This window comes from Arthrobacter sp. GW460-12-1-14-TSB2 (assembly GCF_059423525.1).
The window spans coordinates 1-57,671 of record NZ_JBWKYC010000017.1 but is presented as its reverse complement, the minus strand read 5'-3'; the positions used below and the strand labels follow the sequence as shown (position 1 = coordinate 57,671).

The 57,671-nt window shown below is 65.8% G+C and carries 52 protein-coding genes, 1 tRNA gene, 1 pseudogene and 2 riboswitches (1 of these 56 running past the window's edge); of the genes and pseudogenes, 35 read left to right on the top strand and 19 right to left on the bottom strand.

Annotation, left to right across the window (positions count from 1 at the left end; all coding sequences use genetic code 11):
* The 3 genes in view from AC07YR_RS18070 to AC07YR_RS18060 are tightly spaced (at most 40 nt apart) and all read right to left on the bottom strand, a layout consistent with a single transcriptional unit that may run on beyond the window.
* Positions 1-1,365: the 5' portion of a DNA repair helicase XPB gene (locus AC07YR_RS18070; protein WP_494734739.1), read on the bottom strand. 291 nt of this gene lie to the left of the window's left edge; only the first 1,365 of its 1,656 coding nucleotides appear in the window; the start codon lies at positions 1,363-1,365; its stop codon lies beyond the left edge, outside the window.
* 40 nt (positions 1,366-1,405) lie between these two features.
* Positions 1,406-3,910, bottom strand: coding sequence for a helicase-associated domain-containing protein (locus AC07YR_RS18065; protein WP_494734738.1), 2,505 nt, complete (start codon positions 3,908-3,910; stop codon positions 1,406-1,408).
* 10 nt (positions 3,911-3,920) lie between these two features.
* Positions 3,921-4,154 (bottom strand): hypothetical protein, encoded by a 234-nt coding sequence (locus AC07YR_RS18060; protein WP_055797600.1) that lies wholly within the window; start codon positions 4,152-4,154, stop codon positions 3,921-3,923.
* Positions 4,155-4,338: 184 nt separating this feature from the next.
* On the opposite strand from AC07YR_RS18060, the gene AC07YR_RS18055 reads away from it, so the two are divergent.
* Positions 4,339-4,722 (top strand): cold-shock protein, encoded by a 384-nt coding sequence (locus tag AC07YR_RS18055; protein WP_055797603.1) that lies wholly within the window; start codon positions 4,339-4,341, stop codon positions 4,720-4,722.
* 8 nt (positions 4,723-4,730) lie between these two features.
* Complete coding sequence (locus AC07YR_RS18050; RefSeq protein ID WP_494734737.1) at positions 4,731-5,294, top strand: DUF3027 domain-containing protein; 564 nt, start codon at positions 4,731-4,733, stop codon at positions 5,292-5,294.
* Between the two features lie 213 nt (positions 5,295-5,507).
* Here AC07YR_RS18050 and serC read toward each other — a convergent pair whose 3' ends face one another.
* On the bottom strand, positions 5,508-6,638 hold the full coding sequence (serC, locus tag AC07YR_RS18045) for a phosphoserine transaminase (RefSeq protein WP_494734736.1): 1,131 nt from the start codon (positions 6,636-6,638) through the stop codon (positions 5,508-5,510).
* Between the two features lie 365 nt (positions 6,639-7,003).
* Here serC and AC07YR_RS18040 point away from each other — a divergent pair, with 365 nt between their 5' ends.
* The 10 genes from AC07YR_RS18040 to AC07YR_RS17995 all read left to right on the top strand — a co-directional run bounded on the left by AC07YR_RS18040 (position 7,004) and on the right by AC07YR_RS17995 (position 18,302).
* Positions 7,004-7,699, top strand: a complete 696-nt coding sequence (locus AC07YR_RS18040) for an iron-dependent transcriptional repressor DtxR (RefSeq protein WP_055797870.1) — start codon at positions 7,004-7,006, stop codon at positions 7,697-7,699.
* Positions 7,700-7,838: 139 nt separating this feature from the next.
* Positions 7,839-8,050: riboswitch (cyclic di-AMP (ydaO/yuaA leader) on the top strand.
* A 3-nt stretch (positions 8,051-8,053) separates the two neighbouring features.
* Positions 8,054-8,878 (top strand): M23 family metallopeptidase, encoded by an 825-nt coding sequence (locus tag AC07YR_RS18035; protein ID WP_436056739.1) that lies wholly within the window; start codon positions 8,054-8,056, stop codon positions 8,876-8,878.
* 148 nt (positions 8,879-9,026) lie between these two features.
* Positions 9,027-9,186: riboswitch (cyclic di-AMP (ydaO/yuaA leader) on the top strand.
* A gap of 70 nt (positions 9,187-9,256) precedes the next feature.
* A complete protein-coding gene (locus tag AC07YR_RS18030; protein ID WP_055797613.1) occupies positions 9,257-9,931 on the top strand; it encodes a C40 family peptidase in 675 nt (224 codons plus the stop codon).
* Between the two features lie 160 nt (positions 9,932-10,091).
* Positions 10,092-10,853, top strand: a complete 762-nt coding sequence (locus tag AC07YR_RS18025; RefSeq protein WP_055797615.1) for an NlpC/P60 family protein — start codon at positions 10,092-10,094, stop codon at positions 10,851-10,853.
* A 221-nt stretch (positions 10,854-11,074) separates the two neighbouring features.
* Complete coding sequence (locus tag AC07YR_RS18020) at positions 11,075-11,575, top strand: HNH endonuclease (protein WP_028271305.1); 501 nt, start codon at positions 11,075-11,077, stop codon at positions 11,573-11,575.
* A gap of 63 nt (positions 11,576-11,638) precedes the next feature.
* Positions 11,639-12,256 carry a molybdenum cofactor guanylyltransferase gene (mobA, locus tag AC07YR_RS18015; protein WP_494734735.1) on the top strand — a complete coding sequence of 206 codons (618 nt, stop codon included), beginning with the start codon at positions 11,639-11,641 and terminating at the stop codon, positions 12,254-12,256.
* 59 nt (positions 12,257-12,315) lie between these two features.
* Entirely contained in the window at positions 12,316-12,654 is a 339-nt protein-coding gene (locus tag AC07YR_RS18010) for a DUF6457 domain-containing protein (RefSeq protein ID WP_494734734.1), read from the top strand.
* A complete protein-coding gene (locus AC07YR_RS18005; RefSeq protein WP_494734733.1) occupies positions 12,651-14,156 on the top strand; it encodes a molybdopterin molybdotransferase MoeA in 1,506 nt (501 codons plus the stop codon). The genes AC07YR_RS18010 and AC07YR_RS18005 overlap by 4 nt, the downstream gene beginning before the upstream one ends.
* A 72-nt stretch (positions 14,157-14,228) precedes the next feature.
* Positions 14,229-15,101, top strand: coding sequence for a formate dehydrogenase accessory sulfurtransferase FdhD (gene fdhD, locus AC07YR_RS18000; protein WP_436056743.1), 873 nt, complete (start codon positions 14,229-14,231; stop codon positions 15,099-15,101).
* 174 nt (positions 15,102-15,275) lie between these two features.
* A complete protein-coding gene (locus tag AC07YR_RS17995; protein WP_494734732.1) occupies positions 15,276-18,302 on the top strand; it encodes an alpha-mannosidase in 3,027 nt (1,008 codons plus the stop codon).
* 217 nt (positions 18,303-18,519) lie between these two features.
* On the opposite strand, the gene AC07YR_RS17990 is transcribed toward AC07YR_RS17995, so the two are convergent.
* Complete coding sequence (locus AC07YR_RS17990; protein ID WP_494734731.1) at positions 18,520-19,251, bottom strand: hypothetical protein; 732 nt, start codon at positions 19,249-19,251, stop codon at positions 18,520-18,522.
* On the bottom strand, positions 19,248-19,994 hold the full coding sequence (locus AC07YR_RS17985) for a hypothetical protein (RefSeq protein WP_436056746.1): 747 nt from the start codon (positions 19,992-19,994) through the stop codon (positions 19,248-19,250). Before AC07YR_RS17985 ends, AC07YR_RS17990 begins: the two co-directional genes overlap by 4 nt.
* A gap of 182 nt (positions 19,995-20,176) precedes the next feature.
* On the opposite strand from AC07YR_RS17985, the gene AC07YR_RS17980 reads away from it, so the two are divergent.
* Entirely contained in the window at positions 20,177-21,886 is a 1,710-nt protein-coding gene (locus AC07YR_RS17980; protein WP_436056747.1) for an ABC-F family ATP-binding cassette domain-containing protein, read from the top strand.
* On the top strand, positions 21,883-23,796 hold the full coding sequence (locus tag AC07YR_RS17975) for an ABC transporter ATP-binding protein (RefSeq protein ID WP_436056748.1): 1,914 nt from the start codon (positions 21,883-21,885) through the stop codon (positions 23,794-23,796). The genes AC07YR_RS17980 and AC07YR_RS17975 overlap by 4 nt, the downstream gene beginning before the upstream one ends.
* A 9-nt stretch (positions 23,797-23,805) precedes the next feature.
* Here the strand turns inward: AC07YR_RS17975 and AC07YR_RS17970 are convergent, their stop codons facing one another.
* From AC07YR_RS17970 to AC07YR_RS17960, 3 genes are all read right to left on the bottom strand, one after another.
* A complete protein-coding gene (locus AC07YR_RS17970; protein ID WP_494734730.1) occupies positions 23,806-24,210 on the bottom strand; it encodes an NUDIX hydrolase in 405 nt (134 codons plus the stop codon).
* 2 nt (positions 24,211-24,212) lie between these two features.
* Positions 24,213-24,683, bottom strand: coding sequence for a DUF6314 family protein (locus AC07YR_RS17965; protein ID WP_494734729.1), 471 nt, complete (start codon positions 24,681-24,683; stop codon positions 24,213-24,215).
* Between the two features lies 1 nt (position 24,684).
* Positions 24,685-24,757 (bottom strand) — tRNA-Arg (locus AC07YR_RS17960).
* 85 nt (positions 24,758-24,842) lie between these two features.
* Between AC07YR_RS17960 and AC07YR_RS17955 the strand changes: the two genes are divergently transcribed.
* Positions 24,843-25,643, top strand: coding sequence for a DUF998 domain-containing protein (locus AC07YR_RS17955; RefSeq protein ID WP_494734728.1), 801 nt, complete (start codon positions 24,843-24,845; stop codon positions 25,641-25,643).
* Here the strand turns inward: AC07YR_RS17955 and AC07YR_RS17950 are convergent.
* Entirely contained in the window at positions 25,618-26,238 is a 621-nt protein-coding gene (locus AC07YR_RS17950; protein ID WP_494734727.1) for a hypothetical protein, read from the bottom strand. The two genes, AC07YR_RS17955 and AC07YR_RS17950, sit on opposite strands and share 26 nt — an antisense overlap.
* Before the next feature lie 85 nt (positions 26,239-26,323).
* Between AC07YR_RS17950 and AC07YR_RS17945 the strand changes: the two genes are divergently transcribed.
* Positions 26,324-27,172, top strand: a complete 849-nt coding sequence (locus tag AC07YR_RS17945; RefSeq protein WP_055797656.1) for an inositol monophosphatase family protein — start codon at positions 26,324-26,326, stop codon at positions 27,170-27,172.
* A 56-nt stretch (positions 27,173-27,228) separates the two neighbouring features.
* Positions 27,229-29,721, top strand: a complete 2,493-nt coding sequence (pcrA, locus tag AC07YR_RS17940) for a DNA helicase PcrA (protein WP_436056753.1) — start codon at positions 27,229-27,231, stop codon at positions 29,719-29,721.
* Between the two features lie 54 nt (positions 29,722-29,775).
* On the opposite strand, the gene AC07YR_RS17935 is transcribed toward pcrA, so the two are convergent.
* A complete protein-coding gene (locus tag AC07YR_RS17935) occupies positions 29,776-30,378 on the bottom strand; it encodes an NUDIX hydrolase (protein WP_436056754.1) in 603 nt (200 codons plus the stop codon).
* A complete protein-coding gene (locus AC07YR_RS17930; protein ID WP_494734726.1) occupies positions 30,375-31,892 on the bottom strand; it encodes a hypothetical protein in 1,518 nt (505 codons plus the stop codon). Before AC07YR_RS17930 ends, AC07YR_RS17935 begins: the two co-directional genes overlap by 4 nt.
* A gap of 184 nt (positions 31,893-32,076) precedes the next feature.
* Between AC07YR_RS17930 and AC07YR_RS17925 the strand changes: the two genes are divergently transcribed.
* From AC07YR_RS17925 to sucD, 3 genes are all read left to right on the top strand, one after another.
* Positions 32,077-32,784, top strand: a complete 708-nt coding sequence (locus tag AC07YR_RS17925; protein WP_436059255.1) for a hypothetical protein — start codon at positions 32,077-32,079, stop codon at positions 32,782-32,784.
* A 224-nt stretch (positions 32,785-33,008) separates the two neighbouring features.
* Complete coding sequence (sucC, locus tag AC07YR_RS17920; protein WP_011690680.1) at positions 33,009-34,178, top strand: ADP-forming succinate--CoA ligase subunit beta; 1,170 nt, start codon at positions 33,009-33,011, stop codon at positions 34,176-34,178.
* Between the two features lie 11 nt (positions 34,179-34,189).
* On the top strand, positions 34,190-35,092 hold the full coding sequence (gene sucD, locus AC07YR_RS17915; protein ID WP_494734725.1) for a succinate--CoA ligase subunit alpha: 903 nt from the start codon (positions 34,190-34,192) through the stop codon (positions 35,090-35,092).
* Between the two features lie 173 nt (positions 35,093-35,265).
* Here sucD and AC07YR_RS17910 read toward each other — a convergent pair whose 3' ends face one another.
* The 3 genes and pseudogenes from AC07YR_RS17910 to AC07YR_RS17900 all read right to left on the bottom strand — a co-directional run bounded on the left by AC07YR_RS17910 (position 35,266) and on the right by AC07YR_RS17900 (position 36,667).
* The gene (locus tag AC07YR_RS17910) at positions 35,266-35,739 is read right to left on the bottom strand and encodes an SRPBCC family protein (protein ID WP_436056756.1); all 474 of its coding nucleotides are present in this window, start codon (positions 35,737-35,739) and stop codon (positions 35,266-35,268) included.
* A 95-nt stretch (positions 35,740-35,834) separates the two neighbouring features.
* Positions 35,835-36,308 (bottom strand): annotated as a pseudogene (locus tag AC07YR_RS17905) (SRPBCC family protein); the annotation flags it as partial.
* On the bottom strand, positions 36,308-36,667 hold the full coding sequence (locus AC07YR_RS17900; protein WP_436056757.1) for an ArsR/SmtB family transcription factor: 360 nt from the start codon (positions 36,665-36,667) through the stop codon (positions 36,308-36,310). The pseudogene AC07YR_RS17905 and the gene AC07YR_RS17900, both read right to left, overlap by 1 nt.
* Positions 36,668-36,863: 196 nt before the next feature.
* Here AC07YR_RS17900 and AC07YR_RS17895 point away from each other — a divergent pair, with 196 nt between their 5' ends.
* From AC07YR_RS17895 to AC07YR_RS17855, 9 genes are all read left to right on the top strand, one after another.
* Positions 36,864-37,268 (top strand): tautomerase family protein, encoded by a 405-nt coding sequence (locus AC07YR_RS17895; RefSeq protein WP_494734724.1) that lies wholly within the window; start codon positions 36,864-36,866, stop codon positions 37,266-37,268.
* Between the two features lie 208 nt (positions 37,269-37,476).
* On the top strand, positions 37,477-38,478 hold the full coding sequence (iolC, locus tag AC07YR_RS17890) for a 5-dehydro-2-deoxygluconokinase (RefSeq protein WP_494734723.1): 1,002 nt from the start codon (positions 37,477-37,479) through the stop codon (positions 38,476-38,478).
* Positions 38,475-39,425, top strand: a complete 951-nt coding sequence (locus AC07YR_RS17885) for a Cgl0159 family (beta/alpha)8-fold protein (RefSeq protein ID WP_055797682.1) — start codon at positions 38,475-38,477, stop codon at positions 39,423-39,425. Before iolC ends, AC07YR_RS17885 begins: the two co-directional genes overlap by 4 nt.
* Positions 39,426-39,469: 44 nt before the next feature.
* Positions 39,470-41,398, top strand: a complete 1,929-nt coding sequence (gene iolD / locus AC07YR_RS17880; protein ID WP_494734768.1) for a 3D-(3,5/4)-trihydroxycyclohexane-1,2-dione acylhydrolase (decyclizing) — start codon at positions 39,470-39,472, stop codon at positions 41,396-41,398.
* Positions 41,399-41,449: 51 nt separating this feature from the next.
* The gene (locus tag AC07YR_RS17875; protein ID WP_494734722.1) at positions 41,450-42,961 is read left to right on the top strand and encodes a CoA-acylating methylmalonate-semialdehyde dehydrogenase; all 1,512 of its coding nucleotides are present in this window, start codon (positions 41,450-41,452) and stop codon (positions 42,959-42,961) included.
* 91 nt (positions 42,962-43,052) lie between these two features.
* The gene (locus tag AC07YR_RS17870) at positions 43,053-43,964 is read left to right on the top strand and encodes a sugar phosphate isomerase/epimerase family protein (RefSeq protein WP_494734721.1); all 912 of its coding nucleotides are present in this window, start codon (positions 43,053-43,055) and stop codon (positions 43,962-43,964) included.
* Between the two features lie 37 nt (positions 43,965-44,001).
* A complete protein-coding gene (locus AC07YR_RS17865) occupies positions 44,002-45,015 on the top strand; it encodes a Gfo/Idh/MocA family protein (protein ID WP_436056761.1) in 1,014 nt (337 codons plus the stop codon).
* A gap of 85 nt (positions 45,016-45,100) precedes the next feature.
* Positions 45,101-45,973, top strand: a complete 873-nt coding sequence (locus AC07YR_RS17860) for a sugar phosphate isomerase/epimerase family protein (RefSeq protein ID WP_055797698.1) — start codon at positions 45,101-45,103, stop codon at positions 45,971-45,973.
* A 106-nt stretch (positions 45,974-46,079) separates the two neighbouring features.
* Positions 46,080-47,462, top strand: a complete 1,383-nt coding sequence (locus AC07YR_RS17855) for a sugar porter family MFS transporter (RefSeq protein WP_494734767.1) — start codon at positions 46,080-46,082, stop codon at positions 47,460-47,462.
* A 65-nt stretch (positions 47,463-47,527) separates the two neighbouring features.
* Here the strand turns inward: AC07YR_RS17855 and AC07YR_RS17850 are convergent, their stop codons facing one another.
* Positions 47,528-47,977: a MarR family winged helix-turn-helix transcriptional regulator gene (locus AC07YR_RS17850; RefSeq protein WP_028271276.1), complete on the bottom strand. Its 450-nt coding sequence runs from the start codon at positions 47,975-47,977 to the stop codon at positions 47,528-47,530.
* Between the two features lie 166 nt (positions 47,978-48,143).
* Here AC07YR_RS17850 and AC07YR_RS17845 point away from each other — a divergent pair, with 166 nt between their 5' ends.
* From AC07YR_RS17845 to AC07YR_RS17820, 6 genes are all read left to right on the top strand, one after another.
* The gene (locus tag AC07YR_RS17845) at positions 48,144-49,391 is read left to right on the top strand and encodes an MFS transporter (protein ID WP_494734720.1); all 1,248 of its coding nucleotides are present in this window, start codon (positions 48,144-48,146) and stop codon (positions 49,389-49,391) included.
* A gap of 304 nt (positions 49,392-49,695) precedes the next feature.
* Entirely contained in the window at positions 49,696-50,691 is a 996-nt protein-coding gene (locus AC07YR_RS17840; RefSeq protein WP_200939294.1) for a substrate-binding domain-containing protein, read from the top strand.
* 71 nt (positions 50,692-50,762) lie between these two features.
* Entirely contained in the window at positions 50,763-51,812 is a 1,050-nt protein-coding gene (locus tag AC07YR_RS17835) for an ABC transporter permease (protein ID WP_055797709.1), read from the top strand.
* A gap of 16 nt (positions 51,813-51,828) precedes the next feature.
* Complete coding sequence (locus AC07YR_RS17830; RefSeq protein ID WP_055797712.1) at positions 51,829-52,746, top strand: ATP-binding cassette domain-containing protein; 918 nt, start codon at positions 51,829-51,831, stop codon at positions 52,744-52,746.
* Positions 52,747-52,867: 121 nt separating this feature from the next.
* Positions 52,868-53,983, top strand: a complete 1,116-nt coding sequence (locus AC07YR_RS17825; RefSeq protein ID WP_494734719.1) for a Gfo/Idh/MocA family oxidoreductase — start codon at positions 52,868-52,870, stop codon at positions 53,981-53,983.
* Positions 53,980-55,014, top strand: coding sequence for a Gfo/Idh/MocA family protein (locus AC07YR_RS17820; protein WP_494734718.1), 1,035 nt, complete (start codon positions 53,980-53,982; stop codon positions 55,012-55,014). Before AC07YR_RS17825 ends, AC07YR_RS17820 begins: the two co-directional genes overlap by 4 nt.
* Positions 55,015-55,104: 90 nt before the next feature.
* Here the strand turns inward: AC07YR_RS17820 and iolB are convergent, their stop codons facing one another.
* From iolB to AC07YR_RS17805, 3 genes are all read right to left on the bottom strand, one after another.
* The gene (iolB, locus tag AC07YR_RS17815) at positions 55,105-56,007 is read right to left on the bottom strand and encodes a 5-deoxy-glucuronate isomerase (protein WP_494734717.1); all 903 of its coding nucleotides are present in this window, start codon (positions 56,005-56,007) and stop codon (positions 55,105-55,107) included.
* A gap of 53 nt (positions 56,008-56,060) precedes the next feature.
* Entirely contained in the window at positions 56,061-56,801 is a 741-nt protein-coding gene (locus tag AC07YR_RS17810; RefSeq protein ID WP_494734716.1) for a GntR family transcriptional regulator, read from the bottom strand.
* Positions 56,802-56,854: 53 nt separating this feature from the next.
* On the bottom strand, positions 56,855-57,671 hold an 817-nt coding region (locus AC07YR_RS17805), incomplete at its 5' end, for a gamma-glutamyl-gamma-aminobutyrate hydrolase family protein (RefSeq protein WP_494734715.1).

Genomic DNA, 57,671 nt, shown 5'->3' with positions numbered 1-57,671 from the left:
CACTTCGCCCGCCCGGAAGGCTTCGAACAGCTTCTGGCGCTCCTTTACGGACGTGTCGCCCTTGATCACGGGGGCCTGGAGCCGTTCACCCAGCTCGTCCAGCTGGTCGATGTACTGGCCGATGACCAGGAGTTGCTCACCCCGGTGCTGTTCCACCAGTTGCTCCACCACCAAGGTCTTCGTTTCGGACGTGGCACAAAGCCGGTACTTGTCGGCGTCCTCGGCCATGGCGTACGCAACACGTTCGTCATGGGGAAGATCCACCCTGACTTCCACGCAGTCCGCCGGAGCGATGTAGCCCTGGGCCTCGATGTCCTTCCAGGGCGCGTCGTAGCGTTTCGGGCCGATCAGGCTGAAGACTTCGCCTTCGCGGCCGTCCTCGCGTACCAGGGTTGCGGTCAATCCGAGCCTGCGCCGGGCCTGCAGGTCCGCCGTCATCCGGAAGATGGGTGCCGGCAACAGGTGGACCTCGTCGTAGATGATCAGGCCCCAGTCGTGGCCGTCCACCAGTTCCAGGTGGGGGTAGAGCCCGCCGCGTTTCGTGGTCAGGACCTGGTAGGTCGCTATGGTGACCGGGCGGACTTCCTTGACCGAGCCGGAGTACTCACCGATCTCGTCGGCCGTCAGCGAGGTCCGCTTGACGAGCTCGTCCTTCCACTGCCGGGCGGACACGGTGTTGGTCACCAGGATCAGCGTTGTGGTGGAGCTTGTGGACATGGCCGCCGCACCCACAAGCGTTTTGCCGGCGCCGCAGGGGAGCACGACGACGCCGCTGCCGCCGGCCCAGAAGTTCTCCGTGGCCAGTTTCTGGTAGGGCCGGAGCTTCCAGCCGGACTCGTTGAGCATAATGGGGTGCGGGGTACCGTCCACGTAGCCGGCCAGGTCTTCGGCGGGCCAGCCGATCTTGAGGAGCAGCTGCTTCAGCTGCCCGCGCTGCGAGGAATGGACCACCACGGTCTCGCCGTCGATGCGCGGGCCCAGCAGGGGCTGGATCTTCTTGGCACGGCAGACTTCCTCGAGCACGGGGTAATCGCTGGTCCGCATCACCAGCCCGTGCTGCGGGTCTTTTTCCAGCCGCAGCCGGCCATAGCGGGACATCGTTTCTTCGATATCGATCAGCAGGGAATGCGGCACCGGGAAGCGCGAGTACTTCAACAGGGTGTCCAGGACGCGTTCGGCGTCCAGCCCGGCAGCGCGGGCGTTCCACAGCCCTAACGGAGTCAGGCGGTAGCTGTGCACGTGTTCCGGTGCGCGCTCCAGCTCGGCGAAGGCGGCGATGGCGTGCCTGGCTTCCGTGGCCTGCTCATGGTCCACTTCGAGCAGGATGGTTTTGTCGCTCTGGACGATCAGGGGCCCGTCGTTCACGGCGCCCAAGCCCTGATGCCGCTGGTTCGTGGGGTGCTGGTCACTGCTGGGATCCTTCTTCCGCCTCAATGTCGATGATCCGGTGGATCGAGAGCACGCGTTCGGTTTCGCGTGCGGGGTCGAAGACCCTCACCCGTCCGCCGTTCACAGACACCGGAACAACCGTTTCCCTGCTGGAATTCCCTTGGCTGTCCACCACGTTCATCACCACTGCCTGCCGGAGCCGGATGGCCTTCTGCAGGGTTTCGAGCCCGAGCTGCGTTGCTTCCTCGCCCGTTGCCCCTGGCCCCGTGCGGTGGCTTCCGTTGCCGTTCGGTCCATGAGCGGCTCCTTGGCTGCGGAGAATCGCCAACTGGGCGTCGACGTCGGCCTCCGCCGGTGCCGTCCGCGGCGCACTGTACACGGGACGCCCGCTGCCCGGCACGGCAGTGGTCCGGCGCAGCCGGATCAGCGCCGACTCTGCCTCCTCGACGGCCGGTGACAAACCCAGCGCACGCAGTACCTGGGCGGTTTCCTTCGGGCCCGCGCGGGAGATCAGGACTGTGGGCGCAATGCGGACCAGCCCCAGCCCTGCCGCGCTGGATTCCTTGACGAGTTCGAGCAAGGCGTCTTCGTCGTCGCTTTGGATGAAGCTGGACGCCACGCCCACGCGCAGCCTGCCGTGCCTGGCCGCGGTGTCCTCCACGAGGTATTCGAGTGGCTGCGGTACCGCGGTGGCCGAGTGCTCGCGCAGGAAACGCAACAGGCTGCCGGCGTCGTGGCCGGCGTCGAGGGCGCGGCGGACGGACGCCACGGAGAACCGGTAGATCGTAGCGGGACCCTGGCCTTCGGCGTCGGCCATCACCTGGAGCTTTTCGCTCAACTCGGGCGCCAGGTACCCAGGCGCCACGGCAGTGAGGTCAGCCTGCAGCAAAACGTGGTTGAGGGCGGCCGGCAGATGCTCTCCCAGGATATCCAGCGCTTCATCAGGACGTTCCGCGGCGATCGCGGAGCCCAACTGGCTAAGCGCGCCCGAACCGATGAGGCCGAGCATCTCCGCTTCCGCCAGGACGCCGCGGATCAGCGAACTAAAGCGCCGGGCCATCCGGGGCTGGGTCCATTCTGCCCGTTGCAGCACCGCGGCCGCGTCCAGCACCGGCGCCTTGCCGTCGGCCTCGGCGGCCTCGTCCGTAAGTTCGTTGAGGATCTCCAGGATCCTCTTCCGGATGACAGGCGCGTCCGGCCGCTGGGCCTCAGCCGACAGGGCGTTGATGGTGGTGCCGGCCGCCGCACGGTGCGGGGCAGAGCCAGCGCCCGGACCGGTGACTGGCTGGCCCACTAGCGACGGGGCGCGTTCGCTGGCCAGCCAGGCATTCACGAGCCAGAGCCACTGTTCCTGGCGCGGCAGCGTAAGCCACTCAAGCTGTTCCGGCTGGACCCAGGCGGAGCTGTCAACGTCCAGCCGGAGAAGTCCGGCCAGGGCACAAAGCTCAACCAGCAGGCCGGCGGGGTGGAGGTCGATCCGGAGTGCGTCCGCCAGGCGCTTCATCTCGCGTACGCCGACGCCCCCGCTCCGCAACGTGACGAGGGGCTGCTCGCGCACGTTGTACAGGAGCTCTCCTGTCAGACGGAGGGTTTCGGCAATGGCGCCCAAAGCGGCATTTCGCCGGAGCGCCGCCGTGGTCTGTCCTAGCCTGGGTACCGGGGGAGTCAGCGTGAAGTCTTCGATCACGGCCCCGCCGCGGAGGGCAATCCCGACGCTGTGCGGCAGCTCCACGTGGGCGGCGTCCAGCGGTACCAGCAGGCCCCTCGCCAGGAGCCAGTCAACCGGCCCGACGTCGGGGCCTTCGTTAACGACGGAGGCCCGCCGCTGGGCCTGGGGCACCGCGCCCATGGCCCAGTTCCCGAAACGGGCCAGGAGCGCCGTAGTGCGGTCCGGGGCCGTGGCGAGGAGTCGTTCCAGGGCATCGGGCGTGGCTGTCCAATGCTGCAGTGACAGGGCGGCTTCCATGGGCGTTGTGGCGGGATGGATGGAAGCGCCGCTGTGGTGTAGTTCGCCCACCAGTTGCACCACGCGCTGGGCGAAGGCCGGCTGCAGCCGGACAAGTTCCGTGTAGCTCCTGCCCAGTCCTGCCGGATATATCCCTACGACGTCGCGGAGGCTTCCGACCGGAAGGTAGAAGCGCTGGCGGGCACCTGCCGGCAGCGCAGCACCGTGCGGGGGCTCGGCGCGGTGCACGAGGGCCAGTTCTTCAAGGGAGTGCAGGATCCGTTCGATGGCGGACAGCGAGGCGCCGCGGATGAGTTTCTTGAGTCCCGCGGCCGAGGCGCTGTGGGCGGTGTCCGTGTTGGTGCAGAGGTGGAGGGTCTCCAGAACCTGCATCTGCGGCCGGTTCAGCCGCTCCAGTGCCCGCTGCACGCTGACCCTGGCACTGGCCCGCGCCGCGAGGGCCGCAAAGTCCGGAACGTTGGGTGAGACCAGGTCCGGCCGCGCGGAGAACAGGGCCCGCAACGAGTCGTCGCTGCGGGCCTCCAGTTCCTTGCTGAGCGCGCGAATAAAGGACATCAGTCCAACGTTACCGCCCGCCGGACTTTCCTGCCCGGCGGCGGGCGGCGACGCCGTCGATCACCAGGAATATCATCAGGAGGAATGCCAGCGGCAGGCCGTACAGGGCCAGGGATGTTACCCACACCGGAGCGGCACTGCCGCCAAAGGCGATGGCCATGACGGCGCCCACGGCAGCCAGCGAGAGGACAGCAATAACCGCCGCAACTATCATCAGGGGCCGCCGGTAGCGGGAGGGTGTCATGGAAGTAACGCTAACAGCCCGGCTGTGCCCGTGCCGCAAAGCGGGAATCCGGGTCCCGGCAGGATAACCTTGAAGATACAGACCAACATGGTCCGGGCAGCCATACCCTGAACCCGCATATCAATGCGGATGCGGTGGCCGCCGGCCGTGTCACAGGAAGTCCAGAACGAAGAAGGTTGATTACGTGCCTACCGGCAAGGTCAAGTGGTATGACAAGGAAAAAGGCTTCGGATTCCTCGCAGGTGAGGACGGCCAGGAAGTATTCCTGCCCAAATCCGCCCTGCCCGAGGGCGTAACGGACCTCAAGGCCGGCACGCGCGTTGAGTTCGGTGTGGCTGACGGCCGCAAGGGAGCCCAGGCCCTCGGGCTGCGCGTGCTGGACAAGACCCCGTCCATCGCGAAGGCTAAGCGTCCCAGCGCCAAGGACCTGGCACCCCTCGTCCAGGACCTGGTAAGCGTGCTGGACAACCTGTCCGGAACGCTGTCCGCCGGAAAGTACCCGGAAGGCAACAAGGCCAAGGCGATTGCAGCTGCCCTCCGTAAGGTCGCCGACGAGCTGGACGCCTAGGCATCCGCATGACTTCCCAACCTGACCAGGGCACCCCCAAACCGGCGTCAAAGCCCCGCGCCGGCGTCCCCGTGTGGCGCGTCGGCAAACCGGACGCGGTGCTTGCTGCAGCCGTGGACTTTGCCCGGGCTGCAGTGGAGGGCATCGCCCCGGCCGAGCAGATCGGACAGCACATCGGTGCCAAAAGCGAAGGGGACCGCGTTGTCACGCATCTCTTCGAGTCCCGGCTGGCCGGGTACCAGGGATGGCAGTGGTACGCGGTGCTCACCCGCAATTCCCGTTCCAAGGTCATCACGGTGAACGAACTTGGCCTGCTGCCTTCGGAGGATTCCATCCTCGCACCGGAGTGGGTGCCCTGGGCTGAACGGGTGCGCCCCGAGGACGCCCAGGAAAATGAACAGGACGCGGACGCGCCCGTTGTGGACGCCGACGCCCAGGGCACTGCCCTGGCCGGTTTCGACGACGGCGCCGCCGTTTCGGACGACGGCGACGCTTCCGACGACGATGAAGACTCCGACGACGACAGTGACGCACCGGAGGAATCATCCGGCTCCGCCCGCGAGGTCGACTAGCCTGTTATTCCCCCGCGCTGCCCCCGGCAAGGTGAGGCTCCGTGAGGGGCTGCGCTACTTCCGGGTGGTGTTGCGGGAGAGCCAGCCGCTCCAGCAGGGCAGACGCTGCTCCAGCAGGGCTGACAGCGGAGCACTTAACGAAGAAGGCGCCGTCCGGGACCAAAACCCCGGACGACGCCGTCGGACGCTAAAGCGTCAGCAGCCGCTGATTCCCTACTTCCGCAGTTCTCCCACGACGTAGTCGATGCTGGACAGGAGAGCCGAGACGTCGTCCGGGTCGATCGCCACGAACGTGGCGATGCGCAGCTGGTTGCGGCCCAGCTTGCGGTACGGTTCGGTGTCCACAATGCCGTTGGCGCGAAGGACCTTGGCGATTGCGGCCGCATCAATCGAGTCGTCGAAGTCGATGGTGGCGATCACGTTGGAACGGTCTTCGGCCCTGGCAACGAACGGCGTGGCGTACTCGGAGGCCTCTGCCCAGTCATAGATGCGCCCGGCCGAATCGGCGGTGCGTGCAGCGGCAAAATCAAGGCCGCCGCTGGCGTTCAGCCACTGCACCTGCGCGTCCAGGGTTACCAGTGTGGCCAGCGCAGGGGTGTTGTACGTCTGGTTGAGCCGTGAGTTGTCGATGGCGGTCTGCAGGTCAAGGAAATCGGGGATCCACCGGCCGCTCGCCTTGATCCGGGCAGCGCGCTCCAGCGCCGCCGGAGAGAAGAGCCCCAGCCACAGGCCGCCGTCGGACGCGAAGTTCTTCTGCGGGGCGAAGTAGTACACGTCGGCTTCCGAGACGTCGACGTCCAGGCCGCCGGCAGCCGAGGTGGCGTCCACCAGGACAAGCGAGCCTTCATCCGCGCCGGCAACCCGCTTGACCGGAGCTGCCACGCCCGTGGACGTTTCGTTCTGCGGCCAGGCGTAGACGTCCACGCCCGCTTCCGCGGTGGCTTCCGGCCGTGTGCCGGGCTCGGCTTTGATGATGGAGGAGGCGTCCAGGAACGGAGCCTTGTTGGTGGCGGAGGCGAATTTGGAGCCGAATTCTCCGAATGAGAGGTGCTGGGCCTTGCTGTCCACAAGTCCGAACGCCGCGATGTCCCAGAACGCCGTTGAGCCGCCCACGCCGAGGATGACTTCGTATCCTTCGGGGGCGCGGAAAAATTCGCTGAGGCCGCTGCGGACAGACCCGACCAGGTTCTTCACTGGGGCCTGGCGGTGCGACGTGCCCAGAAGTGTGGCAGAAGCGGCGGACAGTGCCTCGATCTGCTCGGGGCGGACCTTTGATGGCCCGGCGCCGAACCGTCCGTCCTTGGGCAGGAGGTTGGCGGGGATAGTGATGCTGGTGTCGCTCACAATGGCTCCAATTTATCGGCGTGGACGTGTTTCCGGTGTGGACGGGGGCCCGGCAGTGCAGGGGAATCCCCTATATTCTGCCTGACGTGCCTGCAGGGGAGGGAACGGCATCCGTCATAGTCCAGTCACTGAGACATCCCGGCCGCAGGTCAGCGCAGTGCGCGGAAGATTATCCGGACTAATTCAAAATAGGCTAAACTGGTTGCTGTCGTACAGCGGGCCGCGTAGCCGGTCTGGCTGATCCCGTGGGGCTTTTCCCAGCGGCTGGTCGGTGGATGCAGGTCCACCCCGCCGAGGCCAACGTGGAGGCTTTTGCGCGGTACGGTGGGACTGACGCAAGGACTGTGCTCGAGGAGCTGAGCTGGATGACCGATCTGATCGACACCACGGAGATGTATCTTCGGACAATCTTGGAGCTTGAGGAAGAGAACATCGTGGCTCTCCGCGCCCGGATTGCCGAACGGCTGCGCCACTCCGGGCCCACCGTTTCGCAGACCATCGGGCGCATGGAGCGTGACGGACTGGTGGTTGTTTCGGGGGACCGGCACCTTGAGCTCACCGAAACCGGCCGGAAACGCGCCACCGAAGTCATGCGCAAACACCGCCTCGCGGAACGGCTGCTAGCCGATGTCATCGGACTCGACTGGGCGTACGTCCACGACGAAGCGTGCCGCTGGGAACACGTCATGAGCGAGCGGGTGGAGCGTCGCATCTTCGAACTCCTGAACCACCCCACGGTTTCCCCCTATGGCAATCCCATTCCAGGCCTGGCGGCGCTCGGTGGGCAGCCAACTCCCGCGTTCACCGACGGTGTGGTGAACCTCCTTGAGGCCATGACCGGGTACGGAGCCGACTCGCGCATTACGGTGAGCAGGCTGGCCGAGCCCATCCAGGTTGAGCCGGAGTTGCTGGTGCAGCTGGATGAAGGCGGAATCCGGCCGGGGGCGTCCCTCGCACTGGAGCGCGTGGGGGAGTACATCTCCGTGCGTGTGCCCGAGATCGAAGGCGCCCTGGAGTTGCCGCCCGAGGTTGCGGCCCACGTGTTTGTTACGGTCAGCTAACTGCGCCCTTGTAGGACCACCTACAACGTACTGAGACCCAGATAACGGAATTATTACCGCGCTGATTAATCGCCTATAGTTGAGCACTAGCGCCGATACAAAAGCGTTACCTGATCCGAAGCCGAGCTCTGCCAGCGGATCAGTGTGCGAACCACCTCCTGGCAGAGGCGGAGGAACCACAACCGGCCGTTGAAAAACGGCCTTGGGGTGAAGTCCGTCAGCAGCAAGCCACTTCCGACGAAGGATTCCCTAGGGAGACCTGTGTCGGACGCCTTGCATTGGCGGACCGGGTCTTTGCACTCTCTGACCCGAATCCGACAGCTAACTTCGCAGGCTCTCCAGAGAGGATATTTCTTGACCACGCAGACCGTCAGGGGCCGCCGCAGGGCGACCGGTCCCGCTTCGGAGTACCCTGTGGCCGAAGCCGTAATGACGGTCAGGCCGCGCGATGCACACCGTGATGCACGCCGGCGCCGCAGCCTGTTCAGCCAGGTAACGGACTTCGCTTCGGCGAGCGGCGTGGGTCAGAAGGCCGGCATTGCCCTTGCCGCCACCGGACTTGTCCTCACCGTGACCGTCCCGTCGACCGGTCCCATGATGTCCACTGCGGACACCGGGAATGCCGGTGTCGCCGCCTCAGTTGCCGCGCAGCCGGAGGTTTCCGCTGCTGCCGGCGCCAAAATTGACTTCAACCGCACTTATGTCGCCACCAAGGGCGATCCCGACGGCAAGCTCAAGCAGCTCCTGAGCGCGCAGTCCGCGGGCACCATCACCCGCGCTGCTTCCGCCGGGAGCCTCGGGGCGCCGCTCGAACACTTGGTTTCCGCTTCGCCCTTCGGTTTCCGGGTCAGCCCGATAACCGGCGGAGCCGGTGAGTTCCACCGGGGCCAGGACTACGCGGCACAGTGCGGCACCAGCGTCCTGGCTGCCGCCAGCGGAACGGTCACGTTCTCCGGCTGGCACCCCTACGGCGGCGGAAACCGGGTGGTGATTGACCACGGCAACGGCCTCGAAACCACGTATAACCACCTTTCGTCTTCAAGCGTCCAGGTCGGCCAGAAGGTCAGCCGCGGCGACGTTGTGGCCCTGAGCGGGACCACCGGCGCTTCCACCGGCTGCCACCTCCATTTCGAAGTGATGGTCAACGGCGAAGTCGTTGACCCCACCGGCTGGCTCTAACCCAAGCGATGGGTCACTCTCGCATTCCTGTGACATGCCGTGACCTGAATGTGACATTCGTTCGGAATTCCTGTACCGTTTAGAGCACGCCAACTTTTCCGAAGTTGGCGCTCTTGAGTGGATTGCCTAACTCTGCCACCGCTCAAGGTCCGTTCGCATGACATCGTCTGGCAGAGGCGGGGGAACCAATTTTGGTCTTCGCAAGAAGACCTTGGGGTTAAGTCGCAAAAGCTTCCCAGGAAGCCGAGCGGCCGGGTGACTCCCATCCGAATCCGACAGCTCACCTCGTAGGCATTGGGAGAGGCTACCTTCGTGTCTACACGCAACACTTCTGCGCGCCACCGTGCGCAAACGGTTCGTACGAACCCGTTGAACTCCGTGTCCAGGGCTGTTACTGCCAACGCCGGGACCGTAGGTCGCCAGGCGGCTGTGATCGCAGCTGCGTCCGGACTGATCCTCAGCGTTGGAATGCCGGCAAATGCCGCCGATACCAACCTGGGTGTTTCCGCTTCGACGGAGTCCGGCTCTCAGTCAGCCCAGCTGGCCGTAACCGCTGAACCGACAGCGACTGTTTCCTTCGAGCGTCCGTCAGTCACCACGACGGCAGCGCCCAAGATTGAAACCGTCCGGGCACAGTCCACCGGTACCGACGCCAGCGAGACCTCCACTGGTGCTGACGGGGAAGCCAAGGCCGGCAAGCTTGCCGACGCCGCCTCCTCTGCAGCAGCATCGGGCCTCGCCGCCATCGCGTACACCGGTATTGGCAGCGCCTACGTCTGGGGCGGCACCACTCCCAGCGGCTGGGACTGCTCAGGCTTCACCCAGTGGGTCTACGCCCAGGCTGGCATCAGCATCCCCCGCACCAATGCATGGACCGCCATGACACCCACCGCCACCCCGGCGCCGGGCGACCTGGTCATGCAAAACGGCGGTGCGCACGTTGGCATCTACGTCGGCAACGGCATGATGATCAGCGCGCTGAACCCGTCGCAGGGCACGATCCTGCACGCTGTGTCCGCCACGGGCACTTCTGCGTTCTACACGCTTCGCTAGAACACGCGGCGCTTCGCTACATCCCGGGTTTCCCGTCGCTGAAGCGCGCGTTCTTCGCTAAATAAACCTGTTCGGGCCGTTCCGGCTTACCCCCAAGATGCCGGAGCGTCCAAAAACCGCGGCCTGCCACGCAGTCTGAGGAAAACGAAAGAGAGAAATAATGACTACTCGTGCGATCGCACGGCACCGCGCCGAGGTTACCAAAACCAACTCGCTTGCTGTCATTGCCAAGGCTGTCGGCGACAACGCCGGCGGCATGGGCCGTCAGGCTGCGGTTATCGCTGCAGCTTCCGGCCTGGTCCTGACCAGCGGTATCGCAGCCAACGCTGCCGACACCAACGTTCAGCGCGAAGCAACCTCTGCTTCCACCCTGGAAGTGCAGTCCTCTGCTCCGGCCAACATCTCGGCCGCTTCCAGCATCGCCATCTCCTTCGAGAAGCCGGCGGTCTCCACCTCCCCGGCTCCGGTCGTCGAGGCTCCCAAGCCTGTCGTCGAGGTGCAGGAAGCTGCTCCTGAGGCCGCTCCGGTTGCCGCTGCCGCGACCGTGTCGGCCCCGGCCGTCCCTGCAGCTGCAGCACCCGCCGCCGCCAGCGGAAACGGCGCAGCGATTGCTGCCGCCGCCTACGCCCAGCTGGGTGTCGCGCAGGACTGCACCGCCCTCGCCACCAACGCGCTTGCAGCAGTCGGCGTCAACTACCACGGCTGGCCGGCAGGTTACCTGTCCCTGGGCCGCACCGTGAGCGCCGCCGAGGCACAGCCGGGCGACCTCGCGTACTACGAGAACGGCGGCATGGGCATGGCCCACATCGCTGTCTACGTCGGCAACGGCCAGGCCGTTCACGGCGGCTGGAACGGCGGAACCACCTCGCTGTTCAGCGTCAACGTTGGTTCCGGTCCGGTCTTCATCCGCGTCGGCGGCTAATACCCGGTTCACGCATAACAGAAGGACCCCTGCCCTCGGGCAGGGGTCCTTCTGCGTTTCCGGCAGGTGAATTTTTGCCGACACGGAGTCTATGGTAAGGAGCCGATTCGGCGATAGGGCACTTGAGTGTTTACTCTTGTGTTGTCGATCCATAGCCCGGACAAGCAGAGGGCAGCCGGCCCTCGAGCCCCTGACGGGTGCGGCCGTGAAGAGGTATGTGCATGCGCACACTCGTTCTTAATGCTGGATATGAACCGCTGGCGGTTGTGACCTTCCGCCGGGCGCTGGTTCTTGTGCTGACCGGAAAAGCTAGCGTGGTGGCCGAAGGCGACGATCCTGTCGTCGGGCCGCAGGAGATCCTGGGCCGTCCGTCCGTGATACTCCTAAACCGCTACATCCGGCCCCGCTACAACACCATCACGGCTGTGAGCCGCCGGGGCGTGCTGCGCCGTGACGGCCACCGCTGCGCCTATTGCGGTAAGGCAGCACACACCATTGACCACGTCCACCCTAAATCGAGGGGCGGTGCCGATTCCTGGGAGAACCTGGTGGCCGCCTGCCTTCGATGCAACAACGTGAAGGGCGACCACACGCCTGCCGAGATGGGCTGGAAACTCAGGTTCGTGCCCGCGCCTCCGCACGGCACGATCTGGCAGATCAAGGAACTGGAAAAGCCCACGCCCGCGTGGGACCCTTTCCTCCTGCCCGAATCAGCCGCCTAAGGCTCCACGGTTTCTAAGGCTTCACGGTTCCATGGGCCCGGCCCGCATCGCTAGGCTGGCACTGTGGAGTTTGATGCCTTAATCCTGGCCGGCGGGCGGTCATCCCGCCTGGGCGGCGTGCCCAAGTCCCAGTTGGTGTTCGACGGCGCCACCCTCCTTTCGCGGTCGCTAACGGCAGCCACGGGGGCGGGAGCGGTGGTGGTGGTGGGACCTGATCCCGGCGGACTGCCCGCCGGTGTCCTGTCGTGCCGGGAGGAGCCCGCGTTTGCCGGCCCGGCGGCAGCCATAGGCGCTGGCCTGGCCGCCTTGGAGCGCGCACGCGGTCCGTTGCGCGCAGCGATGACCCTGGTCCTGGCTTGCGACATGCCCAAAGCCGACCAGGCCGTTGCCGCGCTTCAGCTCACCATGGCCGAGGCCGGTAGCGGCGCGGCCGGCTCCGAGGGAGTCATGTCCGCCTCGCCTGATGGCCGCAAACAGCCGCTTGCGGGCTTTTATGGCACAGCTGCGCTACAACGCGCCGTGAGCGAACTGGGGGAGAGCGGAGGCCTCACGGGGGCATCAGTCTTCGCCCTCCTTGCTAGGCTTGACGTGCGGACAGTTACCGTCCCCTCCGGTGCCACCGATGACGTGGATACCTGGGACGATGCCACCGCGCTAGGGGTGTCCCGCCAGGGGTCATAAGCCACCGTGGGTGGGACCGGGCGGTGGCACCGCAACTGAATTTGAGTTTGGAGGCAACGGTGAAAAGCCAGGACGAAACGCTGGAGGACTGGTGCCGGGCGTTGCTGCAAGCCTTCGAGCTGGAGGATGTCGAGGTGGACGTCGATGAAGTATTGGCTCTGGCCGGGGTCGCGGCCCACTCTGTGGTGCGGCCGGCGGCGCCGCTGACCACGTTCATCGCCGGCTTCGCAGCGGGTATGGCGTCGGGTTCGGGGCAGGCTCCGGACTCGGTTTCCATGCAGGCTGCCATGGGTGTGGCGCGGGCTCTGGCGATGGACTATGCAGCAGCGGATTCCGCCGCGGCCGCGCCGCAGCCGGATTCCGGACCGGCCGTCAGCAGCGGGAACCCCGGCGCATGACGGCTGCGCCGCCGGGCGGCGGTGACGCCGCCAGCGACGTGCCTGAACGCGGGGAGCCCTCCGATGTTCCCGGCGCTGCCGATGCCGCAGGCACTGACGATGCCGGTTCCGCTGATGTGAGCACTCCCGAAGCGGGCGCTGCCGAAACGGCTGCCGCCGAGACCGGCGCTGCCGAGACGGGCGCTGCCGAAGCCGGCCACACCCATTTGGCGCACACCTGGCAGGAAGCCCGGCAGGCGTCATTCGACTGCGCAACACCCATCCCGCCGGGGCCGGTGCCGCTCAGGACTGCGCTCGGCCGGACGCTTGCGGCTGACGTCACCGCGCTCCAGGACATGCCGCACTACGCTTCATCCGCCATGGACGGCTGGGCGGTCAACGGAAGCGGGCCGTGGATCCTGGCAGAGCCCGGCCACCGGCTGGCACCCCACCAAGCCAGTCCCATCGTCACCGGCGGCCTGATTCCCCCTGGCGCCAAGGCTGTGCTCCGCAGCGAAGGCGGCACCATGTCAACTGATGAGGAGGGGCTCCCCGTGCTGGTCCTTGGCGGCGCGGCACGGCCCGGTGAACCGAGGAACGGCCAGCACATCCGGAAAGCCGGCGAGGAAGCAGCAGCCGGAGACATCCTCATCGCAAACGGAACTTTACTCAATCCGGCCCACCTGGCCCTCGCGGCGCTTGCCGGCCACGACTCCCTCCACGTGCAGGGAAAACCTGTGGTGAGGATTCTGCTCACGGGCTCCGAGGTGGTCACCTCAGGCCTTCCGGCACCGGGTAAGGTACGCGACACTTTCGGGCCGCAGCTTGGCGCCGTCGTCGAGATGCTGGGCGGCATCAGCGGCGGGCAAGACAAAATCGGCGACGGTTACGATGAATGGCTCACCGCCCTGGAAGACGACGCCGCGGAGGAGGCCCCTGCCGACGTCGTCATCACCACCGGCGGCACCGGCCGGTCCGGAACAGACCACCTCCGCCGTGCAGTCGCGGAACTCGGCGGCCGCCTGTTGATCGACGGCATCGCCATGCGGCCGGGGCACCCCGCCGTCCTCGCCGAACTGCCGGACGGCCGCTTCATCCTAGGACTGCCCGGCAATCCCCTTGCCGCGATGATGGCGCTCTGCACAGTAGGGGCTCCGCTGCTGGCCGCGCTGGGCCACGGGCCGCTGCCACCGGTCAGCGAGGTTCCCTGCGGGACGATGATCGACGCTGAACCGGGAAGGACCCGGCTGATGCCTTTCAGGCTCCTCTACGGCATGGCATCACCCGCCCAGTACGCGGGATCCGGGATGATGCGCGGCCTTGCGGCAGCCGACGGCGTCCTGGTCGTGCCGCCGCACGGTATCCAGCTGGGGGAGCCCGTGCCCGCCTTCGCCTTGCCGTGGGGTGCCCCGATCCACGCGGCGGAGCCGGCCGCAGCGAAGGCCAAAGCGGCTCCCCGCAAGACCCAGCGAAAGCCCGCCGCATCAGACGGTCCGGTGGACTGGAGTGCTTTGCTCGGCTAAAACGGTCCCGGCTGGTGAAGGCCGTCCGGGCTTGCAATGATGGTCATATCCCGCACTAAAGAGGAGCTCATCGTGGCCCGCATGACGCAACGCCGCAAAATTCACAAGTTCGTCCTGGACGGTTCGCCGCAGTCCCTCGCATATCCTGTGCGGCACCGGGAAGACGTACTGGCCGTGGAGGAACCGCTGGAAGTACGGCTGGGATCCCTCCCGTTTACCGTCACCATGCGGACGCCAGGGGACGATTTTGACCTCGTGGCGGGGTTCCTGGTGTCCGAGGGCATCATCTGGGACCCCGATCAACTCATCTCGCTGCGGTTTTGCGCGGGTGAGGACGAGGACGGCGTTCAGACCTTCAATGTTGTTGAAGCGCAGCTGCGGCCGGACGTCGTCCTGCCTGAGAGGGGCCGCAATATCTTCACTTCCAGTTCATGCGGCATCTGCGGCACCGATTCCATCGACGCCGTCCGCAAGTCCTCGCATTTCAGCCCTGCCGGGGATCCGCTGACCGTCCCGGTCGAGACGCTGGCCGGGCTCCCGGACGAGCTTCGTAAGGCGCAGGCCGTTTTCGACGCCACCGGAGGGGTCCATGCGGCCGGCCTCTTCCGGATCACTGACGACGGCGGCACTGAGCTGCTGTGCCTGCGCGAGGATGTGGGACGCCACAACGCCGTGGACAAGGTGGTGGGCTGGGCGCTGCGCGAACGGCTGCTGCCGCTGGCGGGCACAGTCCTGCAGGTGTCCGGCCGAGCCTCCTTCGAACTGGTTCAGAAGGCGGCGCTCGCGGGGATTCCGGTGCTTGCTGCCGTCAGCGCGCCGTCCAGCCTGGCCGTTGAACTTGCTCACGCCAGCGGCATGACGCTGGCTGGCTTCAGCAGGGGCGCCACGCTCAACGTTTACGCCGGGCAACACCGGATCAAGGCACCCGCTCCCATCCCCGGATAAGGCAAAATGCTTGGCTTATCGGGCCCGGCACAGTAGATTTTATCCATCGATTGGACGCGCCGATCCGCTCCTTCGGCAGTGTTCAAGGGCTTGCGCATAAGCTGAAGCCAACGCCAAGGCGAATACCGCGAACCAGCCGTCAGCTTCCAGACCACAGGTATAAAGAGGACCACATTGCACGACGACCGCCGCATCACGGAAGTCCGTCTTGACCGCTTCATGCGTGAACGGGTGGACCCCGCCGTGTACACCCGCAGCGTCCCGCTGAGCCTGACCGGCTGGGACGTTCCGGACGAGCCTGTTTCCGTCATGGAAGCCCTCCGCCACGACTTCGCCCCGTTGGAACACGGAACTGCCTGGGGGAGGCCCTGGAGCACGAAGTGGCTGAGGCTGCAGGGCGAAGTGCCCGATTCCTGGGGTACTGCTCCGGATACCGCGGTGGAGATCGTGGTGGACCTCGGCTTCACCCGCGAACTGCCGGGATTCCAGTGCGAGGGAATTGCGTGGCGGCCGGACGGCACCATCATCAAGGCCATCTCGCCGCGGAACCAGTACATCCCCCTGAAGCTCCTCGGAAGCGGGATGGCAGTGGACTTCTACGTGGAAGCAGCCGCCAACCCCGACGTCGCGCAGGGATGGACGTTCGCAGCGATGCCCTACGGCGACAAGGAAACAGCGGGAAGCGAACCCAAGTACCGGCTGGGCACCATCGCCATCGCCGAACTCAACCAGACCGTCTGGGAACTCCAGCAGGATGTCTGGACGCTCAGCGGGCTCATGCACGAGCTGCCGATGGAACTGCCGCGCCGCCACGAGATCCTGCGTGCCCTTGAGCGGATGCTGGAGGTCATGGACCCGGACGACGTCAGCGGCACAGCGTCAGCGGGCCGTGCTGCCTTGGCTGAGGTGCTCTCGCGCCCGGCGTACGCCTCGGCCCATCAGCTGGTGGCCACGGGCCATGCGCACATAGACTCGGCCTGGCTGTGGCCCGTCCGTGAAACCATCCGCAAATGTGCACGCACTTTTTCCAACGTCGTGGCACTGATGGACGAGTCTCCTGACTTCGTGTTCTCCTGTTCGTCCGCGCAGCAGCTCGCCTGGATGAAGGAGTTCTACCCGGAGCTGTTCGGCCGCATCCGCGAGAAGGTCAAAGCCGGCCAATTCGTTCCGGTCGGCGGCATGTGGGTGGAATCGGACACGAACATGCCCGGCGGAGAGGCCATGGCCCGTCAGTTCATCGAAGGCAAGCAGTTCTTCCTGGATGAGTTTGGGGTGGAGTGCCGGGAAGCCTGGCTGCCTGATTCCTTCGGCTACTCCGCCGCGCTGCCGCAGATCGTCAAGGCCGCCGGCAGCAAGTGGTTCCTGACCCAGAAGATCTCCTGGAACCAGGTCAACAGGATGCCGCACCACACGTTCAACTGGGAAGGCATCGACGGCACGCGGCTGTTCACGCACTTCCCGCCGGTGGACACCTACAACTCCGAGCTGAGCGGGCGGGAGCTGGCGCATGCGGAACGGAACTACCGGGACCACGGCCGCGGCACCGTTTCCCTGGTTCCGTTCGGCTATGGCGACGGCGGCGGAGGCCCCACCCGGGAGATGATCGCCGCGGCCCACCGCACGGCCGACCTCGAAGGGTCCCCGAAAGTGCGGATCGGAACCGCCGCGAACTTCTTCAGCCAGGCGCAGGCCGAATACTCGTCCCTGCCCGTGTGGGTGGGGGAGATGTACCTGGAGTTGCACCGCGGAACATATACCAGCCAGGCCAAGACGAAACGGGGCAACCGGCGAAGCGAGCACCTGCTCCGGGAGGCCGAACTATGGTGCGCCACGGCATCCGTCCGCACTGCCGGCAGCTTCACCTACCCGGCGGCGGAGCTGAAGCGCCTTTGGCAGCTGGTCCTGCTGCAACAGTTCCACGACATCCTGCCGGGCAGTTCGATTGCCTGGGTCCACCAGGACGCGGAGCGGAACTACGAGGCCATCTCGGATGCCCTGGACTCCATCATTGCCGGCGCGGCCCGTGCCGTGCTCGGCGAGGGCAGCCGCGAGTTCCTGCTTAACGCCGCCCCGCACGAACGCAGCGGCGTGCCTGCGCTGGCTGCTGCCGAGCCGGTCCGCAGTGACCACCCGGTGACGGTCACCGAATCCGGCGGGGGATACATCCTGGATAACGGCGTGATCCGGGCCGTACTGGACTCCAACGGACTCCTGACCTCGTTGATCGACCACGCCAGCGGCCGCGAAGCGATTGCCCCCGGCCAGTTCGGGAACCACCTGGAACTCCACCGCGACACACCCAACGAATGGGACGCATGGGACATTGACGAGTTCTACCGCCGCAACGTCACCTCACTGACCGAAGCGCGTTCGGTGACGCTGGAGCGGGGCGGCTGGGACGCCGTCGTGGTCGTGGAACGGCTGGCCGGATCGTCGGCGATCACCCAGCGGATTTCGCTGGAGGCCGGTTCCGGCTCACTGGGCATCCTGACCTCCGTTGACTGGCAGGAACGCGAAAAGCTGCTCAAGATCGGCTTCCCCTTGGACGTCCGCGCGGACCGATCAGCGTCGGAGACGCAGTTCGGGCATGTCTTCCGGGCAACCCACACCAACACGTCCTGGGAAGCGGCCAAGTTCGAAATCTGCGCGCACCGCTGGATCCACGTGGCCGAGCCGGGCTACGGCGTAGCAGTCTCCAACGCCTCCAGTTACGGGCACGACGTCACCCGCAGCGTAAGGGACGACGGCGGCACCACCACGACCGTTCGCACCTCCCTGCTGCGCGCACCCAAGTATCCGGACCCCGGCGCCGACCGCGGGCGGCACGAGCTCCTGGTGACCATCAGGCCCGGGGCGGCCATCGCCGACGCCGTGGAAGAGGGCTACCGGACCAACCTCACCCCTCGCATCATGAAGGGCGCCAATGCCGTCAGCCCGCTGTTTACGGTGTTCAACCAGGGAATCGTAGTGGAGGCGGTGAAGCTGGCGGAGGACGGGTCCGGCGACGTCATTGTGCGTCTTTATGAGTCGCTGGGCGAGCGGTCCGAGGGGTTGGTGACAGCCAACTTTGAGACGAGGGAAGTGCAGGCAGTGGATCTGCTGGAGCGTCCGGTTAAGGACCCGGGCGTTGCCGCGGGCAGGGACTCCGCAAAGCTGGCGCTGCGGCCGTTCCAGCTGGTCACCCTGCGTTTTGCCCGCTAAGGCACGAGCCCGCCAGGGCACTGGGCCGCTGCCATCCAGCCGTTAAACAGGCTGAGTGGGGGCGGTCCCCAACGGCCCGCCACCACTCATCCCCCCAATAGCGCTCAGTGGCCGACCGGCGCCGAACGGATTATCCCCATTCACGACCCCGGCCCGCACCCACTTTCACACTTTCATGATTCTCTCACGTTCTAATGATTTTGTGAAAGCACTAAGTCTACTTTGCAGTAGATGACTTGCGCGCTTCTGCTTGAGTCCGTACCCGGCAGATCCAAATCGCTATCAGCCCCATGATGAAAGCGATCGCGCCTGTGTAGTTCACCACCGCTTCCAAATGCCCCAACCCGACAGGGAGGAGCGGGTAGAAAGTGCCAAGAACCAACGCTGCGAAGCCGAGCGTCAGCAGCCCTGCGCCTATGCGGACGCCCCCGGGCAGCCTTGACGATATTGCAGCGTAAGTGGCAGGCAGCAAGCACGCTGCAATATAGGCAGGGTACAGTCGGCCCGCACCAGCGTAGAGCCTGATCAATTGTGCGTTCTGGGGGCTTCTCGACGGCAGCGTGGTGAGCCCTGTGACACTGCCGGCCGTGTCAGCCAGAAGGAAGAGAACAATGGTAGCCGCGGCAATCACCGCAAGGATACTTAGTCCGACAGGGCCCAGAATTAGACGGATACTCGCCGGGGCACCGAACGCCTTGGCGATGCGGTACCCGACCAGGAGGATGACTCCGAAGATGACGAACCGGAGAATGAGGTTGGCAAAGTTGGTGCCGCCGAGCAGCCGGTCGATGGCGATGTACGGGCCATCAATGCTCAGGAGGATCGCCAGGGTGGCCAATACGAAAATATAGAAGAGCGACCTGTTCTCACCCCTGACGGCACTTGGAATTCGGGCCACCGCGGCGGCACAGCAAATTGCCAGCGTGGACCATTGCAGGATCTCGATCATCCGAGGTTCTCCCAGATCGTCTTGGTTTGTTCGTGGTCTTGTTCCTGGCGCTTGAGGGTCTTCCCCAGCGACTGCAGCCGGTCACCTGCCAGGGCGGCGAGCTCGCCATCGGACAAAGCGTCCAGAGCAGCCTGCCGCGCGCCACGCGGCCACCCGGCCTCCGCCTCGGTAATCATGCCGCTGGCTACCAGGCCGCCGGTCAGGCCGGTGCCGGCCGCCTTGGCCGTGGCGATGGCCAGTTCGGGCGTCAGCCGGTTGGCGGTCAGCTGCGCGGAGTAGTTTTGCGGGGCGATTCCCGTGGCCGCCGACACCCGGTGCCGCAGCTCGCCGTCGTCGATTGCGTCCACCCAGTTCTTCACCGATGTCGCATGTGGAACGGGAGTCAGCGGCGGAGCCGGCTGTGGCTGGTCCGCGTCGCCCGCACGCGACGCCTCGGCGGAGCGGGCAATGACTGCCTTCAGCAAATCCATGGTGGCGATCTGGCTGACCAGCTCCGCAGCGGTGGGAAGCAGCGGGCTTCCACCGAGCTCACCGTAGTTTTCAAAGGTGGCCAGTGCCGCCACGGGGTTGATGTTGAAGGCCCGGCTGATGCTGACAACCGTGCTTTCCGCCACCTTTCCGCGGACCAGCTGCTGCGCCAACGTGGTCCGCTTGACCCCGGAAATCCTGCAGATATCGGCAGTGCTCGCCTGGGGTGCAATTCCGTGAAGCCAGCGTTGGAACGCCTTGGCGGGGAGTGGCATGGATGGCTTCCTGCGGGGTGGGGCGGGCTGGATTCGTCGGTCGATTTTACGGCGGGGGGTATATGAACTATGCTAGATGGTCGAACCCGTTGGTCCGTACACCCCCCAAGTCCGGACCAGCGGGTTCCTCCATGCCCGGCGGGATTTCAGGCCGTTTTGGGCCGCAGTGAGAGGATGGACTAATGACTGCAACCCTAGTTGCCAAAGACCTTTCGGGCGGTCACGACCACCGCACACTCTTCTCAAAACTTTCCCTCACAGTGGCGCCCGGCGACGTCGTGGGCGTCGTTGGAGCGAACGGTGCCGGCAAATCCACCCTGCTGCGGCTGCTGGCCGGTGTGGACCAGCCCCTCGCGGGCTCGGTGAGCCTGGCCCCGGCCGATGCCTTCGTGGGCTGGCTGCCGCAGGAGCACGAGCGCGTGGACGGGGAAACCGTGGCGGACTACGTTGCACGCCGAACCGGCTGCGCCCAGGCAACGGCGGACATGGAATCCACCGCCGAGGCCCTGGGGTCCGGCGCCCCCGGCGCCGATGACGCCTACTCCCTGGCATTCGACCGCTGGATGGCCTCCGGCGCGGCCGACCTTGACGAACGGATTGCGCCGGTCCTGGCCGACCTTGGCCTGGACGTGGGGTCGGAAGCCCTGATGACCGGACTTTCCGGCGGACAGGCCGCACGGGTGGCGCTGGCCGCCCTGCTGTTGAGCCGCTTCGACGTGGTCCTGCTCGATGAGCCCACCAACGACCTGGACCTCAATGGGCTGGCCAAGCTGGAAGCATTCGTGCAGGGCCTCCGCGGCGGTGTGGTCCTGGTGTCCCACGACCGTGAATTCCTGGCACGGTGTGTCACCACCATCGTCGAACTGGACCTGGCCCAGAACTCCGTGGCGGTCTACGACGGCGGCTACGAGGCGTTCCTGGAGGAACGCGCCGTCGCGAGGCGCCATGCCCGCGAGCGCTACGAAGAGTTCGCTTCCACGAAGGCGGATCTCGTCTCCCGCGCCAGGACCCAGCGCGAGTGGAGCTCCCAAGGCGTGCGCAACGCCATGAAGAAAAGCCCTGACAATGACAAGATCCGCCGTGCGGCCTCCACCGAATCATCGGAGAAGCAGGCCCAAAAGGTGCGCCAGATGGAGTCCCGTATTGCCCGGCTCGATGAGGTGGAGGAACCCCGCAAGGAGTGGCAGCTGCAGTTCAGCATTGGCCAGGCGCCGCGGTCCAGCGCGGTAGTGGCCACCTTGAGGGACGCCGTCGTACACCAGGGCGACTTCACCCTGGGACCGGTGAACCTGCAGCTCAACGCCGGCGAACGCATCGGCATCACGGGCCCCAACGGGGCCGGCAAGTCGACGCTTCTCCGGCTCCTGCTTGGAATCCGGGAGCCCGATTCCGGCAATGCCGCCATGGGCGCCTCGGTGGCCATTGGCGAGATCGACCAGGCCCGCGGCCTGCTGGCCGGGCACCTCAACCTGGGTAACGCCGTCGAAGCTGTCCTGGCGGACCTGACCCCGGCCGAAGTCCGCACTCTGCTCGCCAAATTCGGCCTCAAAGCGGATCACACCTCGCGCCCGGTCGACTCGCTTTCCCCGGGCGAGCGGACCCGCGCGGCGCTGGCGCTCCTGCAGGCGCGCGGCGTGAACCTGCTGGTCCTGGACGAGCCCACCAACCACCTGGACCTGCCCGCGATCGAACAGCTCGAAGAAGCGTTGGAAAGTTACGACGGCGCCCTGCTCCTGGTGACCCATGACCGGCGGCTGCTGGAAAACGTGCGCCTGGACGTCCGCTGGAACGTCGAGGACGGTGTGGTGACCGAACAGCTTGCCGGCGCGGGATCGCCGCACCGCGACGCAGGCCGCGCCAATGAACGTGCCACGAAAGGCCAGTCACGATGAGCATGGACCGGGTAGCGTGGAGCTCCCTTTACAACATCACACGCGCCTCGAGCGGATCGAAGCCGTTCTCGAAGGCAACGCTGAAACGGGTGTTCGGCTTCGCCCGTCCGCACAAGGGCAAGCTGATCGCCTTCGTGCTACTGTCCATCGCCATGGCAGTCCTTGCCGTGGCCACCCCCGTCCTTGCCGGGCAGGTGGTGGATGCCATCATCGCCGGCGCGGGTGCCGACGTCGTGATCCGGCTGGCCGTGCTCATCGCACTGGTGGCGGTGGCCGAGGCCGGCCTGGGGCTGGTCACCCGCTGGCTGTCCTCCACCATCGGTGAGGGTGTGATCGTGGACCTGCGCACCAAGGTGTTCGACCACGTGCAGAAAATGCCAATCGCCTTCTTCACCCGCACCAGGACCGGCGCCCTGGTTAGCCGCCTCAACAACGACGTGATTGGCGCGCAGTCCGCCTTCGCCGGAACCCTGTCCGGCGTCGTGAGCAACGTGGTGGCCCTCGCCCTGACCCTCGTGGTGATGCTGGGCAAGTCCTGGCTCGTGACCGTGCTCGCCATGATCCTGCTGCCGATCTTCCTCATCCCCGCCCGCCGGATGGGCTCCAAGCTGGCCGACCTGCGCCGGGAAGCCGCGGAGCACAACGCCTCCATGGGCACCCAGATGACGGAACGCTTCTCCGCCCCCGGCGCCACCCTGGTGAAGCTCTTCGGCCGCCCGGATGAGGAGTCCCGGGAATTCGCCGCCCGCGCGGGACGCGTCCGGGATATCGGCGTACGGACGGCGATGCTGCAGTTCACGTTCGTGACCGCCCTGACGCTCGTCTCGGCGCTGGCTCTTGCCCTGGTCTACGGGCTGGGCGGCTTCCTGGCGCTGCAGGGGCAGCTGGCCGCGGGCGACGTCGTGGTGCTGGCACTGCTTCTCACCCGCCTTTATGCGCCGCTCACCGCCCTCTCCAACGCCCGGGTCGAGATCATGAGCGCCCTGGTCAGTTTTGAACGGGTCTTCGAGATCCTGGACCTCAAGCCGCTCATCCAGCAGAAGCCCGATGCGGTGTCATCGCCCGCCGGGCCGCTGTCCGTGGAGTTCGACGACGTCCGCTTCTCCTACCCCTCCGCAGACAAGGTCTCGCTCGCCTCGCTGGAGGACGTGTCCACGCTCGACACCCGCGGCGGCGAAGAGGTGCTGCATGGCATCAGCTTCCGGGTGGAACCCGGCCAGACGGTCGCCCTCGTGGGCTCCTCGGGCGCCGGAAAGTCCACCATCGCCCAGCTGCTCTCGCGCCTGTACGACGTCGATTCCGGCGCCGTCCGCTTCGGCGGAACCACGCCGGGGACCGGGGTGGACGTCCGCGATCTCACCTTCGATTCGATGCGGCACACGCTCGGCATGGTGACGCAGGACGGGCACCTGTTCCACGAGAGCATCGCGTCCAACCTGCGCCTTGCACGGCCGGAGGCCAGCGACGAGCTCATGTGGGACGTGCTGCGCCAGGCCCGGCTCGAGGACATGATCCGGTCGCTCCCGGACGGCCTGGACACGGTGGTGGGGGAGCGCGGCTACCGGCTCTCCGGTGGCGAACGCCAGCGCCTCACCATAGCCCGCCTGCTCATTGCCCAGCCGCGCGTCGTGATCCTGGACGAGGCCACTGCGGCCCTGGATTCCACCAACGAAGCCGCGGTCCAGGAGGCCCTGGGCGCCGCCCTCGAGGGCCGCACCGCCGTCGTCATCGCGCACCGGTTGTCCACCATCCGCGCGGCCGACATGATCCTGGTGGTGGAGGACGGCACCATCGTGGAGCGCGGTACCCACAGCGAACTGCTCGCGGCGGAAGGCCGGTACGCGGAGCTGTACCGCACGCAGTTTGCCGAAGCGAGCGCCGTGGTGGAAGAGGCTGTGCCGGAGTTCTAGCGCTGGAAACTACCTGCGGCCGGCGGCGAGGGCAGGCAGGATGTGGTCCGTCAACAGGGGTGCAAGGTCGGCCGGCAGCTCGCCGGCCAGGTCCAGCCAGCGGATTTCGGCTATCTCCGCGGACGGGTGGGCGTGCCAGGTTCCGGGGGCGGTGAAAACCGTGGCCTCGATGTCCGTGGCGGCCTCGTTGGCGGCATCGGCCAGCCACACTCCCATGAGCTGGAGATCTTCCGGCGCCACCACGATGCCCACTTCTTCCAGCAGTTCACGGGAGGCGGCCTGGGCTGCCGTTTCGCCGGGTTCGGGCTTGCCGCCCGGGTGCATGAACTTGTCCGTGCCGCGCTTGCGGACGGTCAGCAGGCGGCCGGCGCGGTCGTAGACGCAAACGGCGGACACAACAATGCGGTCTTTCACGGCTACGACCCTAGCCCATCCGTGCCCGGCCCGAGCCGCCGCAGGACCGATTCCAGGAGCAGGTCCTTCCGCGGCCCCTGGACATCCCAGGAATAGCTGAATTCGTCGGGTCCGCGGAGGGCGTACGTCACGCGGTAGGTGTCCGGATCACACCAATGGTTGTCCTGGCTGGCCGCTTCCTGGAAGCTCATGCGGTGGAACGGCCGTCCGTCGGGGAACGTCATGTCCATCGCGTCGGGGGAATCCGCAGGCTGCAGGATGTAGTTCCGGCTTGCCGGACCCGTGAACGCACCGCCGTCCGGAGTAGGCCAGCGAACGGTGCCTTCTTCGTGGAAGTCAAGGCCGCCGTCGTCGTCGGTGGGGGAAAACCGGGCGACGCCGGTGAAGGTACCGCGGGTACCGGAACTGCGGTCCCACAGGGTGCGCTCCACGGACCAGCTGCCCAGCAGGTACGCGCGCAGGTGGAAGTTCAAGTGCCCTCGATTGGAATCGAACCAACGACACCGGCTTTAGGAGAGCCGTGCTCTATCCACTGAGCTACGAGGGCGGGCGTCCGAAGCGGTTGGCACAGGCCGTCCTGTTCGGGCACGGATACAAGCATACAAGGTGCGGGCCCGTACTACGCTCTTGGCATGACTGCAGCAACACCAGCAACGTCCTACCGGGCCGGGTTCCTCCCGGACATCGCCTCCGCCCGGGAGTATTTCGGGGCGTGGGCCAAGCTGAGCGTGCTGCAATACTTCGTGGCGGAGTCGGCCGTGATCGCGGCGTGGGCCGGGCCGGAACCCTACGACCGGCGGATCGGCTACATCAGTGACCTTGGGGCCACGCATTGCGGGATCTACGAAGACCGGGACGTCTGCTCGCCCTTGCACGCGCTGATGAATGCCTCGTTCGTGGTGCAGGGGCTGGGCATGCTGGCGGGAGCACTGCTCCTCAGTTCCGCGCTCCTGTGCGTGGCGGCCCGTCCCGGTGTCCGGCTCGCTTTCGGCCCGGGCCACCGCGTTCCCTGGCTCACCGCCCTCGCTGCCAAGGTCCTGACCTTCACCGCCGGAGCCGGGACAATCATCGTGGGCCTGGTGCCCGAGGACGCAGGCTGGTTTGCCGTGCATCTGACCGGTGCCCTGATGTATTTCATCGGAGGCGCGCTGGCACTGCTGCTGTTGGGGGTGCTGTGGCTGAGGCAGTCTCCCCTGGGCTGGTTAATCCTCGCCTGCGGGGCTGTTTCCTTCGGCGCGCTGGTGATCGGCGGCGCCACCGGGATGGCCGTGCCCGAGCCGGGCACGCTGGAGCGCTTCATGGGCTACCCGGTGACGATCGGCCTGGCCACGGCGGGGCTGGTGATAGCCCAGCGGGTGCGGCAGGAACTGAGGGCGCGGAAAGCTGCGCGTGCCGCGGCCGCGGGACCTACTTCCGCGGCTTCCGGCCGATAAACACCGCGGCCCCGCCGGCCAGCAGGCTCAGCACGAGCAGTACCCAGCCGGAAAGGGTGAGCACTGACGCGAGCGCTACCTGTCCGGCGTCGAGCGTTGACGCGGACATCATCGAATCAATGGCAGCGTTTCCCCACAACCGGACGGCCGCGAACAGCAGGGGGAGCGCCCAGAGCGCCCAGCGAAGGGGTTTGCGCGCCACGTTGGTCCCGATCAGCAGCAGCCAGGTGAACGCGAAGATCAGCGGAAACAGCGTGCCCGCCGTCTTGTGGAGGTAGTTGAGCTGGCCGCGGGCGTCCTCGTTCATGGCCGCCCTCAGCTGGTCCACGAAGCCCTGGTCAAAGCCGCCGATCAGGGAATCGGGCATGGGCAGGCCGCCGGAGAGCTGGGTGAGCTGGTTCAGGGTCAGCAAGTGCAGGTACCAGAACAGGAAGAGGCTGGCCACCACGCCCGCGATGAGGATCAGGCTGCTGTTGCTCTGCGCCTTCTCCGGGGTCCGCCGGGTGGTCGGGTTGATCACCGGCGGCAGATGATGCTGGGGAACGGACGCCTTGGCGCCGTGTTTCTTGATCCGCTGTGCTGGTGTCTTGGCCATGCGTTCATTATCGCCGGTTCTGTTCCTGTTGCTGTTCCTCCCCAGTTCCTGTCCCTTGCGGGTGGCCCCGGATAGGCTGGGACGCGTGACGGAACTAGGAAGACACAAACTTGGCAGGCACAGCGCGGCTGAACTGAACGCGGGCCTGGACGACTACCAGCTGGCCGAAGCCCTGGTCAGGGAAGCCGGGATGCTGGCCCTCATGATGCGCCAGGGCGGCCTGGAAGGGCAGCAAAAAACGTCGGTTTCCGATGTTGTCACCGCCGCCGACCACGCCGCCGAAGCCTACGTCCTCGAACAGCTGCGCCGCTGCCGGCCGGACGACGGCATCCTGGGGGAGGAAGGTGCCTCCGTCAAGGGCAGCAGCGGACGGACCTGGGTGATCGACCCCGTGGACGGCACCTACAACTTCCTGCACGGCTCCACGTACTGGTGCTCCGCGCTCGCCCTCAAGGACCCCGCCGGCACGGTGCTTGGTGCCATTTTCCAGCCCGAAGAGGACAAGCTGTGGCTGGGCGGAACCACCCGGCCCGCGACCCTGAACGGTGAACGGCTCACGTCCTTCCAGGAAGACGGCGGGGCCAGGACCCAGAGGCCGCTGGCCGAGCAGGGTGCCGCAACCTACATCCACCCGTCCTGGCTCGCGGACCCGCTGTGCGCCATGCCCTGGCACGCCGCGGCCACCGCCGCAGCGGCGCTGCGGATGTTCGGCTCGGGGTCGTGCGACCTGGGCCGGGTGGCCGACGGCGAACTGGACTGCTGGTTCCAGCACAGCTGCCCCGAATGGGACTGGCTCCCCGGCCAGGCAATCGTGATCGCCGCCGGCGGCGCCGCCGAGACAGTCCGTGTGAACGGGCTGGAATGGTTCATGGCAGGCGGAACGACGGCGGTCCGGCAGCTCCGTTCCGCCCTCGAGGCCGGCTCGGTGGAGTGAGCACGCCGGCCGGCCCGGAAGATAGTGTCGGCCCCACCGCCTAGACTTATAGCACCATGGATATGTTGTTTGACCCCTACGCTGACGGACCGTTCAAGGCTGCCCCGCGAGCGGCAGCGCTCACCAAGTCGCGCCCCGGGGGCGGGGAAGAGCCGGCACTCTATGGGAACGGCGGGCAGGAATCCGACCGGGAACGGGCGCACCCGCGCCTGCCCGGGGCGGATGAACTCCTGCAGGGCCTCAACCCCCAGCAGGAGGAAGCGGTCAAGCATTCCGGCACCGCACTGCTCATCGTGGCCGGAGCCGGATCCGGCAAGACCCGGGTTCTCAGCAACCGGATCGCGTACCTCATCGCCACCCGGCAGGCGCATCACGGTGAGATCCTGGCCATCACCTTCACCAACAAGGCGGCCGCGGAAATGCGGGAGCGAATCCAGGCGCTGGTCGGCGGCAAGGCCAAGATCATGTGGATTTCCACCTTCCACTCGTCCTGCGTGCGCATCCTCCGGCAGGAGGCCGCGAACGTCGGGCTGAAGTCCAACTTCTCCATCTATGACTCCGCGGACTCCCTCCGCCTTGTTACGCAGGTGTCCAAGAGCCTGGACCTCGATCCCAAGAAATTCGCGCCCAAGGCCATCCAGCACAAGATCTCGGCGCTCAAGAACGAACTCATCGACGCCGACTCGTACGCCTTGTCTGCGAACCACAACGATCCCTTCGAATCAGCCGTGGCCGACGTCTTCAAGGGCTACACCCAGCGGTTGCGCCAGGCCAACGCCATGGACTTTGACGACCTCATTGCCGAGACCGTCTACATGTTCCGCGCCTTCCCGGCGCTCGCCGAGTCCTACCGGCGGCGCTTCCGTCACGTCCTGGTGGACGAATACCAGGACACCAACCACGCCCAGTACGCGCTGGTCCGCGAAATTGTGGGCGAGGGACCCGGGGCGTCCGAGCTGACCGTGGTGGGCGACTCGGATCAGTCCATCTACGCCTTCCGCGGCGCCGATATCCGCAACATTGTGGAGTTCGAAAAGGACTACCCTAACGCCCGCACCATCAAGCTGGAACAGAACTACCGCTCCACCCAGAACATCCTGTCCGCCGCCAACTCGGTGATTTCCCGCAACCCCAACCGGCCGGAGAAGCGGCTCTGGACCGCCGAGGGCGAAGGCCACAAGATCATCGGCTACGTGGGCGAAAACGAACACGACGAAGCCCAGTTCATCGCCAAGGAAATCGACCGGCTGCAGGACGAGGACAACCTCCGTCCCGGCGACGTCGCCATCTTCTACCGCACCAACGCCCAGTCGCGCTCGATTGAAGATGTGCTGGTGCGCGTCGGGCTGCCGTACAAGGTGGTGGGCGGCACGCGCTTCTACGAGCGCAAGGAAATCAAGGACGCCCTCGCGTACCTGCGCGTCCTGGTCAACCCCGACGACGACGTCAACCTCCGGCGGGTGCTCAACGAGCCCAAGCGCGGCATCGGCGACCGTGCCGAGGGTGCGGTGGCGGCCCTTGCCGAACGCGAACGCACGTCGTTCATGGCCGCCGCCCGCCGCGCCGACCACGCGCCCGGGATGGCAACGCGCTCGGTCAACGCCGTGCTGGGCTTCGTGAAACTGCTGGACGACCTCGCGGAGGTGGCCACCGGCTCCGGCGCGGCGGCAGCCCTGGAAGCCGTCCTGGAGCAGACCGGCTACCTTGCCGGCCTGCGGTCCAGCACGGATCCCCAGGACGAGTCCCGCGTGGAGAACCTCGCCGAACTCGTCGCCGTCGTGCGCGAATACGAACAGGAAAACCCCGAAGGATCCCTGGGCGCCTTCCTGGAGCAGGTCTCGCTCGTTGCGGACGCGGACCAGATCCCGGACGCCCCCGGCGCGGATATTGATGCCGCCGTCGCGGAAGCCAAACGGCTGGGCGTTGTCACGCTCATGACCCTCCACACGGCGAAGGGACTTGAGTTCCCGGTGGTGTTCCTGACCGGCATGGAGCACGGCCTCTTCCCGCACCAGCGGTCCGCCACGGATCCCAAGGAACTCGCGGAAGAGCGCCGGCTTGCCTACGTGGGCCTGACCCGTGCGCGGAAGCGACTGTACGTCACCCGCTCGGAGGTCCGCAGCATGTGGGGCCAGAGCCAGTACAACCCGGCCAGCCAGTTCATCGAGGAGATCCCGGCAGAACTGGTGGAATGGCGGCGCGAAGGCACCAGCCGCCAGGTCGGCGGCTGGGGGAGCGGCGCAGCCATCGGGTCCAGCCGGTACAGCGGCTCGTTCTGGGGCGCCGGCACAGCCCGAGGTAACGCTGCGAGCCCTTCCGCCGGCTTCAACGCCGACGTGCCCGCCGCCGTCGCGAAGAACCGAGTGCAGCCGCAAAAGGAAGTGGTGGCCGTTAGCGTGGGGGACAAGGTCAACCACACAAGTTTCGGCAACGGCACGGTCCTGGCCGTTGAAGGCGCCGGCGACAAGACGGTCGCGAAGGTGAAGTTCAGCGTTGGCGAAAAGCGGCTATTGCTAAGGTACGCGCCGCTGACCAAACTGGACGCCTAGCGGCGCAACGCAGGCAACGCTCCTGGCGCCGGAAATCACCTACCCCACGGAAAGTCAATGAAGGCTGGTGTGAGGCTGCTGCGACTCTGGCTCCGGCGGCATGGAGTTTTCGTGTGTCCGGGGTGACTCGAGCAGGCGGGAAAGCGCGTACGCCGCGATTGTGAAGCTGTCCTCGACCTCGCCGCTACGTATCATGTCTTCAAGTTGTGCTGTCTCGACCCACTGGACCCGTTCTACTTCCACCGAGTCGTCCGGGCCACGGCCCATATCGGCGACCCTCGCCGACATCACGGCCACTCGAGCGCTCTGGAGACCGGAATCCGGTGTGATGAATCCAAGGATCTTGAAGTCGGCCACATCGATGCCGAGTTCTTCCCTGAGTTCGTTCTCCGCCGTTTCACCTAAATCTGTGCCGTGTGAAAGGCCGCGCGGCAGTTCCCAAACCAGCTTGCCCAAGGCGTACCGAAAAGTACGGACTAGTCCGATCTTGGTCCCGTGCATGGGCAACAACACGACGGCGTTTCCTGGAAGAGCGGCTTCCAGCCGGAGATAGCGACCAGGTGCACCGTTCGGAAACCGGACGTCATCGTCATACAACCTCACGAATCCGTTCTCATAAACTAGCCGCTCGGTCACCTTCGTAATTTCGTGGCTCATCGCTCAGACCTAGGCGTTCCGACCATGTCACCGAGCGCTGCCCGGGCCTTCTTGTATTTTCCGTGCTGAGAAAAACCCTCCTGAATTCGCGGAGCGGCCGCAGCGAATGCGGCCGCGGCAACCGGGAGCCACATGTTGAAAGTCCCTGTCAGAACCTGCGCAGCTTCCGACACGGCTGCCGCTCCCACGCTTTGAACGGCCAGCCGAATGGTACCGCCGCTGGTTTTGTCCAGGACGCACTTCCCGGAGAGGGCACGCGCGACTAAGTCGACATGGCTGTCTACGGCATCATCGATGGCTGCCTGGTCTCCCTTATGCCGAGCCGCGTCTATCAGCTCGATGCCGGATTTCCACCGTTGATCCTCACGAATCTCGAGGACTGCCCGGAACGCCTCGGTGGCCCTATTTCCTTCGAAGAGCTCCATGACCGAAGCCCGCGGGCCTTCCTCCGCACCGCTGATACGAACCTGGGTGGGGCTCAATGTGTTGCCGCCTTGGCGCTGAGCTCCCCCGCGGCGGTCCCGGGTGGCGTAGCCGTAGGCCTCAAGGGCCAGCTGTTGAGCCGTAAATTCGCTGCTCACATCTCTTGGGTCGCCCATGGCAGTTGAATAGGACGCCGAGGCTATGCCGATGGAGTTGACGATCACCCTGTTGTACATAGTATTTATGACCTCACGAACAAGGGTGAGAGACTCCAGGCCGACTATGTCCTCCGCCGTGTTGCCCCCTTCATCCCATGGCCAAGAGCCATAGAGCCTACTCCGATGAGCAAATGCCTCCTTGCCCGTAGCCAGCTTGTCGAGTTGGCGCAGTGCCGGGATGAGAGTCTTAGCAGTCGGGTTGGAGGTGTATGCGTCGCCCTCCGGTCGTCGGAATAAATCCGAACCCGGATCGAGGATCGGCGCGAGCATCTCCGGAATGCTGACGTAAGGAGCCGGCAGCGCCCGGATGACCTTCTCCAGCCTGTCAGGGCCATTTCTGCGGACGGAGCCGAACCAATCCCACACGCCTTCGAAGAGACTGGCTCGCTCAGATCCGATGAGATTCATGAAACCGCTGACCGAACCGGAACGGATTTCTTGTGCTATTGAGTGGAGCCGCATGTCGCCGCTGAGATCGGCGTACATGGAGCTTTCAAATGGCATTGCCTGAGCGGAAACGGGTCGATCGGTGTCGGTGGCCGGCGCCATACTGCTCAAAATCTTGGCCACAGATTCGGTGAAGGAGTCGGCATTGAAGAGATGAATCATCACCGGAGCGGGCCCCCTGCCGCTAAATCCGGGCCGGGACCCGGCCACCTGATCATGTGCCCGCTTAAAATCTAGGAGCACTTGCTGGAACGCATAGGAATCCAGTGCGGCCGACTGGTGAACGACGATGCTGCGGCCAAACGCAAGGCTCATCAAGGTCTCGACGAACACGTGCGAGTACGTTTCGGCAACAATCTCGTCCGGCGACTCCCAGGTTGCCCTGATGGGGTCCATAGATTCCAAGAAATGAAAATGCTGGTTCAAGATATCGCTCGTTTCTGTTCTGCGCCGGTTCTGCCGCGTCGAACTTGCCCGTTCGAGCCGAATCTACACCGCCCGCACGCTACAAAGTGCCTGGTCCGTAGCGCCGTGCCTTTGTCGCGCGGGGATGAACCAGCAGTTTCTGGCCGGGGTCCGCTGCCGCCGGCTCCTAGCCGGTGACGGCATAATGGAGCCCATGCGACGGACTGTACCGGGGATCCTGGCCGCCCTCATCCTGCTGGCCTGCACTTCGTGCACCATCACCCGGGAGGACCCGGACTACGTCCCGCCGCCGCCGCTTCCCGCGCTGGAACAGCTCAAGCAGGCCCCGGTGGCGGACGCCGCCCCGTTCTCCGCGGGCGAAGGTGTGCTGAGTTTCGTCACTGCCGATCACAGCGCCGTCTGCTCGCTGACTTCGCAACGCGGCGAGCACATCAACCTGCCGTACGAGCAGAACGCCTATGGCGACGCCGCCAACAACAAGCTGGCAATCGTCCCGGTGGCCCACTGTGAACTCGCCGCGTACCCCAAACCCGAGGCCGCCGACGTGACGGACGACTGTGCCGGCACCGGCCTGGGCTACCTCGGCGGCGCCGCGCTGCTCACCCCGGACAAAGCGACCTACGGGGAATGCCGCTCCGGCGTGACCCGGATGGAGGCGGAATTCGGGCCCAAGGGCACCAAAGCCGGCCCCATCTCCCAGCTGCCCGTCCTGGCGGACGGACAGAACCTTGAGCGGAACGGCCTGCGCTGCTCGGCCTACAACGACGGCGTGGCCTGCGGAAACGTGTCTGCGGGCGTTGCTTTCTTCATTTCGCGGGACCATTACGAACTAGTTTCCGGAGAGGGTGCGGACCCCACCGTAACGCCGTCAGGGGCGCCAAAATCCCCGTAATCTAGGGGTTTTTCTACGCTCCATAGAATAGTGTCCTTACTCACATAACGGGTACTCTGGAACGGGCCGGTCCGAAGAAAGGACTAGAGTTCCGAGAGGAGCATTGCGCCGTGTGGCTCGTTTCCTAACCTGTCGCAGGGTGCGTTTATTCCGCAGCCCGGTAACCACGATTACGTGGGGTCCGGCTGTACAGAAACTACTTCGACGTAGAAGGACACTAAACCGTGGACCTGTTTGAATATCAGGCGCGCGATATGTTCGAGGCGCACGGTGTACCCGTGCTTGCTGGCATCGTGGCGCACACCCCTGAAGAAGCAAAGGCAGCTGCCGAGAAGATCGGCGGCGTAACTGTCGTCAAGGCACAGGTTAAGGTCGGTGGCCGCGGCAAGGCCGGCGGCGTTAAGGTCGCAAAGACCGCCGATGAGGCGCTGGAGCACTCCACCAACATCCTGGGCATGGACATCAAGGGCCACACGGTCAACAAGGTCATGATTGCCCAGGGCGCGGACATCGCCGAAGAATACTACTTCTCCGTCCTTCTGGACCGGGCCAACCGCAACTACCTGGCCATGTGCTCGGTTGAAGGCGGCATGGAAATCGAACAGCTCGCCGTCGAACGCCCCGACGCCCTGGCCAAGGTCGCCATCGATCCCGCAGTGGGCATCGACCAGGCCAAGGCCGACGAAATCGTTGCCGCTGCCGGCTTCGCTGAGGAACTGCGCGGCAAAGTCGCCGACGTCATCCTGAAGCTCTGGGACGTTTTCAAGAAGGAAGACGCCACCCTGGTGGAGGTCAACCCGCTGGTCAAGACCGGCGCCGGCGACATCGTTGCCCTTGACGGCAAGGTGACCCTGGACGAGAACGCCGATTTCCGGCACGCCAAGCACGCACTCCTGGAAGACAAGGACGCTGCTGACCCGCTCGAGGCCAAGGCCAAGGCGCAGGACCTGAACTACGTCAAGCTGGACGGCGAAGTCGGCATCATCGGCAACGGCGCCGGTCTGGTCATGTCCACCCTGGACGTCGTTGCCTACGCCGGTGAAAACCACGGCAACGTCAAGCCGGCCAACTTCCTGGACATCGGCGGCGGAGCCTCCGCCGAGGTCATGGCAGCCGGCCTGGACGTCATCCTGGGCGACGAGCAGGTCAAGTCCGTGTTCGTGAACGTCTTCGGCGGAATCACCGCCTGTGACGCCGTGGCCAAGGGCATCGTCGGAGCACTGGCCGAGCTGGGCCACTCCGCGAACAAGCCGCTGGTCGTCCGCCTCGACGGAAACAACGTCGAGGAAGGCCGCCGCATCCTGGCCGAGGCCAACCACCCGCTGGTTACCCTGGCCGCCACCATGGACGAGGGCGCCGACAAGGCCGCCGAGCTCGCCAACGCAGCTAAGTAAAGGGACGCACCATGTCTATCTATCTGAACAAGGACTCCAAGGTCATCGTCCAGGGCATCACCGGCGGCGAAGGCTCCAAGCACACCGCCCTGATGCTCAAGGCCGGCACCAACGTTGTTGGCGGCGTCAACGCCCGCAAGGCCGGCACCACGGTCCTGCATGGCGATAACGAAATCACCGTTTTCGGCACCGTCAAGGAAGCCATGGCCGAGACCGGCGCCGACGTCTCCATCGTCTTCGTCCCCCCGGCATTCACCAAGGACGCCGTCGTTGAAGCCATCGAGGCCGGCATCGGCCTGGTTGTTGTCATCACCGAAGGCGTGCCGGTCCAGGACTCCGCCGAGTTCTGGGCACTGGCTCAGTCCACGGTTGATGCCAACGGCAAGCAGGTCACCCGCATCATCGGACCGAACTGCCCCGGCATCATCACCCCGGGCGAGGCCCTCGTGGGCATTACCCCGGCAAACATCACGGGCAAGGGCCCCATCGGCCTGGTCTCCAAGTCCGGTACCTTGACCTACCAGATGATGTACGAACTGCGCGACCTGGGCTTCTCCACCGCCATCGGCATCGGCGGCGACCCCGTCATCGGCACCACGCACATCGATGCACTGGAAGCCTTCGAAGCCGACCCCGAGACCAAGGCGATCGTCATGATCGGCGAGATCGGCGGCGACGCCGAAGAGCGTGCAGCTGACTACATCAAGGCTCACGTCACCAAGCCCGTTGTTGGCTACGTGGCAGGCTTCACCGCTCCGGAAGGCAAGACCATGGGCCACGCAGGCGCCATCGTCTCCGGTTCGGCTGGCACCGCACAGGCCAAGAAGGAAGCCCTCGAGGCTGCCGGCGTCAAGGTCGGCAAGACGCCGTCCGAGACCGCCAAGCTCCTGCGCGAGGTCTTCGCGACCCTCTAGGTCACGCCCCTCCACGCAGAAACGTTCTAGAGTACGACGGCGTCCGGCCGCCTTCCCCAGGAAGGCAACCGGACGCCGTCGTGCTTTAACCGGCAGTTCCAGCGCCCACATCCGGGGCAGCGCGAACGGACAGTTGGGCCCCCCGAACGGACGGCCCCAAGTGTCCGTTCGCGCTATTTGCCGAGCAGTTCGTCCAGTTGGTCGTAGCCGGCGGCGATGCCGGACTCCATGCCGTCGGTGAGGAACTTCTCCCGGGCCTCGACGCTGGGGTAGACGGACCGGCCGGTGAGCCTGGAGCGTCCCCCCGGCAGGTCCTGGAATGTTGAGAATTCCAGCGTGACGGTGTCCGGGTAGCCTTCGTACTCGAAGGTCTGCAGCACGAAGGCGTTCTCGCGGACCGTGTGGAAGACGCCCCGGAAGGCGTGCTGGCGGCCGTCCCGCCCCTCCTGCACGAAGCGGTACGTTCCGCCCGGCCGGCAGTCGAAAACGTCGATCCTCGTGCTCAGTTCCCGCGGTCCGATCCATTGCCGGAAGGCCTCCGCATCGGAGTGGGCGCGGAAGACGGCTGCCGCCGGGTAATCAAACTCCCGCTCGGAGTCCACAAACGGCACATTCTCCGGGGCCACGAGCTTCAGTGCGTTGCTCATGCCGTCACCTTTCCGGCCTCCGTCTGGCCCGTGGCGGAGGTGCCCAGGGTGGAGGTGCCCATGGTGGCGGTGCCTGCGTCGGCGCCGCCCGCGTCGGCGCCGCTGAGGAGCTCGTCGAGCCGCTCGTAGCCCTCCGTCATGCCGCCCTCCATGCCGGACTGCGCCATACCGTCGCGGGCCTCCTGGCTGGGGTAGACGGAGTGGCCTGTCAGACGGCACCGGCCGCCGCCCAGGTCCTCGAAGGTGAGGTACTCGATGCTGACCACGTCCGGGTAACCGTCGAACTCGAAGGTTTGGACGGCGAACTCGTTCTCGCGGACAGTGTGGAAGATGCCGTTGAAGCCGTAGCTTTGACCGTCGGGGGCGGTGTGCGTGTAGCGGTAGCTTCCGCCTGTCCGGAAATCGTAGTGGTCGATGTCCATCCGGAGGCCGCGGGGGCCAAGCCACTGCGCGATCAGCTCGGGCTCCTTGTGGGCACGGAAGACGTCAGCCACCGGGAAATCGAACTCCCGCTCGTACTCGATGAAGGGCTGCCCCTCCGGAACAGTGAGTTTCAGGGAATTGCTCATCACGAATCCTTTGCCTGAGTGCCGCGTGGGGCGGCATTTGCTTGAAGCACGGCGTCAAGGCTGCGGAACTGCCCCTCGCGGACCAGCCGGTACTGGTCGATCCATGCGGTGAGCGCCTCCAGCCGTGCGGGGTTCAGGTGGACGGGCCGGCGCTGGGCCTCACGCGTGCGCGTGACCAGCTGTGCCTGCTCGAGGACCTGGATGTGCTTCGAGACCGCCTGCTTGGTGATCGCGAAGGGTTCCGCCAGTTCGTTTACGGTGGCCGGGCCCCGGCTGAGCCGGGAGATGATGCGGCGTCGGACCGGGTCGGCAAGGGCCAGGAAGGCTGCATCGAGCAGTTCGTCGTCGCCGGTGTCCATGGCCTGCCAATCACCCCGCCCCGTTGCCCGGTGTCAAAACAGCGAATACGTAATCAATCAACTGCTTTATCAACCTCTTGGTTGTTTAAGGCTATACCCGAAGAGGGATCGCCGGCAAGAGGTCATTTCCGGCAGGTCTTGTTCTTCGCGGATCTACTTTGTTAGTATGTCAGGACAAACTACTGAAGGAGCTAATGTGCCGCTGGTACGAATTGATGTGAACCAGGGGCGCAGCCCCGAGGATCTGCGCCGCCTCAGTCGGGGGATCCATGATGCGATCCTGGCCGAGTACGGGATTCCGGAGCGCGACTATTTCCACGTCCTCACCGAACACTCCCGCGGTCAGATCTTCGCCCAGGATGCCGGACTCGGCTTTGAGCGCACGCCGGATGTGGTGATGATCCAGATCTTTACCCAGGCCGGCCGGAGCCAGGAGGCGAAGCAGTCCCTCTTTGCAGCCATCGCCGGGAGGTTGGCGGAGCTGGGAGTGGCCGGTGAGGATGTGTTCATCGGGTACGTGGAGAACACTGCCGGCGACTGGTCGTTCGGCTTCGGGCGGGCCCAGTATGTCACCGGCGAGCTGGCCGTTCCGCGGAAATAAGCCCCGCCCTGAGCCTGCGATGCGTGGCCCTGAGGCTGCCATTTCGGTGCGCTATGCCAAGTTGTAAATATGTCAGTACAAACCTTTGACAGGACAATAATTCTAGGGCAAAGTAGTGGTTGTGGCCCCGCTCACGGGGGTCCGCCAGGAACCGGAGCTCTATCTGTTCAGAGGTACAGAGTTCAAACCAGAAAGGTCCGCGATTACCGTGACCCACGAACTGCTCACGATCGGGCGCATCAGCGTTGATATCTACCCGAACGACATCGGGGTTGATCTGGAGGATGTCACGTCCTTCGGAAAGTACCTCGGTGGATCCCCTTCCAACGTGGCTGTGGCAGCCGCCCGGCACGGCCGCCGAACCGGAGTGATCACCCGCACCGGCGACGACGCCTTCGGTAAGTACCTGCACCGTGAACTGCGCAAGTTCAACGTGGACGACACTTTCGTTACACCGGTGAAGGAATGGCCTACCGCAGTGACGTTCTGCGCAATCAAGCCGCCGGAAGACTTCCCTCTTTACTTCTACGGGCGCTTCCCCACGGCACCGGACCTGCAGATCAAGGCCGAAGAGTTGGATCTGGACGCCATCCGGGACGCACGGATCTTCTGGTCCACCGTGACCGGACTGTGCCAGGAGCCCAGCCGTGAAGCGCACATCAAGGCCCACGAGGCCCGCCCTCAGGCCGGCCTCAAGGAAGGCCAGTACACCGTCCTCGACCTGGACTACCGCCCCATGTTCTGGGCGTCGGAAGAGGAAGCCCGGGCACAGGTTGCCAGGATCCTGCCGCATGTCACGGTGGCGATCGGCAACGACAAGGAGTGCGCCGTGGCTGTGGGTGAGGGAACCCCGGACGAGCAGGCAGACCGCCTCCTGGCCGCAGGCGTCGAAATCGCCGTCGTCAAGCTCGGCCCCGAAGGCGTGATGGCCAAGACCCGCACCGAGCGTGTGGTGTCCGTCCCCGTTCCGGTGGAGACCGTCAACGGCCTTGGTGCCGGTGACTCGTTCGGCGGAGCGTTCTGCCACGGGCTGCTGTCCGGCTGGAGCCTTGCCGAGGTCCTCGACTACGCGAACGCCGCCGGCGCGATCGTCGCCTCCCGCTTGTCCTGCGCCGACGCCATGCCGACGCCGGGCGAGGTCACCTCGCTGCTGGCCGAGCGCGGCCGCCTGGTTCCCGGTCAGTTCGCCACTGAAGGAGCAGCACTGTGACTCTCACACCCATCGCCTCGAACAATGCCCTGGACGACGATCCCCGCCGCTACGCGCACCTGAGCACCATCCGCTTGGAGGACCCGGACGCTGTTGCCCGCGCCGCCAAGGCCCGGCGCCGGCACCCCGGCCTGAAGTACGGCCGGCAGAACTTCATCGTCGCAGCCGACCACCCGGCCCGCGGCGCCCTCGCCGTCGGCAATGATCCGGTGGCCATGGCGGACCGCCGCCAGCTGCTGGACCGGTTGCAGATCGCGCTGGCCAACCCGGATGTGGACGGCGTGCTCGCCTCCCCGGACATCATGGACGACCTGCTGCTGCTCGGTGCGCTCGACGGCAAACTGATTTTCGGTTCGATGAACCGCGGCGGACTGTCCGGCCTGGTCAACGAGTTCGATGACCGCTTCACCGGCCACACCGCCGCTGCACTGGAGGCTCTGGGGGCCGACGGCGGCAAGATGCTCACCCGCATCTGCCTCGGCGACCCCGACACGGTGGCCCTGCTGGAGGCGACGGCCAAGGCCATCGACTCCCTCGCCGAACGCAAGCTGATCGCCATGGTGGAGCCCTTCCTGTCCGTCCGCGAAAACGGCAAGGTCCGCAACGACCTCTCCACCAACGCCGTCATCAAGTCCATCGCCATCGCCGAAGGCCTCGGCTCCACCAGCGCGTACACCTGGATGAAACTCCCCGTGGTGGCCGAGATGGAGCGCGTGATGGCCGCCACCACCATGCCCACCGTGCTGCTGGGCGGCGACCCGGAGGGCACCCAGGACGAAGTCTTCGCCACGTGGGAAGCCGCCCTGGCACTCCCCGGCGTGCAGGGCCTCACCGTCGGCCGGACCCTCCTGTACCCGCAGGACGGTGATGTTGCCGGCGCCGTGGCCACCGCAGCCTCCCTCCTTCACCACACCGCATCAGCCCACACCGCAGAAGTATCGGAGTAATTCCCATGGGGATCAGAACTGGCAACGCAGCCGGAACCCGTCGAATGACCGTGGCCCAGGCCGTGGTGGAGTACCTTTCCAAGCAGTACACCGTTGATTCTGTCGGCGGGCTGGACTACCGGGAACGCCTGATCCCCGGAACGTTCGGCATCTTTGGCCACGGCAACGTTGCCGGCGTCGGGCAGGCCCTCAAGCAGTACCAGGCCGCCGACCCGACGATCATGCCGTACTACCAGGGCCGCAACGAGCAGGCGCAGTCCCACCAGGCCGTGGGCTACGCCCGCCACACCCGCCGCCGCCAGACGTTCGCCATCAGCACGTCGATCGGCCCCGGCTCCTCCAACCTGCTGACCGGCGCGGCACTGGCTACCACCAACCGCCTGCCGGTGCTGCTGCTGCCCAGCGACACCTTCGCCACCCGCGCCGCGGACCCGGTGCTGCAGCAGCTCGAGCAGCCCTACGCCTACGACATCACGGTCAACGACGCCTTCCGGCCGCTGTCCAAGTTCTTCGACCGCGTCAACCGGCCCGAACAGCTGTTCTCCGCGTTCCACCACGGCCTCCGCGTCCTGACGGATCCGGCCGAAACCGGCGCTGTCACCATCTCGTTGCCACAGGACGTCCAGGCCGAAGCCTTCGACGTGCCCGAGGAATTCCTGGCCGAACGGGAGTGGCGCATCCGCCGCCCCGACGCCGACGACGAGGACATCCGCCGCGCCGCCGAAGCGATCCGGGCCGCAAAGCGCCCGCTGATCATCGCCGGCGGTGGCGTCCTCTACGCCTTCGCCAACGACGAACTCGCGAAGTTCGCGGAACTCACCGGGATTCCGGTGGGGAACACCCAGGCCGGCGTCGGCGTCCTGCCATGGGACCACCGGTTCTCCCTCGGAGCCATCGGCTCCACCGGCACGACGGCGGCAAACGCCATCGCTGCGGAGGCAGACCTGATCATCGGGATCGGCACGCGCTACGAGGACTTCACCACGGCGTCCCGGACCGCGTTCCAGAACCCGGACGTGAAGTTCATCAACATCAACGTGGCTGCCATCGATGCCTACAAGCACGGCACCACGCTGCCGATCGTGGCCGACGCCCGCAAGGCCCTGGTCAAGCTGAACCAGGCGCTGGGCGGCTACCGCGTCGGCGCCGACCTGGAACAGCAGATCGCGGCCGAGAAGAAGCGCTGGGACGCCACCGTGGACGAAGCGTTCGACACCCGCTTCACGCCGCTGCCGGCCCAGAACGAAATCATCGGGGCCACAAGCCGGGCCATGGACGCCCAGGACGTGGTCATTTGCGCCGCCGGTTCCCTGCCCGGTGACCTGCACAAGATGTGGCGCGTCCGGGACGCCTTCGGCTACCACGTCGAATACGCCTACTCCTGCATGGGCTACGAAATTCCCGGCGGGCTCGGCGTCAAGCGCGCAGCGCTGGCCGAAGCCGCCGCGGGCGGTGCCCAGCGCGACGTCGTCGTCATGGTGGGGGACGGTTCCTACCTGATGATGCACACCGAACTGGTCACCGCCGTCGCCGAGCGCATCAAGCTGATCGTGGTCCTGATCCAGAACCACGGCTACGCCTCCATCGGATCCCTCTCCGAATCCCTCGGTTCCCAGCGCTTCGGCACCCAGTACCGCGCCCTGAACGAGGAACAGCACAGCTTCGACGAAGGCGAAACCCTCCCGGTGGACCTCGCCCTGAACGCCGAAAGCCTCGGCGTGAAGGTGATCCGAATCGAACCGGGGGAGAAGGTCATCGCCGAACTCGAGCAGGCCATCCGCGATGCGAAGGCGGCACCGGAGCGCGGCGGACCCATCCTGATCCACGTCGAATCCGACCCCCTGCTGGATGCCCCGAGTTCCGAGTCGTGGTGGGACGTTCCCGTCTCCCAGGTCTCCGACCTCGACTCCACGCAACAGGCCTTCAAGACCTACACCGACCACAAGAACCGCCAGCGCAAGCTGCTCGGCTGAATCTCCAGGCACACAGCCCTCTTTCCCCACAGACCAAGGAAGTCCCACACCATGTCAACGACGACCGTCACCACCACCATCAACCACTTCATCAACGGGGCCGAAACCGCTGGCGAAGGCACCCGCACCCAGCCTGTCTACAACCCCGCCACGGGTGCTGTGTCAGCAGAGCTGCGGCTGGCCAACCGGGCGGACCTGGATGCCACCGTGGCCGCGGCCCGCAAGGCTGCCGATTCCTGGGGTGACATCTCCCTGGCCAAGCGCACCGCGGTGCTGTTCAAGTTCCGCGAACTCGTCGCCGCCCACGTGGACGACCTCGCCGCACTGATCACCGCCGAGCACGGCAAGGTTCTCTCCGACGCCAAGGGCGAGATCGGCCGCGGCCTGGAAGTCATCGAGTTCGCCTGCGGCATCCCGCAGCTGCTCAAGGGCGATTACTCGGACCAGGTCTCCACCGGCATCGACGTGTTCTCCTTCCGCGAACCGCTCGGCGTCGTCGCCGGTATCACCCCGTTCAACTTCCCGGTCATGGTGCCGCTGTGGATGGCTCCGATGGCCATCGCCACGGGCAACGCCTTCATCCTCAAGCCCTCCGAGCGCGACCCCTCGGCCTCCATGCTGCTGGCCAAGCTGTGGAAGCAGGCCGGCCTGCCCGATGGCGTCTTCCAGGTCCTGCACGGCGACAAGGAAACGGTTGAGGGCCTGCTGACCCACCCCGACGTGGACGGCATCTCCTTCGTTGGCTCCACTCCGATCGCCCAGTACGTCCACGAGACCGCCACCAAGCACGGGAAGCGCGTCCAGGCGCTGGGCGGCGCAAAGAACCACGCCATCGTGATGCCCGACGCCGACCTCGACAACGCCGCCGACCACCTCGCCGCAGCCGCTTTCGGTTCCGCCGGCGAACGCTGCATGGCCATCTCCGTTGCCGTGGCCGTCGGCGACGCCGCCGAACTGCTGGTGAAGAAGGTCGAAGAGCGCGCCCTCGCCGTCAAGGTCAACAACGGCACCGCGCCCGGCGCCGAAATGGGCCCGGTCATCACGCCCGCCTCCAAGGAACGCATCGTCAAGATCGTCACTGAAGCGGAAGCCGCCGGCGCCGCCATGGTGGTGGACGGCCGCGACCTGGTGGTCCCCGGCCACGAGGAAGGCTTCTGGGTCGGTCCCACCGTCCTGGACCACGTCAAGACCGAAATGACCGCCTACACCGAGGAAATCTTCGGACCGGTCCTCGTCGTGGTCCGCGTCGAGGACCTGGACGCCGGCATCGCGCTGATCAACTCCAACCCCTACGGCAACGGCACCGCCATCTTCACCTCCTCCGGCGCGAACGCCCGCAAGTTCCAGCGCTCCGTGACCGTGGGCATGATCGGCATCAACGTGCCGCTCCCCGTCCCGGTGGCCTACCACTCCTTCGGCGGCTGGAAGGCCTCACTGTTCGGCGACAAGCACATCTACGGCCCGGAAGGCGTGTCCTTCTACACCCGTGGCAAAGTAGTTACCTCACGCTGGCCGGAGCCCACCCACGCCTCGGGTGCCTCCTACAACTTCCCGTCCAACTAGCGACCCGACTACCCACCATCGACTGCTCCGCAACCGCCGTTTTGAGCGTCCAAAACGGCACCTGTGGAGCAACGGATGAGAAGGAATGGCAATGACTGAGAACAAACTGATCATCGGCACCGCACCGGACTCCTGGGGCGTCTGGTTCCCGGATGACCCCAAGCAGACCCCCTGGGAGCGCTTCCTCGACGAAGTGGCCGAGTCCGGCTACAAATGGATCGAGCTCGGCCCCTACGGCTACCTGCCGACCGACCCCGCCCGGCTTGCCGAGGAGCTCAAGCAGCGCGACCTGAAGGTCACGGCCGGAACGGTCTTCACCGCATTCCATCGCGGCCTGGACCAGTGGGAGACCGCCTGGGAGCCTGCCCGCAAGGCCGCCGAGCTCACGGCTGCCATGGGCGGCGAACACATCGTGGTCATCCCGGCCATGTGGCGCGATGACGTCACCGGTGAAGCAGTGGAAAGCGGCCAGCTCACCGAGAAGGCCTGGAGCGACCTGTTCGCCGGGCACAACCGGCTGGGCAAGACCCTGCTGGAGGACTTCGGCCTGAAGCAGCAGTTCCACTCCCACGCCGATTCCCACGTCGGAGCCCAGGAGGACATTGAAACCCTCCTGGCCGCAACGGACTCGAAGTACCTGAACCTGTGCCTGGACACCGGCCACGCCGAATACTGCGGGGCCTCCAGCCTGGAGCTCATCAAGAACTACCCGGACCGCATCGGCTACCTTCACCTGAAGCAGATCAACCCTGACATCCTCAAGAAGGTCAACGAGGAAAACATGACCTGGGCCGCGGCCAACCTTGCCGGCGTCATGACCGAGCCGCCGAACGGGCTGCCGGACCTGCGCGCCGTCATCGAAGCAGTGGAGGCACTGAACCGCCCCATCTTCGGCATCGTGGAGCAGGACATGTACCCGGTTGCCTTCGACGTCCCTATGCCGATCGCCAAGCGCACCCGCAACTACCTGCTGTCCTGCGGCTCCCGCACGGCCGTCAACTAACAGCCGCCCAGGCACCCGAAACGTAAGGAAGAGAACAATGACTGAAACCCTTCGCGTCGCCGTTATCGGCGCCGGCCGCATGGGCGCGGACCACATCCAGCGCCTCAGCAAGCGCATCCACGGCGCTGAAGTTGCCGCCGTCGTCGACGTCGACCTCGCCCGTGCACAGGCCGCCATCGAAGGCATCCCGGGCGCAGTGGCCCTGGCCGATGCCGACGAAGCCCTCAACAACGGGGACGTCAACGCCGTCCTGATCGCCACGCCGGGCTTCCTGCACGAGGACATCCTGCTGAAGGCACTCGCCAGGGACATCCCGATCCTCTGCGAGAAGCCCCTCACCCCGGACGCCGAATCCTCCTGGAAGATTGTCGAGGCAGAGCAGAAGCTTGGCCACAAGCGCATCCAGGTGGGCTTCATGCGCCGCTTTGACGCCGAGTACGCAGCCCTGGGCCAGGTCATCCGCGACCACGAACTGGGCGAACTGCTGATGCTGCACCACCAGCACCGCAACCCCACCACTCCGGCGGGCTTCACCAACGAGATGCTGATCAACGACTCGGTGGTGCACGAGTTCGATGCCATCCGGTTCTTTACCGGCGAGGAAATCACCAGCGTGCAGGTCCGCCTGGGCAAGGCCACGAAGAACGCCCCGGCCGGCCAGCACGATCCCCAGCACGTCCTGGTGGAAACCGAGTCCGGTGTCCTGGCCGACGTCGAAATCTACGTCAACGCCAAGTTCGGCTACGAAGTGGCCACGCAGGCTTCCTTCGAAGACGGCATCGTCAGCATCGGTGGCGATAAGGGACCCTACACCCGCAGCGCCGGCCGCTGGGGCGGCAATGTGACCCCCGGATTCGAAGAGCGCTTCGGCGCGGCATACGACGTCGAAATCCAGTCCTGGGTGGACGCGGCCCTCCGCGGCGAAATCGGCGGCCCCACCGCCTGGGACGGCTACGCCACCGCAGCCTGCTGCGAGGCCGGCGTCGAGGCACAGAAGAACGGCGAAAAGGTCGCCGTCAAGCTGAACGCCAAGCCTTCCCTTTACAGCTAGGCGGAAAGGGAAGGGGGCCGAGGCTCCCTTCCCTTTTCGTCCCGTCCCTCGCACAACATGACTCATCCACAATGGAGTGTTCCACGTGAAAATCGCACTTGATCCAACGCCGTTCCACCATTCGCACAGCCTGCTCGAATTCCCCCGGGTGGTGGCGGACCTCGGCTACAAGTACATGCAGATGACCCCGCACGCCGACTTCATCCCCTTCTACAACCACCCCAAGGCCGACGACGAACTGGTGGGCAAGCTCAGCAAGGCCTGCAAGGATGTGGGAGTCGAGATCGCCTCGGTCCTGCCGGTGCTCCGTTGGTCCGGTCCGGACGAGGACGCCCGTGAAGCCGCGGTCCGTTACTGGAAGCGCGTCATCCAGATCACCGTGGACCTCGGGGTCAGCACCATCAACACGGAATTCAGCGGACGCCCGGAGAAGGCCGAAGAATCAGAGCGCGCCTTCTACCGCTCCATGGAAGAGCTGCTGCCCATCATCGAACGCGAAGGCCTTGACCTCCTGATTGATCCGCACCCGGACGACTTCGTGGAGGAAGGCCTGGCCGCCATCCGCGTCATCCGCGGCCTGAACTCCAAGAACGTGGGCCTGGTCTACGTGGCGTCGCACAGCTTCCACATGAAGAACGCGCCCCTGGACATCATGCGCGCCGCGGGGGACAAACTCCGCCTGGTCCACGTGGCAGACACCATGAACCACCACGCCTCCCACGGCCTGCGCTACATCACCAACCCGCCCGGCAACGCGGTCCGCGTGCACCAGCACCTGAAAATCGGCGACGGCGACGTGAACTGGGAAGAATTCTTCGGCGGGCTGCAGGAGATCGGCTTCCTGGACCGCGAAGACACCGTGATGGTGTCCAGCGTCTTCGCCGAAGACGAAAATGCCGCAGAAGTTTCCCGCTACCAGCTGGACACGATGAACAACTACATCGCGAAAGCCCGGTAGCGGCCGCCCTATGAAGCAAACGGAAAATACACTTCCCAGCACTACGACCCGGTCGCCGGCAGGCCAGGCAGGTTCTGCCGCAGCAGCTCCCAATCCCAAGGGATTCATGCGGCGGGTGGCCCTGTTTTCGACATTCGGCGGCCTGCTCTTCGGTTACGACACCGGCGTCATCAACGGTGCACTGCCCTTCATGCAGCGGGACCTCGGGCTGACGCCGCTGACCGAGGGGCTCGTCACCTCGACCCTGCTGTTCGGTGCGGCGTTCGGCGCCATCACCGCCGGCCGGCTGTCCGACCGGTTCGGCCGCCGCAAGACCATCATGGCGCTGGCGATCATCTTCGCGCTCTCCACCATCGCCTGTTCCCTGGCGCCCACCACCGAGCTGCTGGTGGCAGCGCGCACGGTCCTCGGCCTGGCGGTGGGCGGGGCCTCGGTGATCGTCCCCGTGTACCTGGCGGAAATGTCGCCCGCCGCCCAGCGCGGGCGGATCGTCACACAGAACGAACTCATGATCGTCACGGGCCAGTTCCTGGCGTTCACCTTCAATGCCGTCCTGGGCAACGCCTTCCCGGAAGCCTCCCATGTGTGGCGCTGGATGCTGGTCATCGCAACGCTGCCCGCCGTCGTCCTCTGGTTCGGCATGCTGCTCCTCCCGGAGAGCCCCCGCTGGCTGGCGTCCGCCGGCCGCTTCGGCGAGGTCCTTGACGTGCTGCGCAAGACCCGCGCCTCGGCCGACGTCTCCACGGAGTTTGATGAGGTGCGGCAGGCGGCCCGCGAGGACTACCAATCCAAGCTCGGAACGTTCAGGGACCTCACCGTGCCATGGATCCGCAGGATCTTCGTGGTGGGCCTGGGCATGGCGGTCATCAACCAGATCAGCGGCGTCAACGCCATCATGTACTACGGCACGTCGATCCTCTCCAGCTCCGGCTTCGGGGACCAGGGTGCGCTCCTTGCCAACGTGGTCAACGGCGTCACGTCCGTGGTCGCCGTCGTCATCGGCATGTCCCTGATGACAAAGGTGCGCCGGAAGTCCATGCTGGTCGTCGGCCTGGCGGGCACCGCATCCTCGCTGCTGGCCATCGGCCTGATCTCAATGCTGATCCCGGAAAGCACCCTGCGCGGCTACCTGGTGCTGCTGTTTATGGTGACATTCCTGGCGTCCATGCAGTCCTGCATCGGCACGGTGACGTGGCTGACGATGTCCGAAATCTTCCCGCTGCATGTCCGCGGCATCGGCATGGGCATCTGCGTGTTCGTGCTGTGGATGATCAACTTCCTGATCGGGTTCTTCTTCCCGCAGATGGTGGCTTCGATCGGCGTTTCGACGACCTTCTTCATCTTTGTTGCCATCCAGTTGGCGGCCATCGTCTGGGTGAAACGGGTGGTGCCGGAAACCAAGGACAAGAGCCTCGAGGACCTGGAGCACTACTTCAAGAACACCGCTGCCGAGAAAACGGCGGTCGGGGACGTGGCCGGAGTGAAGTGAGGCCACACAGCAAGAAAGCCCCGCGGGCGCGCTTCGGCGCGGCGCGGGGCTTTTGCGTTGTGCGCCTACGCGTGCGCGTGGAGCCTGGGCAGGGCGTCCACCAGCGGGGCAAGCTCCGGGATCTCCTGGGCCTCGGCGAGGGCCCGTTCCAGTGTGGCGTCGTGGGCGGGGCGGGCCTCGTCCAGCAGCTTGATGCCGCTCTCGGTCAGTTCGGTGTAGATGCCGCGGCGGTCGTCCGCGCACAGGATGCGCGTGAGCAGGCCGCGGTCCTCGAGCCGGTTGACCAGCCGCGTGGTGGCGCTGGCGCTGAGGGCGGTGGCGCGGGCCAGCTGCTGCATGCGCATGTGCCAGCCGTCCTGCCGGCTCAGGGCGTCAAGCACCGTGTATTCGACGACGGACAGCTGGGCTTCGGCCTGCAGTGAGCGTTCCAGTTCCGACTCGATCAGTCCGTGCAGGGCCGCGAGGGTCCGCCACCCCTGCGCGCGGACTTCAACGGCGTCGTCCTTGATGCCCATGGTGTACTTCCCTTCGGTTCGTGTTCCCCGCGGATGTGTGAAGCGGGGCACAACAAATAATAGTTGCTTGCGCGCTGTATCTGCTTGTGCAACAATAAATAACGCGTCTGCAACTACTAGCTTACGCGCCCTACCCCATTCCGTACAGTTTTGAAGGAGCTTCGCCATGCCTATTGGCCTGTTAGCCCTCGCCCTCGGCGGGTTCGGGATCGGACTCACCGAGTTCGTGATCATGGGCCTGCTGCCCGAGGTTGCAGCCGACTTCGGTGTCAGCGAGGCCACGGCCGGCTGGCTGATCTCCGGCTATGCCCTCGCCGTCGTCGTTGGCGCCCTGCTGCTCACGGCGGCAGTGACACGCTTCGAACGCAAGCCCGTGCTGGCCGTCCTGATGGTTTTGTTCATCGCCGGCAACCTGGTCTCCGCCATCGCCCCCGGCTACTCCATGATGATGGTGGGCCGGATTGTTGCCGCGCTGGCCCACGGTGCGTTCTTCGGCATCGGGGCCGTGGTGGCCGCGGACATGGTGGCCCCCAACAAAAAAGCCGGTGCCATCGCCTTTATGTTCACCGGACTCACGGCTGCCAACGTCCTGGGCGTGCCGTTCGGCACCATGCTGGGGCAGGCGGCGGGCTGGCGCTCCACGTTCTGGGCCATCACGGGCATCGGCGTCCTTGCCCTGATCGGCATCCTGACCCTGGTGCCCAGGACCGGCCACGGCGACGCGGCTGCCCAGGCCTCCTCCGGCGGGCTCCGCGGTGAGCTGCGCGCCTTCCGCTCCGGCCAGGTCTGGCTGTCCATCCTCGTGACGATCCTTGGCTACGGCGGCATGTTCGGCGCCTTCACCTACATCGCCTTCACCCTCACCGAAGTCTCCGGATTCGCAGCCTCCACTGTGCCCTGGCTCCTCATTCTCTTCGGCGTCGGACTTTTCATCGGCAACACCGTGGGCGGCAAGGCCGCGGACCGCAATGTGGACCGCACCCTGCTCGTGGTCCTGGCAGTGCTCGTCGTGGTCCTCGTGGCCTTCGCCCTGACTGCCGGGAACCAGCCCCTCACCATTGCCTCCATCGTGCTGATGGGCGGCTTCGGCTTCGCCACCGTCCCCGGACTGCAGATGCGCGTCATGAAGTACGCCAGCAGCGCTCCCACCCTGGCGTCCGGCGCCAACATCGGCGCCTTCAACGTCGGTAACGCCCTCGGTGCCTGGCTCGGCGGCGTGACGATCACCGCGGGGCTCGGCTACACCTCGCCGATCTGGGCCGGTGCAGCGATCACCGTCCTCGGGCTCGGCGTGATGGCTTTCGCCGCCGCCAAGGCCGGCAGGGGCACCGACAGCAGTACGACGGCGGCGGTCTCCGCTCCCGCTGTTGGCGGCTCACCCGCCGTCGTGGACGCACCCGCGGGTGCCCGCTGACATGACGACCAAGGCGATCGAAGCCCCGGGGTGGGACGGCCGCACCGGTCCGCATCCAGCCAGCTTCAACGGCTAAGGAGCACGTCTCGGGCCCGATCAAGGGCTCACATCGCAACGCCGGGGATGGCGGCATCGCCGTCATCGCCGGCGTTTCTTGGTGCCCCAAACCACTGATTCACGTAAAAACATCCTAATGTCAGGACAAACTATTGACATTAGTGAGCTGAATCACCATGATCTAGGTAGACAGTGCTCCGGCGGCTGCAGAGTGGCAGCCCGGAACCTGAGATCAAAGGAGATTAACGTGGCAAAATTTTCTTGGCGCAAGGCGGCTCTCGTTGCGGCGGTGGTGCCGATGATGGCGCTGAGCGCTTGCTCAAGCAGCGGCGGAAAGCCTGCCGAAAGCGGTGGCGGCGCAGGCGGCGGCCAGGTGGCCACGACTGAGCGGATCAAGATCGCCCTCATCACCCACGCCGCAGCCGGAGACACCTTCTGGGACATCGTCCGCAAGGGCGCGGAGGAAGCCGCAGCGAAGGACAACGTGGAACTGCTGTACACCTCCGATCCGGAAGGCGGCCGCCAGGCCCAGCTGATCGAACAGGCCGTGGACCAGAAGGTGGACGGCATCGCGGTCACCCTGGCCAAGCCGGACGCCCTGAAGGATGCCCTGAAGAAGGCGACTGACGCCGGCATCCCCGTGGTCAGCCTCAACGCCGGTGAAGATGCCTCGAAGCAGCTCGGAGCCTTCACCCACTTCGGCTCAAACGAAAAGCTCGCCGGACAGGCAGTCGGAGAGAAGCTGGCTTCCCTGAACTTCAAGCACCCCATCTGCATCATCCAGGAGCAAGGCCACGTTGGCCTCGAAGCGCGCTGCGCCGGCGTGAAGGCGAAAGTAGCCGGCACCGAAATCCTGTATGTCAACGGCCGCGACATGACCGAAGTTTCATCCACCATCACGGCCAAGCTGCAGGCCACCAAGGACGCCGACGCGATCATCGGCCTCGGCGCCCCCATCACCCTGACGGCACTGAAGTCCATCACCGACGCCGGCAGCTCCGCTAAGGCGGCGTCGTTCGACATGAACGCCGACCTGGCGCAGAAGATCGTCGACGGCACCATCCTGTTCACGGTGGACCAGCAGCCATGGCTGCAGGGGTACGGCTCCATTGATGCGCTGTGGCAGTTCAATCGCGGTGGCTTCGAAGTGGGTGGCGGAATGCCTGTCCTGACCGGCCCCACAGTCGTGGACAAGGAATCCGCCGCCGACGTCCTCAAATTCGCCCAGCAGGGCGTCCGCTAACCAGCAGGCATCCCTGGCTGCGGGAGGGCCGGGTACCGGTTCTCCCGCAGCCAGATCAACAAGGAGTTTCCATGACACAGACGTTAGCCAAGCCGGCCCCGCTGGCACCGGATGAGCGGATCGGCCGCCGCAGCCCGTTCCAGAAGCTGCTCGGGCGGCCCGAAGTCGGCGCCCTGGTGGGCGCAATAGTCCTGTTCGTTTTCTTCTCAGTGGTTTCGTCCACCTTCATCCAGCCGAGCTCGTTCGCGACTGTGCTGTACGGATCCTCCACCATCGGCATTATGGCCGTGGGCGTCTCACTGCTCATGATCGGCGGTGAGTTCGACCTCTCCACCGGTGTTGCAGTCATCAGCTCCGCCCTGACCGCCTCCATGTTCGCATGGTATTTCTCGCTCAACGTCTGGGTCGGTGTTGCCCTGGCCCTGGTGGTTTCACTCGGGATCGGCTTCATCAACGGCTGGATACTGGTGAAGACCAAGCTGCCCAGCTTCATCGTCACGCTGGCGACGTTCCTGATGCTGACCGGTCTGAACCTTGCCCTCACCCGCATGATCTCCAACGGTGTATCGTCCCCGTCGATCGCCCAGATGGATGGGTTTGCCTCGGCCCGGGCCGTCTTCGCCTCGTCGGTGAACATCGCAGGTGTCGAAGTGAAAATCACCGTGTTCTTCTGGATTGTCCTGGTGGCCGTTGCGTCCTGGGTGCTGTTGCGGACCAAGGTGGGCAACTGGATCTTCGCCTCCGGTGGCGACGCCAACGCCGCCCGCGCCGTGGGTGTGCCGGTCACCAAGACCAAGATCGGCCTGTTCATGGCTGTGGGCTTCTGCGGCTGGGTGCTGGGCATGCACAACCTGTTCGCCTTCGACTCCGTTCAGTCCGGTGAAGGCGTGGGCAACGAGTTCCTCTACATCATCGCCGCGGTGATCGGCGGCTGCCTGTTGACCGGCGGCTACGGCTCGGCGGTGGGCGGCGCGATCGGCGCGTTCATCTTCGGCATGGCTAACAAGGGCATCGTGTACGCGCAGTGGAACCCGGACTGGTTCAAGTTCTTCCTGGGCCTGATGCTGCTGCTGGCCACCATCGTCAACCTGATCGTCAAGCGCCGCGCGGAACTGAAGTAAAGGGGCCTCCGAGACCATGAATGCCAAAGAGATCGACCAGCAAACCCTGCTGCAGAACGAAACGGACCCGCTGACCCATACCCCGGTGCACTTGCTTGCGCTGGACAAGGTCGGCAAGAACTACGGCAACATCGTCGCGCTGAGCGACGTGACCATGGCCGTGGACAACGGCCGCGTCACCTGCGTCCTGGGCGACAACGGCGCCGGGAAGTCCACGCTCATCAAGATCATCGCCGGCCTGCACCAGCACGATCACGGCGTCCTGAAGGTGATGGGGGAGGAACGGAAGTTTACCTCGCCCCGTGACGCGCTCGACGTCGGCATCGCCACCGTGTACCAGGACCTCGCCGTCGTGCCGCTGATGCCGATTTGGCGGAACTTCTTCCTCGGCTCCGAGCTGACCAGCGGTTTTGGGCCGTTCAAGAGCCTGGACGTGCAGAAGATGAAGGACATCACCAAGCACGAACTCGCCGAGATGGGCATCGACCTCCGCGACGTGGAGCAGCCCATCGGCCAGCTCTCCGGCGGTGAACGCCAGTGTGTCGCGATCGCCCGTGCCGTGTACTTCGGCGCGAAGGTCCTGATCCTTGACGAACCGACCGCGGCCCTGGGCGTGAAGCAGTCCGGCGTGGTGCTCCGCTACATCCTGCAGGCCCGCGACCGCGGCCTGGGCGTCATCTTCATCACCCACAACCCGCACCACGCCTTCCCCGTCGGCGACCGGTTCCTGCTGCTCAAGCGCGGCAAGTCGATCGGCTATTACGACAAGAAGGACATCACGCTCGACGAGCTCACCGCCCAGATGGCCGGCGGCGCGGAACTGGCCGAACTCGCCCACGAACTCGAACAGCTCGGCGGCCATGGCGACGTGGTCAAGGAAGTCAAGAGCGAAGTGGCCGACGTGGCACAGACCACCGGGAAGGCCTACAGCTGACCAGCTGACCCAACGCCACGAGCAGGGCCCGCCCACCCGGGCCGGCCCTGCTCAGCCATGCAATGGCACCCGGAACCTGCCGGGCAGAAGCATCTTCGAACCAACGGAAAGGACAAGCCCCTTGGCCTACATCACTCAAAACTCCGCCGGAATCCCGGCGCCTGTGCGGATCGGACTCATCGGCTCAGGCTGGATGGGGGCATTCCACGCAGAGAGCATCGCCCGCCGCGTTCCGGGCGCAGTCCTGGCGGCAATCGCAGACCCCAATGTTGAATCCGCGGAAGCGCTGGCCCGCTCCCTGGGCACCGCCAAGGTCACTCCCAACGCCGAGGACATCCTGGCTGACCCCGAGATTGACGCAGTGACCATCGCTAGCCCTGCGCGGTTCCATTCCTCCCTCATCGCGCAGGCGGCCGCCGCCGGAAGGCACGTGTTTTGCGAGAAGCCCGCCGGCCAGGGGCTTGATGAGCTGGACGCCGCCCTCGCCGCGGTGGAAGCATCGGGGGTGCACTTCCAGGTCGGTTTCAACCGCCGCTACGCAGAGGATTTCCTGGCTGCCAAGAAGGACCTGGCCGCCGGCGTGGCCGGAACACCGCAGCTCCTGCGTTCGCTGACCCGGGATCCCGGAAAGGGAAGCATCCCGAACGCGGCGAGGGTCCCGGCGTGGACCATCTTCTTGGAAACCCTTATCCATGATTTCGACACCCTCAACTGGTTCAACGAAGGCGCCGAGCCTGTGGAGGTCTACGCAGTTGCCGATGCCCTTGTAGAGCCCGGGCTGCGGGACCAGGGCTTCCTGGACACGGCCGTTGTGACCATCCGCTATAGCAACGGCGCCATCGCGGTGGCTGAGGCAAACTTCAGCGCACTGTACGGGTACGACATCCGCGGCGAGGTCTTCGGTTCCAAGGGGATGGTGCAGGCCGGCCGCGCCACGGAAACGGCGGCCCGCCGCTTCACGGCAGACGGGATGTCAGCCGACACGCCGCGGCTCAATGTTGAACTGTTCCGGCAGGCCTACACGGATGAACTTGCCGACTTCGCTGCCGCGGTGCGTGCCAAGGGCGACAGCCTGCCGCCGCCGTCGTCCGCCGTCACCCTCACGCCCGGTGCTGCTGACGCGAGGCGGGCGCTGGCGATGGCGCTGGCCTGCATAGAGTCAGTCAAGCAGGGCGCCCCGGCGCCCGTGCCGGCTCTGGCCGTATCAGCCGTCGAATATGCAGGGGAGAAATCGTGAAGGACGTCATTCTGGGTCTGGTCGGAGTAGGCCGGATCGGCATCATGCACGCCAACAACATCGCAGCCCTGAACGAAGTCCTCAAACCGGACGGCATCAACGTCAGGCTCCGGCTCACCGACGTGGCCGAAGACCACGCGCGGACCGTTGCGGCCGGGCTCGGCGCCGAGTTCCTTCCCTCGGTGGAAGCGCTCCTGTCCTCCGGCCTGGACGGCCTGGTCATTGCCACGGGTACGGCCACCCACCCGGAGCTGATCAAGGCAGGCGTGGATGCGGGGATTCCGGTCTTCTGCGAGAAGCCCGTGGCATTGAACGTGGCGGATGCCGTGCCGGTGCTCGACTACATCCGCGACAACAACGGCGTGGTCCAGATCGGCCACCAGCGCCGCTTCGACGCCGGCTACCTGGAAGCGCGCCGCGCCTACCAGGCCGGCGAACTGGGCTGGATCCATTCGCTGCGCGCCGTCACGTGCGACATGGCGCCTCCGCCCGTGGAGTTCCTGGCCAGCTCCGGCGGCCTCTTCCGGGACTGCTCCGTCCACGACTTCGACATCCTCCGCTGGCTGACCGGCCGCGAAATCGTCGAGGTATATGCCAGGGGCTCCAACAACGGCGACCCCGCCATCGGGGAGGTGGGGGACGTGGACACCGCCCTCGCGCTGGTGACGTTCGACGACGGCACGGTGGGGACCGTCTCTGCCACCCGGTACAACGGGGCGGGCCACGACGTCCGCCTCGAAATCCAGGGTTCGCGCCGTTCGCTGATGGTGGGGCTGGACGACAAGACAGCGATGGCATCGGCCGAACCCGGCGTCGGTTTCCCCGCGGGCGAGCCGCACAAGACCTTCGCCGAACGCTTCGACCAGGCCTACCGCTCCGAGATGGAAGCCTTTGTGGAGCTGATCCTGTGCCGCAGGGAGAACCCGTGCACCCCGGAAGACGCCGTCGCGGCTTCCCGTGTGGCCGATGCCGCCCAGGAGTCTCTGGCAACGGGCGTCCCGGTCCGCGTGGCCCAGAAAGTGGCCAGCTGAGCCGGCCTGCCACCGCGGCGGAAAGACCTAGCCAAACAACTGATGCCCCCCACCGCGTGCGGTGAGGGGCATCAGTTGTCTTGCCGGAACCTAGGCGCCGAAGGGAAGCCGCGGGTCCACGTCCTGGCCTTCCCAGGTCTGGCGGATCCAGCCGTGGTGGGGGTCATCGCTGATGAGCCATTCGCGGACGGGGCCGGGGCCGGCCATCACGTTCAGGTAGTACAGGTCGTAGCCCGGGGCAGCCATTGCGGGTCCGTGCCAGCCGTACGGAACCAGGACGACGTCGCCCGTGCGGACCTCCGCCGAGACGTCGATGGGCCGCTCGTCGGAGGCGTACACGCGCTGGTAACCGATGGCGTCGCCCTGCTCGCCGGAGCCCGCGGCCGGGCCGTTCGGCGCCACACGGGTCTCGAAGTAGTAAATTTCCTCGAGGTTGGTTTCGCCGTCCTTTTCCTCGTCGTGCTTGTGCGGGGGATAGGAGGACCAGTTCCCGGCCGGAGTGAGGACTTCGCAGACGATGAAGCGGTCCGCTTCGAGCGCGGCCGGGGTGCCGAAGTTGTGGACCTGCCGGGAACAGTTGCCGGCACCCCGCAGCTCCACCGGGGTCTCGGCTGCCGTGACGAGGCGGGTGGGGTAGGAGGTCTTCGCCGGGGCCGTCGCTACGGCAACCCTGCCGCCGGCCTCCGAACTGATGGTGACGGCCTTGTCCGTGCCGGTGTACAGGACGTCGCTGGGTCCGTGGAAGACGCTGTCCCTGCCGGCCAGCCGATAGTCATGGCCGTCGACGGTGGCGGTGAAGGATCCGCTGAGCGGAACCACGATGCGCTCCTCGCCTGCGGCTGGGAGTTCGACGGCGGCACCCGCGGCGAGCGTCGCCACCTTGAGCCCGGTGTGCGCCCAGCCGTCAACTTCCAGGGCGGAGTCGGAGGTTCCAAGGGAGACGTCCCACTTACCGTCGGCAGCGGAACCCAGCGGATATACCCAGTTGGCCATAGATTCTGTTCTTTCGTTTAAGTGCTTGCTGCCGCAGCGGTTAGCGCTGGCGCCTAACGCTGGACAAGGGTCATTTCAAAGCTGTAGGAGTCACCGCGGTAGACGTGGTGGCCGGTTTCCACCATGCGTCCCGTGTCGTCGACTGCGGTGCGTTCCATGGTCACCAAAGCCAAACCCGGCTCGGTGTCCAGCAGCGGCGCCTGGTAGTCGTTCGCCACCATGGCGCCGATGCGCTGTGAGGCCAGGCGGAAGTTGACGCCGCCGTTGCGCAGAATTGCGTACAGGCCCTGGCCGGCGAGCTGGGCTTCGTCGATCGTGGTGATGTCGTCGCGGACCCAGTTTTCCATCAGGGCCAGCGGTTTGCCGCCCACTTTGCGCAACCGGGTGAAGTGGTAGACCTTCGCGCCGGCCGGGAGCTGCAGGGCTTCGCGAGTGGCGGGGTCGGCCTCGATGTGGGAGAAGCTGAGCACCTCGGTGGTGGGCTTGCTCCCGTTATTGGTGAGGTCGTCGTAAAGGCTCGAGAGTTCCAGTGGCCGCCGGACCTGGCTGGAAACGACCTGTGTTCCCACCCCGCGCTTGCGCACCAGGAGCCCGGAACGCACCAGCTCGTCCATGGCCTTGCGCATGGTGGGCCGGGACAGGTTGAGCTGGGCGGCAAGGTCGATCTCGTTGTCCAGCCGGCTGCCCGGCGGCAGGAGTCCGGTGTGGATGGCGGACTCGATGCCCTGGACCACCTGATGGTAGAGGGGCACCGGCGAAGAGCGGTCGATGCTGAGATTAAGTTGATTCGCCACTGAGCGCTCCCTTGTGCTCCGCGGCCTCCGAGGGTGCCCGGGTGCCGCGTATGTCAGCCTATGTTCTCTTGATAGGACATACTGCCGTTTTGACGATAATAGCAGGCCTCCACGAATGCCCGGAAGGGGGCAACGCGTTCCTGGGCCGGGAGTTCCAGGACTTCCGGGTGCCACTGAACGGATGCCACCCAGCGGGCAGGATCCTCCAACGCTTCCACGGTGCCGTCGCCGGCGACCGCTGTCACGATCAGTCCGTCGGCCACCCGCGCCACGGCCTGGTGGTGGCCGGAAGCGATCCTGACCGTCAGGCCTTGCGCCGTGCCCCGCGATGCGTAGAGGCGTCCCACTTTGGACCCGGGAATAATGTCAACGTCGTGCCAGGCCCACGCTCCCGCGGCCCCGCCTTCACCGCCGCCCATCGCCGCACCACCCGCCGCCGGTTCGTGGTGCGTCACGGGGCCGTCCGCCATGTCCTGCACCAGGGTGCCGCCGTAGAGGACGTTGAGGAGCTGGTGTCCGCGGCAGATCCCGAGCAGCGGCAGGCCCGCTTCGATGGTTCCCCGCGCCACCGCCACATCCAGTGCGTCCTGCTCGACGTTGACGTCATAGCACTCGGCGCCCGGCTCTTCCCCGTAAAGCCGGGGGTCCAGGTCTCCGCCGCCGGGGAGTACGACGCCGTCCAGCCCCTTGAGCGTTTCGGCCAGCCCGCCGCCGTCGGAACCGCCGTCGGAATCCGGGGTGAGGAGCACCGGCTCCCCGCCTCCGTCGCGGACCAGGTCCACGATGTAATCGAACAGCTCATTGGCCTCCCCGACCCGCGGGTCGGCGTCCCGGGAGCTGCTGAGGCGGACCGGGATTCCGATCCGGGGG

Bases quoted from the DNA above. Each gene is read 5' to 3' on its own strand.
- AC07YR_RS18060 (WP_055797600.1), bottom strand. From the start codon at position 4,154: ATGACACCCTCCCGCTACCGGCGGCCCCTGATGATAGTTGCGGCGGTT.
- AC07YR_RS17850 (WP_028271276.1), bottom strand. From the start codon at position 47,977: ATGGGCATCAAGGACGACGCCGTTGAAGTCCGCGCGCAGGGGTGGCGG.
- AC07YR_RS17845 (WP_494734720.1), top strand. From the start codon at position 48,144: ATGCCTATTGGCCTGTTAGCCCTCGCCCTCGGCGGGTTCGGGATCGGA.
- AC07YR_RS17955 (WP_494734728.1), top strand. From the start codon at position 24,843: ATGACTGCAGCAACACCAGCAACGTCCTACCGGGCCGGGTTCCTCCCG.
- iolD (WP_494734768.1), top strand. From the start codon at position 39,470: ATGACCGTGGCCCAGGCCGTGGTGGAGTACCTTTCCAAGCAGTACACC.
- sucD (WP_494734725.1), top strand. From the start codon at position 34,190: ATGTCTATCTATCTGAACAAGGACTCCAAGGTCATCGTCCAGGGCATC.
- AC07YR_RS17935 (WP_436056754.1), bottom strand. From the start codon at position 30,378: ATGAGCCACGAAATTACGAAGGTGACCGAGCGGCTAGTTTATGAGAAC.
- AC07YR_RS17875 (WP_494734722.1), top strand. From the start codon at position 41,450: ATGTCAACGACGACCGTCACCACCACCATCAACCACTTCATCAACGGG.
- AC07YR_RS17925 (WP_436059255.1), top strand. From the start codon at position 32,077: ATGGAGCCCATGCGACGGACTGTACCGGGGATCCTGGCCGCCCTCATC.
- AC07YR_RS17975 (WP_436056748.1), top strand. From the start codon at position 21,883: ATGAGCATGGACCGGGTAGCGTGGAGCTCCCTTTACAACATCACACGC.
- AC07YR_RS18065 (WP_494734738.1), bottom strand. From the start codon at position 3,910: ATGTCCTTTATTCGCGCGCTCAGCAAGGAACTGGAGGCCCGCAGCGAC.
- pcrA (WP_436056753.1), top strand. From the start codon at position 27,229: ATGGATATGTTGTTTGACCCCTACGCTGACGGACCGTTCAAGGCTGCC.
- AC07YR_RS18040 (WP_055797870.1), top strand. From the start codon at position 7,004: ATGACCGATCTGATCGACACCACGGAGATGTATCTTCGGACAATCTTG.
- AC07YR_RS18020 (WP_028271305.1), top strand. From the start codon at position 11,075: ATGCGCACACTCGTTCTTAATGCTGGATATGAACCGCTGGCGGTTGTG.
- AC07YR_RS17985 (WP_436056746.1), bottom strand. From the start codon at position 19,994: ATGCCACTCCCCGCCAAGGCGTTCCAACGCTGGCTTCACGGAATTGCA.
- AC07YR_RS18005 (WP_494734733.1), top strand. From the start codon at position 12,651: ATGACGGCTGCGCCGCCGGGCGGCGGTGACGCCGCCAGCGACGTGCCT.
- AC07YR_RS17865 (WP_436056761.1), top strand. From the start codon at position 44,002: ATGACTGAAACCCTTCGCGTCGCCGTTATCGGCGCCGGCCGCATGGGC.
- AC07YR_RS17990 (WP_494734731.1), bottom strand. From the start codon at position 19,251: ATGATCGAGATCCTGCAATGGTCCACGCTGGCAATTTGCTGTGCCGCC.
- AC07YR_RS17855 (WP_494734767.1), top strand. From the start codon at position 46,080: ATGCGGCGGGTGGCCCTGTTTTCGACATTCGGCGGCCTGCTCTTCGGT.
- AC07YR_RS17950 (WP_494734727.1), bottom strand. From the start codon at position 26,238: ATGGCCAAGACACCAGCACAGCGGATCAAGAAACACGGCGCCAAGGCG.
- AC07YR_RS17910 (WP_436056756.1), bottom strand. From the start codon at position 35,739: ATGAGCAACGCACTGAAGCTCGTGGCCCCGGAGAATGTGCCGTTTGTG.
- AC07YR_RS17835 (WP_055797709.1), top strand. From the start codon at position 50,763: ATGACACAGACGTTAGCCAAGCCGGCCCCGCTGGCACCGGATGAGCGG.
- AC07YR_RS18050 (WP_494734737.1), top strand. From the start codon at position 4,731: ATGACTTCCCAACCTGACCAGGGCACCCCCAAACCGGCGTCAAAGCCC.
- AC07YR_RS17870 (WP_494734721.1), top strand. From the start codon at position 43,053: ATGACTGAGAACAAACTGATCATCGGCACCGCACCGGACTCCTGGGGC.
- iolB (WP_494734717.1), bottom strand. From the start codon at position 56,007: ATGGCCAACTGGGTATATCCGCTGGGTTCCGCTGCCGACGGTAAGTGG.
- AC07YR_RS17980 (WP_436056747.1), top strand. From the start codon at position 20,177: ATGACTGCAACCCTAGTTGCCAAAGACCTTTCGGGCGGTCACGACCAC.
- AC07YR_RS17830 (WP_055797712.1), top strand. From the start codon at position 51,829: ATGAATGCCAAAGAGATCGACCAGCAAACCCTGCTGCAGAACGAAACG.
- AC07YR_RS17900 (WP_436056757.1), bottom strand. From the start codon at position 36,667: ATGGACACCGGCGACGACGAACTGCTCGATGCAGCCTTCCTGGCCCTT.
- AC07YR_RS18025 (WP_055797615.1), top strand. From the start codon at position 10,092: ATGACTACTCGTGCGATCGCACGGCACCGCGCCGAGGTTACCAAAACC.